This is a genomic window from Xenorhabdus miraniensis (assembly GCF_002632615.1).
On sequence record NZ_NITZ01000010.1, the window covers coordinates 1 to 57,671 of the forward strand.

Annotated in this window: 45 protein-coding genes and 1 pseudogene (1 of these 46 running past the window's edge); 17 read left to right on the forward strand and 29 right to left on the reverse strand. The window is 42.5% G+C overall.

Going from position 1 to position 57,671, the window contains the following annotated elements:
* The 6 genes and pseudogenes from Xmir_RS28855 to Xmir_RS23460 all read left to right on the forward strand — a co-directional run.
* Positions 1-154, forward strand: a pseudogene (locus Xmir_RS28855) (IS630 family transposase); the annotation flags it as partial.
* Position 155: 1 nt separating this feature from the next.
* On the forward strand, positions 156-1,220 hold the full coding sequence (locus Xmir_RS10990) for a hypothetical protein (protein ID WP_099114292.1): 1,065 nt from the start codon (positions 156-158) through the stop codon (positions 1,218-1,220).
* A 146-nt stretch (positions 1,221-1,366) separates the two neighbouring features.
* Entirely contained in the window at positions 1,367-2,095 is a 729-nt protein-coding gene (locus Xmir_RS10995) for a hypothetical protein (protein ID WP_145956888.1), read from the forward strand.
* A 1-nt stretch (position 2,096) separates the two neighbouring features.
* On the forward strand, positions 2,097-3,182 hold the full coding sequence (locus Xmir_RS11000) for a GNAT family N-acetyltransferase (RefSeq protein WP_099114294.1): 1,086 nt from the start codon (positions 2,097-2,099) through the stop codon (positions 3,180-3,182).
* Between the two features lie 9 nt (positions 3,183-3,191).
* Positions 3,192-4,352, forward strand: coding sequence for a hypothetical protein (locus Xmir_RS11005; RefSeq protein ID WP_099114295.1), 1,161 nt, complete (start codon positions 3,192-3,194; stop codon positions 4,350-4,352).
* Between the two features lie 151 nt (positions 4,353-4,503).
* Positions 4,504-5,043 carry a nucleoside 2-deoxyribosyltransferase gene (locus tag Xmir_RS23460; protein WP_244170915.1) on the forward strand — a complete coding sequence of 180 codons (540 nt, stop codon included), beginning with the start codon at positions 4,504-4,506 and terminating at the stop codon, positions 5,041-5,043.
* A 46-nt stretch (positions 5,044-5,089) separates the two neighbouring features.
* On the opposite strand, the gene Xmir_RS11015 is transcribed toward Xmir_RS23460, so the two are convergent.
* Positions 5,090-5,713 (reverse strand): TfoX/Sxy family DNA transformation protein, encoded by a 624-nt coding sequence (locus tag Xmir_RS11015; protein ID WP_099114296.1) that lies wholly within the window; start codon positions 5,711-5,713, stop codon positions 5,090-5,092.
* 240 nt (positions 5,714-5,953) lie between these two features.
* Here Xmir_RS11015 and sulA point away from each other — a divergent pair, with 240 nt between their 5' ends.
* Both sulA and ompA read left to right on the forward strand, forming a co-directional pair.
* On the forward strand, positions 5,954-6,541 hold the full coding sequence (sulA, locus tag Xmir_RS11020; protein WP_099114297.1) for an SOS-induced cell division inhibitor SulA: 588 nt from the start codon (positions 5,954-5,956) through the stop codon (positions 6,539-6,541).
* Positions 6,542-6,895: 354 nt separating this feature from the next.
* The gene (gene ompA / locus Xmir_RS11025) at positions 6,896-8,008 is read left to right on the forward strand and encodes a porin OmpA (RefSeq protein WP_099114298.1); all 1,113 of its coding nucleotides are present in this window, start codon (positions 6,896-6,898) and stop codon (positions 8,006-8,008) included.
* A 124-nt stretch (positions 8,009-8,132) separates the two neighbouring features.
* On the opposite strand, the gene matP is transcribed toward ompA, so the two are convergent.
* Positions 8,133-8,582 carry a macrodomain Ter protein MatP gene (gene matP, locus Xmir_RS11030; protein WP_099114299.1) on the reverse strand — a complete coding sequence of 150 codons (450 nt, stop codon included), beginning with the start codon at positions 8,580-8,582 and terminating at the stop codon, positions 8,133-8,135.
* Positions 8,583-8,786: 204 nt separating this feature from the next.
* Here matP and Xmir_RS11035 point away from each other — a divergent pair, with 204 nt between their 5' ends.
* Together Xmir_RS11035 and fabA are read left to right on the forward strand one after the other, a co-directional pair.
* Positions 8,787-10,517: an AAA family ATPase gene (locus Xmir_RS11035; protein ID WP_099114417.1), complete on the forward strand. Its 1,731-nt coding sequence runs from the start codon at positions 8,787-8,789 to the stop codon at positions 10,515-10,517.
* Positions 10,518-10,603: 86 nt separating this feature from the next.
* On the forward strand, positions 10,604-11,122 hold the full coding sequence (fabA, locus tag Xmir_RS11040; protein ID WP_099114300.1) for a bifunctional 3-hydroxydecanoyl-ACP dehydratase/trans-2-decenoyl-ACP isomerase: 519 nt from the start codon (positions 10,604-10,606) through the stop codon (positions 11,120-11,122).
* Between the two features lie 98 nt (positions 11,123-11,220).
* Here the strand turns inward: fabA and rmf are convergent, their stop codons facing one another.
* The 6 genes from rmf to rlmKL form a co-directional block, all read right to left on the reverse strand.
* Positions 11,221-11,379, reverse strand: a complete 159-nt coding sequence (rmf, locus tag Xmir_RS11045; protein WP_099114301.1) for a ribosome modulation factor — start codon at positions 11,377-11,379, stop codon at positions 11,221-11,223.
* 135 nt (positions 11,380-11,514) lie between these two features.
* On the reverse strand, positions 11,515-12,153 hold the full coding sequence (gene pqiC / locus Xmir_RS11050; RefSeq protein WP_099114302.1) for a membrane integrity-associated transporter subunit PqiC: 639 nt from the start codon (positions 12,151-12,153) through the stop codon (positions 11,515-11,517).
* Positions 12,153-13,817 (reverse strand): intermembrane transport protein PqiB, encoded by a 1,665-nt coding sequence (gene pqiB / locus Xmir_RS11055; RefSeq protein WP_208620423.1) that lies wholly within the window; start codon positions 13,815-13,817, stop codon positions 12,153-12,155. The genes pqiC and pqiB overlap by 1 nt, the downstream gene beginning before the upstream one ends.
* Positions 13,804-15,018: a membrane integrity-associated transporter subunit PqiA gene (gene pqiA / locus Xmir_RS11060; RefSeq protein WP_244170916.1), complete on the reverse strand. Its 1,215-nt coding sequence runs from the start codon at positions 15,016-15,018 to the stop codon at positions 13,804-13,806. The genes pqiB and pqiA overlap by 14 nt, the downstream gene beginning before the upstream one ends.
* Positions 15,019-15,121: 103 nt before the next feature.
* A complete protein-coding gene (locus Xmir_RS11065) occupies positions 15,122-17,032 on the reverse strand; it encodes an ABC transporter ATP-binding protein (protein WP_099114305.1) in 1,911 nt (636 codons plus the stop codon).
* Positions 17,033-17,036: 4 nt separating this feature from the next.
* Complete coding sequence (gene rlmKL / locus Xmir_RS11070; RefSeq protein WP_099114306.1) at positions 17,037-19,154, reverse strand: bifunctional 23S rRNA (guanine(2069)-N(7))-methyltransferase RlmK/23S rRNA (guanine(2445)-N(2))-methyltransferase RlmL; 2,118 nt, start codon at positions 19,152-19,154, stop codon at positions 17,037-17,039.
* 118 nt (positions 19,155-19,272) lie between these two features.
* Between rlmKL and Xmir_RS11075 the strand changes: the two genes are divergently transcribed.
* Positions 19,273-20,385: a YcbX family protein gene (locus tag Xmir_RS11075; RefSeq protein WP_099114307.1), complete on the forward strand. Its 1,113-nt coding sequence runs from the start codon at positions 19,273-19,275 to the stop codon at positions 20,383-20,385.
* A gap of 216 nt (positions 20,386-20,601) precedes the next feature.
* Here Xmir_RS11075 and Xmir_RS11080 read toward each other — a convergent pair whose 3' ends face one another.
* From Xmir_RS11080 to pepN, 3 genes are all read right to left on the reverse strand, one after another.
* A complete protein-coding gene (locus tag Xmir_RS11080; RefSeq protein ID WP_099114308.1) occupies positions 20,602-21,153 on the reverse strand; it encodes a cell division protein ZapC in 552 nt (183 codons plus the stop codon).
* Between the two features lie 158 nt (positions 21,154-21,311).
* On the reverse strand, positions 21,312-22,322 hold the full coding sequence (gene pyrD / locus Xmir_RS11085) for a quinone-dependent dihydroorotate dehydrogenase (protein WP_099114309.1): 1,011 nt from the start codon (positions 22,320-22,322) through the stop codon (positions 21,312-21,314).
* A 316-nt stretch (positions 22,323-22,638) separates the two neighbouring features.
* Complete coding sequence (gene pepN, locus Xmir_RS11090) at positions 22,639-25,257, reverse strand: aminopeptidase N (protein WP_099114310.1); 2,619 nt, start codon at positions 25,255-25,257, stop codon at positions 22,639-22,641.
* A gap of 401 nt (positions 25,258-25,658) precedes the next feature.
* Between pepN and pncB the strand changes: the two genes are divergently transcribed.
* The 4 genes from pncB (at position 25,659) to Xmir_RS11110 (ending at position 31,348) form a co-directional block, all read left to right on the forward strand.
* Positions 25,659-26,873 carry a nicotinate phosphoribosyltransferase gene (pncB, locus tag Xmir_RS11095; RefSeq protein ID WP_099114311.1) on the forward strand — a complete coding sequence of 405 codons (1,215 nt, stop codon included), beginning with the start codon at positions 25,659-25,661 and terminating at the stop codon, positions 26,871-26,873.
* A gap of 208 nt (positions 26,874-27,081) precedes the next feature.
* The gene (asnS, locus tag Xmir_RS11100) at positions 27,082-28,482 is read left to right on the forward strand and encodes an asparagine--tRNA ligase (protein ID WP_099114312.1); all 1,401 of its coding nucleotides are present in this window, start codon (positions 27,082-27,084) and stop codon (positions 28,480-28,482) included.
* 307 nt (positions 28,483-28,789) lie between these two features.
* Positions 28,790-29,914, forward strand: coding sequence for a porin (locus tag Xmir_RS11105; RefSeq protein ID WP_099114313.1), 1,125 nt, complete (start codon positions 28,790-28,792; stop codon positions 29,912-29,914).
* A 243-nt stretch (positions 29,915-30,157) separates the two neighbouring features.
* Positions 30,158-31,348 carry an amino acid aminotransferase gene (locus tag Xmir_RS11110; RefSeq protein WP_099114314.1) on the forward strand — a complete coding sequence of 397 codons (1,191 nt, stop codon included), beginning with the start codon at positions 30,158-30,160 and terminating at the stop codon, positions 31,346-31,348.
* 87 nt (positions 31,349-31,435) lie between these two features.
* Here the strand turns inward: Xmir_RS11110 and Xmir_RS11115 are convergent, their stop codons facing one another.
* From Xmir_RS11115 to cmoM, 8 genes are all read right to left on the reverse strand, one after another.
* Positions 31,436-32,068 (reverse strand): MBL fold metallo-hydrolase, encoded by a 633-nt coding sequence (locus Xmir_RS11115; RefSeq protein WP_099114315.1) that lies wholly within the window; start codon positions 32,066-32,068, stop codon positions 31,436-31,438.
* A 45-nt stretch (positions 32,069-32,113) separates the two neighbouring features.
* On the reverse strand, positions 32,114-32,662 hold the full coding sequence (gene mepK, locus Xmir_RS11120) for a peptidoglycan L,D-endopeptidase MepK (RefSeq protein ID WP_099114316.1): 549 nt from the start codon (positions 32,660-32,662) through the stop codon (positions 32,114-32,116).
* Between the two features lie 414 nt (positions 32,663-33,076).
* Positions 33,077-34,795 carry a L,D-transpeptidase gene (gene ldtD, locus Xmir_RS11125; RefSeq protein WP_099114317.1) on the reverse strand — a complete coding sequence of 573 codons (1,719 nt, stop codon included), beginning with the start codon at positions 34,793-34,795 and terminating at the stop codon, positions 33,077-33,079.
* 259 nt (positions 34,796-35,054) lie between these two features.
* A complete protein-coding gene (aphA, locus tag Xmir_RS11130; protein WP_099114318.1) occupies positions 35,055-35,768 on the reverse strand; it encodes an acid phosphatase AphA in 714 nt (237 codons plus the stop codon).
* Between the two features lie 194 nt (positions 35,769-35,962).
* The gene (mukB, locus tag Xmir_RS11135) at positions 35,963-40,471 is read right to left on the reverse strand and encodes a chromosome partition protein MukB (protein ID WP_099114319.1); all 4,509 of its coding nucleotides are present in this window, start codon (positions 40,469-40,471) and stop codon (positions 35,963-35,965) included.
* Complete coding sequence (mukE, locus tag Xmir_RS11140; protein ID WP_099114320.1) at positions 40,468-41,190, reverse strand: chromosome partition protein MukE; 723 nt, start codon at positions 41,188-41,190, stop codon at positions 40,468-40,470. Before mukE ends, mukB begins: the two co-directional genes overlap by 4 nt.
* Complete coding sequence (mukF, locus tag Xmir_RS11145; protein ID WP_099114321.1) at positions 41,171-42,493, reverse strand: chromosome partition protein MukF; 1,323 nt, start codon at positions 42,491-42,493, stop codon at positions 41,171-41,173. Before mukF ends, mukE begins: the two co-directional genes overlap by 20 nt.
* Entirely contained in the window at positions 42,490-43,275 is a 786-nt protein-coding gene (gene cmoM, locus Xmir_RS11150; protein WP_099114322.1) for a tRNA uridine 5-oxyacetic acid(34) methyltransferase CmoM, read from the reverse strand. The genes mukF and cmoM overlap by 4 nt, the downstream gene beginning before the upstream one ends.
* A 168-nt stretch (positions 43,276-43,443) precedes the next feature.
* On the opposite strand from cmoM, the gene elyC reads away from it, so the two are divergent.
* A complete protein-coding gene (elyC, locus tag Xmir_RS11155; protein ID WP_099114323.1) occupies positions 43,444-44,289 on the forward strand; it encodes an envelope biogenesis factor ElyC in 846 nt (281 codons plus the stop codon).
* 89 nt (positions 44,290-44,378) lie between these two features.
* Here the strand turns inward: elyC and kdsB are convergent, their stop codons facing one another.
* From kdsB to Xmir_RS11180, 5 genes are all read right to left on the reverse strand, one after another.
* Positions 44,379-45,128 carry a 3-deoxy-manno-octulosonate cytidylyltransferase gene (gene kdsB, locus Xmir_RS11160; protein WP_099114324.1) on the reverse strand — a complete coding sequence of 250 codons (750 nt, stop codon included), beginning with the start codon at positions 45,126-45,128 and terminating at the stop codon, positions 44,379-44,381.
* Between the two features lie 3 nt (positions 45,129-45,131).
* Complete coding sequence (locus Xmir_RS11165; RefSeq protein WP_047961966.1) at positions 45,132-45,311, reverse strand: Trm112 family protein; 180 nt, start codon at positions 45,309-45,311, stop codon at positions 45,132-45,134.
* A 162-nt stretch (positions 45,312-45,473) separates the two neighbouring features.
* The gene (lpxK, locus tag Xmir_RS11170) at positions 45,474-46,454 is read right to left on the reverse strand and encodes a tetraacyldisaccharide 4'-kinase (protein WP_099114325.1); all 981 of its coding nucleotides are present in this window, start codon (positions 46,452-46,454) and stop codon (positions 45,474-45,476) included.
* Entirely contained in the window at positions 46,451-48,199 is a 1,749-nt protein-coding gene (msbA, locus tag Xmir_RS11175; RefSeq protein WP_099114326.1) for a lipid A ABC transporter ATP-binding protein/permease MsbA, read from the reverse strand. Before msbA ends, lpxK begins: the two co-directional genes overlap by 4 nt.
* A gap of 35 nt (positions 48,200-48,234) precedes the next feature.
* On the reverse strand, positions 48,235-50,580 hold the full coding sequence (locus Xmir_RS11180; RefSeq protein WP_099114327.1) for a ComEC family protein: 2,346 nt from the start codon (positions 50,578-50,580) through the stop codon (positions 48,235-48,237).
* 502 nt (positions 50,581-51,082) lie between these two features.
* Here Xmir_RS11180 and Xmir_RS11185 point away from each other — a divergent pair.
* Complete coding sequence (locus Xmir_RS11185; protein ID WP_167385968.1) at positions 51,083-51,586, forward strand: MATE family efflux transporter; 504 nt, start codon at positions 51,083-51,085, stop codon at positions 51,584-51,586.
* 606 nt (positions 51,587-52,192) lie between these two features.
* Here Xmir_RS11185 and ihfB read toward each other — a convergent pair.
* From ihfB to serC, 5 genes are all read right to left on the reverse strand, one after another.
* Positions 52,193-52,483: an integration host factor subunit beta gene (ihfB, locus tag Xmir_RS11190; RefSeq protein ID WP_045969974.1), complete on the reverse strand. Its 291-nt coding sequence runs from the start codon at positions 52,481-52,483 to the stop codon at positions 52,193-52,195.
* 74 nt (positions 52,484-52,557) lie between these two features.
* Positions 52,558-54,231, reverse strand: coding sequence for a 30S ribosomal protein S1 (rpsA, locus tag Xmir_RS11195; RefSeq protein ID WP_099114329.1), 1,674 nt, complete (start codon positions 54,229-54,231; stop codon positions 52,558-52,560).
* A gap of 193 nt (positions 54,232-54,424) precedes the next feature.
* Positions 54,425-55,111 carry a (d)CMP kinase gene (gene cmk, locus Xmir_RS11200; RefSeq protein ID WP_099114330.1) on the reverse strand — a complete coding sequence of 229 codons (687 nt, stop codon included), beginning with the start codon at positions 55,109-55,111 and terminating at the stop codon, positions 54,425-54,427.
* 146 nt (positions 55,112-55,257) lie between these two features.
* Positions 55,258-56,544 carry a 3-phosphoshikimate 1-carboxyvinyltransferase gene (aroA, locus tag Xmir_RS11205; protein ID WP_167385969.1) on the reverse strand — a complete coding sequence of 429 codons (1,287 nt, stop codon included), beginning with the start codon at positions 56,542-56,544 and terminating at the stop codon, positions 55,258-55,260.
* Positions 56,545-56,652: 108 nt separating this feature from the next.
* Positions 56,653-57,671, reverse strand: partial view of a 3-phosphoserine/phosphohydroxythreonine transaminase gene (gene serC, locus Xmir_RS11210; protein WP_099114332.1) — the 3' portion only. Its footprint extends 70 nt past the window's final position; only the last 1,019 of its 1,089 coding nucleotides appear in the window; its start codon lies off the right edge, out of view — the gene reads right to left on this strand; its stop codon occupies positions 56,653-56,655.

Genomic DNA, 57,671 nt, shown 5'->3' on the forward strand with positions numbered 1-57,671 from the left:
GCAAGTGCGTAATAATGTCTATTTTCCGAATGCGAAAACGTTCCGTGAAACCCTTCGTCACTTTTTTCATGTCACTTTGCCAGAAAAAGCGAAAGAACTTACGACGCGGCTGACTGACAACTTTCAGATTTTAATTCCTGCATCTTCAAGTTAGGTTGGTATACAGGCTAATTGCGCAGGAACCAACGCTGATCATTCGTAATCAGAAACGCGCTATAGAAGATCGTTTACCAGATTCCCGTATCAGAGAAGTCGCTCAGGATAGTTTGTGGGATTACAATGTACCTCATGAAACGTTGCTTGATAGCTCAACATATTCTCCAGACAGCATTGTGGTGTTAATAAGCCAAGCTATTATGCAACAATCTGCCCTCATTTCCCCTTTTGCCAATCCAACCGCTTCTCATTTATGGTGTTTGGGGACAGCATTGCGTTATACTGAATTCAAACGTTTTAAGTGTGTTGATCTGGTCTGGCAAGAAAGCGACCCGCAGCAGTGGCAAAGCAATACTTTTTTCGATTTCACTTTTACAGTCCAAGAAGAAAAGGAATTACTGGTTTTTTTAAAACAGCAGTCTGTTTTATTTAAGTATTTGAATGTGAAATCCCGTGCCTATTCCTACCTGTATGATTTAGCGCAACAGCACGGTTTACGGTGCCATGAAACAAGCAAGTGGATGGCCCCCATTGTAAACATACCTCCTAAGATAACAGTCGCTGACTTTTTGATCCAACATTCAACGCGATTAAAACGCAGCCTTAAGAAAGCACGCACTCACCATACCGTCACCCGTTACAGTACCTCGGGACACACTGAGCAACTCTGGCAAGATGCCCTGTACGTCGATGCGCAAAGCTGGAAAATCATTCAGCAAAGTGATATGCGCAGCCTGAACCGTGAAGATCTCCAATATCTTCCTGGCCTGTTGTCCAAAAGTAACCTATATCATCTGGCGGTCACTTATGATGATAACGGTACTCCCGGTGCTTGGTCACTGATGATAAATAACGGTGCAGGTCAATGGTATGCCACTAAATGGGGTTGCAGCCATCAAGGTAGAGAAATGTTAATGGGAATTAATTGCCTGATTAGCCATCTGGAAATGCTCTATTGCTCTTACACCGGCCTTCAGGTTGATCTATGGGGCAGAGAAAATGAATTCTATGACCAATTAGCCACTGAATATATTGAGCGGCTTCATCTCAGGATCGCACCATGATATCTCACCGCAATATACTTTTTTTGCAAGGTATACACACTCAGCAAGAGATCATGCCCCTGGACAATATAATAAATCATGGCTGTTCAGTACGGGACTTTTTCCACAAGGATCTACAAACCGTAGCGGCGCAGGGGCACTGTCTGATGCCAGAGTGGATATGCCAAAGCATGGTTGGAGCCGTTTACGCAGCGAATTGGCAGCCACTTTTCTATCCAGTTTTACCACCAGAGCAGGCCAGCATGATTTTGCAAGCGGATATCCAAGCCCTGATGGAAATGCTAAGCCCCCTTCCACAACCCTGTGCTGTGCTCCTCGCCCACCCTTTAGGTTATATCGATCCGGGGTGCATAGAATTTTTGCGAAAGATTCAAAACAACCACAATATCCATGTGTTTCTCGATCTTTCTCAGGGCTATGGAAGGAAAGATTGCCGACAGGAAATGCTACGTGTCCATGCCGCTTATTATTCTTTCAATGGCAATAAGCTTATCCGTACTGGTGGAGCATTACGCCTCCGTCTAACAGACAAAGAACCTATTCCCTCCTCTGTCAGAAATATTTTTACTACCTTTTATACCGTAGCCGAAGAAAAATTCACGGTATTAAGAAACCATCTCAAAGCTCACGTTATTGATGATGATATTCACAATGCCTCACTGTACGCTTCTTACCAATCAAGTCCCTACCGTACTGTCTTAGATTGGGAGAAATGTTCTTCCTCCCTGCAAACATTTCTTAAACGTCAGGGACTGGTTCAGCCGTTACTCGCTGAGCCCAGACAAGAAAAAGGGCATCCAAGCTCAAGCTATCATCGGTGGTGTGAGAAAGTTATGTTGATGTTCAGTTCACCAAGAATCGAATGGAGTCAGTAAGATGTTAGAACTCAAACAAGTTACCCCTCAGTCCCCCTTATGGGACTCATTTCTTCATCTTTATGGAGAATATTTTCAACGCCATTGGCCGGAAGTCTTTGGGGATCAGTCAGAAGAAGCGATTGCAAGGGAAAACCATACTGCCCTTGAACAACGCATCCTGCAAGGTGACAGGGGGCTGTTTTTATTGCTGAATGCCGGGCGATTGGCAGGATTAGCCAATGTATATCTTGAACGGGAAGAAAAAGTGACCCTGAATATTGCTGAATTTTATATCAGGGATGAATACCAACGCCAGAAGCTAGGTTATGGATTATGGCATACCATATTGCAATGGGGACGTCGGCACGGTGCAACACATGTTCATCTGGAGACAGATACCGACAAAAATGCCAACTTTTTTTGGCAATCTCACGGGCTGTCAAGCCATCAAGTAGGTAAGCGCATACACTATAATGGCTCTATACCCCCCCTCAAGATACTTTGGATCAGGCATGGGCAAATTATTCCGCTTGATCACTTAGATTACTGCCCTGAAGATAATTTGATCGCCCTTGATGCTACTTCAATCAAACAGGCGGAAGAAATTGGCCTACGCATATTGGGAAAACTTCCGTGGCAAAATATTTATACCTCACCTCAACGCCGGGCACTTGAAACCGCCAAAGCACTCAGCTCAGCATATCAGTCTTGTTCAATACAAGAAACCGATGCGCTTTGTGAATTTTTCCCAGAAGAACTTATTGGTATGAAACTGGTGGATATTCCGCCTCGCTATGGTGAGGATTATGCCTATCGATTACTGCATACCCCCCTTGATTCACCTTTCAAAGATTCAGAACAGGTGATTGACGCAGCTGATAGGATTCATCGTTTTGTTATGCAAATAGGTGATGAAATTTCCATGTCTTCCATGCGGATTATTATCTCCCATCAAAATCTGCACAATATTTTTTTAGCTCATTTAATGACAAGAGATCTCAACCTTTCTGGACGATTACATCTTAATAATCTTCATGGCAGTACTTTTTTATATTGTCCTTATACTAAACAATTTGATATAGAAAATGTAAATATTCCTTTATGAGAGAATAATATGTTGAAAAATATTCCATATATTATTTTTGACGCAGATCCATTCTGTTTTGGTCCAATATCCACCACACTAAATGTGGTGGAGAAATTAAAGCGTCGAAATAAATTAATATCGGGCACGCAATTTATTTTGTTAGGCACATTGACCTCTTCTCAATTAGGTCAAAAATCCGGCTTATTTGATGCAATCTATGAATGTGATACCACTTCTGTTACAGAGCTTTCATACTATTCTGAGCTTATTTCAGGTGCAAGTCTGTATATCAGCAATACTAATCTTAACTCAATTAATTTCGTTTCTAAACTTGATATACCAATTATCTATATCGATACCCTATTTTGGATGTGGGGTAATCTTCATGTCGATTTACACCAAACAGAAAAAACCTTTATTCAAAACTTTCATGGTATAGAGCGTAATATTGAACGATTCCACGATAAACTCGGCAATTATCAAATCATACCACCAATTCTTCACAGCTCTCTGCAACAATGCATGATGGATGAGCATCCTCCAGAAGGGATATTAATTACTCTTGGTGGCATTGACACAGTCTACGCTGATACAACAGATTTTTATTACCATTTCCTTGAAGAGTTATTGTCTATTCCCTCTCTGCAAAATGAAACTAACATTACGATTGCGGGTGGAGGTAACACTATCGTAAATCTGGCAAAAATGTTTGCTAAAACGCATCCTCATATTCATATTGGCTGCTTTGCAAGGCATAGTTTTCTGCAAAAATTACATCGTGCCCGTAAGGTATTAGCCAATCCCGGTCTTACAACATTTTATGAGTGTGTTGCGCTCAATAAGGATGTCTTTTTCTTACCACCACAAAATTATAGTCAGCAATTACAATTAGACGTGTATCTGCAACATTATTACAGTCACGAATATGGTTTTTTATGGCAACCGGAATATGGTTACCCAGATATCCCCCAATACCTACCAGAGAAAGACGGTTTAGCGTTAATTAAAAAATGCAATGACTTATTTATTAATAACTCCACAGAAATAAAACGTGCTATGGATATGATTAATCAATTTCTTGCAAAAGAAACAAGAAACATTAATTTTTGCCATGATATTTTCCAAAATAATTCAGACGACATTATTGTTGATTATATTGAAAATCGGATTCCCAATCAAAAATCGTAACATAACAATAAAATTTAAATGCAATTTAAACATAGCACAAAGATGAGAATATAATTTATTCAGAGAATAATCTGATAATATCAGTGTAAAAAAATAGATGTTCACCATCTATTTATAAACATTAAATCTTATTTCCATAAGAGGCGATTCTATGTCCATGATATTTTCCGATCTTAAAGTATTTATTGGTGGCCCTATTCAACATGCGTTGAAACGCAGAGTATTAGACAATAATTTGCAAGTTCATCTTAAATCTGCCATTCATCAATTAGAATCACTCGGTGCAGAAGTTTTTTCAGCCCATCGTACAGAGCAATTTGGAGGAACAACACACCTATTTACACCAGAAGAAGTTGCTCAACGTGACCGCCAATGGATGGAGCAGTGTGACATTTTTGTTGCTATTTTGCCTGTCTGCCCACAACAGAAACAATTAATCAGGACGGATGGCACTCATATCGAATTGGGTTGGGCTTCCACTTTAAGACGTCCCATTATATTGGTCACCGAAAAACCCTTTGATAACTCTGCCAGCCACTTACTAAAAGGCTTATCAGCTATTGCTCAAGTTCATCATCTCCCCCTAAATGATTTTGAACACAATCCGGCGCTATTAAGCCATACGATTCAATCCATAGCAGAAAAGATAGTAGAAAAGAAAGTGACCCTAACATCTTCAGCCGTCGTATGAAGTGAGGAAATAGGGGCCATTGCCCCTATTCATCAAATATCTCTTATTACGAATGATAGTCCGAATTTTGGTGGAGCCATTCGTCGTGCCAACTGATTAATTCATCACGCAATTGCTCCGGTAACACCGCGACATGGCATCCTTCTATTGCACCAGCCAAAGCAAGCAACAAACTAACATTTGTTTTTTTCCTGTGCTGTTGTAGTTTGAGATAAGTTGCTTTGGCTCCCAGCATTTTCAAATCTTCTACTTTAGAGATGCCCACTTTCCATAGTTGTCTCTCTAAAGCAATCCCTAAATTGGGGAGATCTTTAAGCCTGAGAGGCATTTTCTGCCTATCAACAATTTCTTCCATAGTATATTGGTAGGCTAATTGCATATATTCAAACAACTGTTTTTGATCTTGCCAAAGTGATTCATTAACGCGGTAATACCGCAAGGTCACAGGTATCCCCCTTTTTGAATAAATAAATTTTTCCATGCCCCTAGTCTGAAATAACACTTCAGCACGGCTACTTCCTCGTAGATAAAGTTCCCCCTCAGAGCTGATAGCAAATAAAACACCGTCAATTAACAACCCAATGCCACCAAATTGAGATTTCTTCTTAAGCTTTCCCAATAAAGATACGCCGTATTGTAATTGGGTAAAACGCGGTTCGGATAAAAACATTTTTATCACTCCATGAATCACATTCCAACATAATGTTTAACCATGCCTGCTATTAATAAAATAGATAACAAGAACAATTAATTAAAACCATACGCAATCTATTTCCAACTGCCAACCGTTAAGTCAGAAAAATCCGAATTTCTGTGAATTTTTGCGAAGCGCTTTGAAAAAAAGAGACTTGCTTTTAATCAAATAGCGTTATACTGTATAAATATACAGTTCATTATGGCGAGGAACATTATGGGCATTCAATCATCGTGGAGATATCCCACTGAGAATAAAACGGTAACTGCTGACACGGCAGATAACGAACATAAAACAGACAAAAAAATGGTTGGGATAACCGTGAAAAGACCGTCTTTTATAGAATCACTCCGATGCGCTTCATCAACAGTCACTTCATCAACTGTAAAAGGTATGGTCAGTGAATTGGTCTACAACGAGCACCAACCAACGATTAATCACATTCTGCTTCCTTTATTACGTCAGTCCGGAAATGAAAATCGATGGTTACTCTGGGTAACGCCCAACAAGAGGTTAAGCCGCCAATGGTTGATAAGCTCTGGGCTTCCTTTAAATAAAGTCGTCCAGCTAAACCAAATCCGTCCCATTGCTTCAATTAGTGCCATGGAAAAGGCTTTAGCAAGTGGTAATTACAGTATTGTATTGGGTTGGCTGCCTGAATTGTCTGAATATGAAGTGAACAGATTACAATTGGCGGCGCAAAGAGGCACCGCGATCGGTTTTATTATGCGGCCACAAAACTTAACTCATCAATTAGTTTCATCATCAAATAGGTTACATATTCACTCTATTTACTATCACTAACAAAATTTAGGAATTATCCCAATATTTTTTATAAAAAATAAGCTACTAATTGATAATCAGCCTCCTTTACAATAAAAATCAACATATTGATATGGTCAATATTGTAAATATTTGTCAGAAATATTTTTTATTTGTATACCACTAATTAAAAATTTTGTGCCACTAGTCACAGTGTACTTGTAACTTTTTAAGTTCGTTGTAGACTTTACACAGTTTAGGTTTGTGCTTACCACTCTTATATTTCAGGAAATATCTCCTGACAGGAGCACAGTTACCTAAGCGAACATTTTAACCAATGGCTAATAATAAGGCTTTTAAGGCCAATTGCCTATTTGGATGATAACGAGGCGTAAAATGAAAAAGACAGCTATCGCAGTAGCAGTGGCAGTGGCAGCTTTCGCAACTGCTGCTCAAGCAGCTCCAAAGGATAATACTTGGTATACCGGTGCTAAGCTGGGTTGGTCTCAATACCATGATGTAAATTTCTACGGTAATGATTATGATAATCGAATTGGCAACGGCCCAACTCGCAAAAGTCAACTAGGCGCAGGTGCCTATGTCGGTTATCAGGCAAATCCATATCTGGGCTTTGAGCTGGGTTATGATTGGTTAGGTCGCATGGGTTATAAAGGCAGCGTTGATAACGGTGCTTTCCGCGCTCACGGTGTTCAACTGACAACAAAATTGAGCTACCCAGTGATGGACAATCTTGACGTCTATACACGCCTGGGTGGTATGGTCTGGCGTGCAGACTCTTCTGCAACTTACAACGCCAATGCTGCATCTCCTAAACAAGTAAATAAGAAAGACCATGATACGGGTGTTTCTCCTTTGGCTGCGATTGGTGTTGAATACGCATTGACCAAAAATCTGGCAACCCGTCTGGATTATCAGTGGACCAATAACATCGGTGATGCAACCACCGTTGGTGCTCGTCCAGATAACGGCCTGCTGAGCGTTGGCATTTCTTACCGCTTCGGTCAAGATGAAGCTGTTGCTCCGGTTGTTGCACCAGCAGCTCCGGCTCCAGTCGTTCCAGCACCAATTGTTGAAAACAAGAGCTTTACTCTGCGCTCTGACGTTCTGTTCAACTTCAACAAATCAACGCTGAAAGAAGAAGGTAAACAAGAGCTGGATAACCTCTACAACCAACTGGCTAAAATCGACCCGAATCAGGGGAACGTTGTAGTAATGGGTTACACTGACCGCATCGGTAGCCAGAATTACAACCTGCCATTGTCCCAAAAACGCGCTCAATCTGTTGTAGATTATCTGGTTGCTAAAGGCATCCCAGCAAACAGCATTCAGGCAGAAGGCCGCGGTAAGGAAAACCCTGTTACTGGCTCTACCTGTGACAACATCAAAGTTCGCGCTAAACTTATCGACTGTCTGGCTCCAGATCGTCGTGTAATTATCAATATTCAGGGCACTAAAGAAGTTGTTACTCAACCAAAAGTAGCACAGTAATCTTGTTCTGATAGATTGATCAACAAGACCCCATTTTAGATGGGGTTTTGTTTTTTCTGCCCATATTTTCTTTTCTGTGCGTAGATTGAGTTTGTGAGTAAGTTGAGACTATTTTCTCAAGAGACTATTTTCTCAATATAGCTTCTAAATCCTGCTTCAAACTCGACATCTGGTGCGTATACTTTTCTCGATATTCAGCGTCTTCCAGCAACTGTATTATCGTTTCCGATAAAGTATTACCCCGACGTTGAGAAAGAGCTGAAAGTCGCTGCCAAACATGGAAGTCCAGATCGATGGATTTTTTACGTGAGTGCTGGTGTTCTGCATTAAAATGGCGTTTACGCCGTGCCCGAATTGTTTGTTTCATCCGGTTAGATAAATCCGGATTCATGTGCTGCGAGATCCATTCCAACACCTTAATTGGTTCACATTCCAGCTTCATCAATTCATTGACCGCATCCTGCGCTGCACTTTTTTCAATATATTTAGTAACCTGTTCGCCTTCACGGTGCTTTTTTGCCAAATATGCCCATTTCCAGCCACATTCCAGATTTTCCAATTGTTGATATTTCATTTCATCTCTCAGTGACAGCGTAACTTAAATTAAGCATAGCAATTATTTCTTTGAATTGCTCATAGCAACACAAGATATTGGCCTATTTTACAAGCAATAAATGTGTTAGCTCAAATATCGTTTCTTTTAAGATTCTGGCATGTTGGTTCATTGTCTAATCTTGTATAATAAATGTTTCCCTTTTCACTATATGTAGCTACCACTTTGACGAATATAAAATTAGACTGGCAAGCATTACAGCCAAACAATGCGCCTTATCAAGCACTCTTTAATTCTGTCGCTGAACTGTCCCCCATCACAATGGATGAGGTTCAACCCAGACTACACAGTGGGTTAACTCTTTTTTGTCAGGCTAATCTGCGCCAACCTTTTATGCTGCTAAAGGCTGAAGAGAGTGATGCTTATCTGTCTCTTTTATCTCATACGATTTCCTCTTTACTACCGAAAGATCGTCCAAATATTGGTGGCTATTATCAAATAGAACACCAAACCCTTACTTGGCATTCATCCGGAGAAGGTATGTTTGCTCCGACTGAGCGAGTTGCTTATCGTGAGTGGATTGAAGCAGAGCAATTATTTGGCAATATCTATACGCATCAAGGTGTAATTCAATTGCAGCCCGGGCTTATCCATCAAGTCAATGGTGGTATTCTCATTTTGCCTCTTCGGACTCTGCTTTCTCAGCCATTAATGTGGGTTCGTCTCAAACAGATGATTACCCAACGCCGCTTTGACTGGCTGTCACAAGATGAAAACCGCTCCCTTCCCTTTCCTGTACCATCAATGGAGTTGAATCTGCGTCTGGTTTTAGTGGGAGACAGGCTAAGTCTTGAAGAACTACAATCCATTGAACCCGAACTGGCAAACAGCGCACTGTACGGTGAATTTGAGCCGGATATCCTCTTTCACGAAGAAGGTGATCTGGCAGTGTGGTGCCGTCATGTTAATGGTGTTATTCAACAACAGGAACTGCCTCCACTGAGTGCCGATGCCTGGCCTGAACTGATCAAACAAGCGACCCGCCATACCGAAGATCAACTCTGTCTGCCTCTGGATATTCAGTGGCTGCAACAAAAATTGGAATCAGCAGCCAGTTACCAGCAAGAAAACCAGATCACCGGGCATTCCCTGCAACAAGCAGAAGAGAATCGTACTTGGCGCCATGGTTATTTATCCGAACGCTGTATGGATGAAATGCTGAAAGGCCAAGTTTTGATTCGCACACAGGGTTCAGTTATCGGTCAAATTAATGGGCTTTCAATACTCGAATATCCAGGGCATCCTGACCCAATAGGAGAACCCTCCCGCATCAGTTGCGTTGCTCACTTAGGGGATGGTGAATTTATTGATGTGGAACGTAAAGTAGAATTAGGTGGCAATATTCATGCAAAAGGCATGATGATTATGCAAGCTTACTTAATTTCTGAATTGAAGTTGGATCAACCACAGCCATTCTCTGCTTCTATTGTATTCGAGCAATCCTACGGCGAAGTAGATGGTGACAGCGCATCACTGGCGGAATTATGTGCCCTGATCAGTGCGTTGTCACAACAGCCTATCGATCAGCAAATTGCGGTTACAGGTGCGGTAGACCAATTTGGTCACGTACAACCAATTGGTGGAGTCAATGAGAAAATTGAAGGATTTTTCCGCATATGTCACTACCGTGAACTCACCGGCTCTCAAGGCGTTATTATTCCAACAGCCAATGTGCAACACTTGTGCCTAAGTCAGGATGTCGTTAATGCGGTAAAAAATGGACAGTTTCATATCTGGGTTGTTGAGCATGTCTCTGAGGCCGCATCACTACTAACGGGTATTCCTTATTACGATCCACAAAAAGAACACTTGTTAGCTATGATATATGAACGTATTGCACAGGCTAATAATCAAGAGCGACCTCGGTTACCTTGGTTTCTACGTTGGTTAGGTTAATACTGCCATTATCTGATCGGAGTTGTTCGGCGTACAAGTGTACGCTATTCTCTAGCCCTACATGATTAGTAAGGCTATCTGAGAATATGTTTAAACAACAAGAATCCTACACAAAAGAAGAACTTCAAGCCTCTGGACAAGGTAAATTGTTTGGTGAGAATGGACCACCACTGCCTTCTGGCAATATGTTGATGATGGATCGCATCACGAAAATGACAGAAAACGGTGGTATCTACGATAAAGGGTATGTCGAGGCTGAGTTTGATATCAACCCTGAGTTATGGTTTTTCGACTGCCATTTTGTCAATGATCCCGTGATGCCGGGCTGCCTTGGTCTTGATGCAATGTGGCAGCTTGTTGGCTTTTTCCTGGGCTGGATCGGCGGAGAAGGTAAAGGCCGAGCGCTTGGTGTGGGAGAAGTGAAATTCACAGGTCAGATATTACCGACAGCAAAAAAAGTGACTTATCGCATTAATTTCAAGCGAGTCATTAACCGCAAGTTAATTATGGGCCTGGCTGATGGTGAAGTCTTGGTAGATGGTAAACTGATTTATACTGCGACTGATTTGAAAGTAGGCTTGTTCAAAGATACCAGCGCCTTTTAATGATCCCGCTTTGGTAACTAACTTTTTTCTCCGATGCTGAACACCTCCGCCATCGCGGAGGTGAATTTCTCATTTAATACCAATAGATTTATTTGCCATCAAACGCGATCTTCTTTCGCCTGACGCCATCCCCCCAACCAATACGAACGAGCATCCAATGAATGATAAGGACAATTCTCCCGCGGTCGTCCCAAAATACCAGCCTGATAGCCTCTGGAAAGCGCTCTTGCTAAACGGTCTCTTTTTTGTCTTTTCATGCCTTATTTCCTCATTTGTTACCATGAAGATGAAACGCCGATCGTTTTTATTCAATTGGTTCTAGTGATACCTTTATATTAAATGAATAGAAAGATAATCATAAATTATCATAATAAAATATTTGCACTACTCAGTTAACGTTGAGAGGCTATCTGCCTGGCAATGGATTTAGTCAACTGGTTGTAGCCTTTTGCTAATGTAAGAACTAATTCAGAATAACCATCTTTTTCCTGTTTCAATTCGAGATTAAATGGTCGTTTGGTTACATTATCCGGGTTAGACAATACCCAGTATCCCTCAATCAATACCCGCCCATCATATCGCCCATGAAAAGCAGTTATTGTGATATCTAACGCATCTGCATCTTTTTCCAGTTCTTGTCCAGAAACCAAACGATGCGGGAATGTCGCGCTCAATTCAGAAATCAGAATGTGCTTTAACTGCTGTTGTAATGGGCTGGCCCACAAATGATTTGATGCGTTGATATAGCTGACCTCTCCGGTTTGATACGCAATTCCGGGTGCAGCAAGGTAGTCAGAAAGATTAACGTCTTTTATCCATAGTTGCCGTTCATGTTTAGCTCCCAGCTTATTCTCCTGTGATGATAAGTTTCCCGAAGAGACTGGCTTTTCCGATGATGAATCAGCTAAAACGGGCAGTTGGTAATACGTTTTTTGTGGCTGACTGCCGCTGCATCCTGAAATAAACAGACTTCCAACAACAAAAACACTGACAGAGATAAAAAATGCCAATTTTGGAATCAATTTTTTCATTACTTAGGTGCCTTTTTAGGTTCAGGATCTTTTATCGCTTCCGCTTCAAATACCAACGCATTGCTCTTATTATTCAGTGTCTTCAAGACAGGCTGCAATTCACGCATTACTTGATCCAGCCGCTGCATATTGTCAACCAACTTGTTATAAGCCGGAGAACCAGGCTGAATGCCCTGCATACTACGATTTAACTCATGCAGCGTATTTTGGATATCTTTAGGAAGCCCCTGTGCTTCTTTACTCGCAAGAATGCGGTTTAATTCATCCATTGTTTTTTGCGCAGTTTTAATCGTTTTCTGGCTTTCTTCGAGTGTTCGCGTTGCCTGAATAAATACCGATTCAATCGGCATATTATTGATCTTATCCAGCGCCGTAATGACTTTTTGTTGAATTTGTGCCAAGCCACCACTTACTGTAGGCAGAACGTCATAACCAGCAACTTTATGTGGATTTTCCCAGACTTTTTCATCAGGATAAAAATTCAGGTCAATAAACAGCGCGCCTGTCAATAAATTGCCCGATTTTAAGGAAGCTCTCAAACCTCGTTCAATAATTTCTTTCAGTTCCTTGTCTGTATCGAATCCATCTCCCAGCTCTTTTTTGAAACGTCCCGGCTCTATGTGAATCAATACAGGAATTCGAAAATCACTATCGACACGCTGTTTAATACTCTCGGTATAAAAAGGAACTTTTACTACGGTTCCCACTCGGATACCACGAAACTCAACAGGCGCTCCCGACTGTAAACCACGCACTGAGTCAGAGAAAAATAACAAAAAGCCCTTATGCTCTGTATAAAGTGAGTTTTGGATATTTTTCTCATTGTCATAAAGTTTAAAGACTTCTTTTTCTTTGACAGGGTTGCCCAATCCCCAACCCGTCGGTACATCAAAACTGACACCACCGCCAAGCAAAGTTGATAATGAGGCAACGTCAACCCGTATACCTTGTGATGACATATCAAACGCTACACCACTGTCTTTCCAAAACCTGACATTGGTTGTCAATAAACCGTCATAAGGTGCATTAACGAAAATTTGGTAGCGAACTAACCGAGAAGTCGGATCAAAAGTACCAGCTTCAACTGAGCCTACACGGTATCCCCTAAATAACACCGGATCACCGGGAGAGAGCCGCCCTGCTTTTTCACTTGTCAGTATAATACGAATCCCTTTTGCATCAGGGGAAGCAAGTGGCGGTGAATCAAGCAGTGAGAATTTTTTTTCCTCGCCGCCTTGTGTACCAGGTTGTAATTCAATAAATACGCCTGACAGCAATGTACTCAGGCCAGAAACACCTTCACGCCCAATCTGAGGTTTTACAACCCAAAATGCAGTATCTTTGTGTAAAAGCCGCTCCATGCCATCATTCAAACGAGCTTTAATGATCACCTGCCCCAAATTATCGCTTAATGAAACTTTTTCAACGACACCAACGTCCACGCTGCGGCTTTTAATTTTCGTTTTTCCCGCCTCAATGCCTTCTGCGTTAGACGTAATCAATATCACTTCAGGCCCTTGATGGCTGAAATGGTAAAACAGTATCCAAGCACCGATAAGCACAGTGATAATTGGTACTATCCATACAGGTGACCAACTCTTGAGTTTGCTGATCCTGGCCTGAGCCAGATCTTCTTCTTTATCCGTCACCTTACGACTCCTCATTGTCATGTAAAGCAAATTTACTATTGGCTTTATCCCAAGTTAAACGTGGATCGAATGTTATTGACGCAAACATCGTCAGGATAACAACCAGAGCAAACAGCACTGCCCCTGTAGCAGGATAGATACTCATTAGCTGTCCCATACGAACCAGCGCCGATAATACGGCAATAACGAATACATCAATCATGGACCAACGACCAACAAATTCCACCATTTCATAAATAAAATGCATTGTTTCAGAATCATGGCTACTTTGGCTCTTTGCATCCCAACATAACCAACTAATGGCCAGCATTTTCAATAAGGGCACCATGATGCTGGCAATAAAAATGACTAACGCAACAGGGTAAGAACCCGAACTCCAAAGTAAAATAATCCCTTCCAGAATGTTGGAGTTGATGTGGCTCCCCAATGCCTGAGTCACCATGATTGGCAGAACATTCGCCGGAATATAAAGTATGACTGATGTAATCAGTAACGCCATTGTGTACTGAAGGCTATGGCGGCGGCGGGCATGCCCCTTTGTGTGGCAACGTGGGCATTCGGATTGCTGGGCAGGCAAAATGGCGGTACAACATTGACACAACCTGACTCCCTGCACCAGACCAGGTTTCCCGGCCTGTAAAGGTTGGCAAATTGCAGGAGCTGGTTCTATTTCATTCCAAAACCAATGTCTGTCAAGGCACTGAAAAGCCCTGACCTGAAACAGGCAAAAAAGGCAATAAGGCAGGAAACTCAAACCGATATTAACTTCACCATATGCCATGAGCTTAACAAAGCTCACCAGCACTCCCGCAAGGAAAATTTCTGCCATACACCATGTTTTCATCTTAAACAGGATACGTGCCAGTTCTATTTTCAAACGGCGCACCATCCTGACGTGTTGGCATAAAAGAATAATGGCAACCATGCAGAATGCCGGCACAAGCTGAACAAAGATCAGGAAAAACACGGCCATGCTTGAATAGTCTTCACTATACATTACCTTGGGGATCTGAGTCAGTGTGATTTCACTGACAATCCCCGCGACACTCATGCTGACAAAAGGAAACAGGCATGCAAGAAAGAGCATCATTAATGCACTTATTGCATAGCCTGTTGGCTGATTGCGTGGCTCTTTCCACTTTGCTGTCAGCAAAGTACTACATCGAGGGCAAACAGCTTTTTTTCCTTGTTCCAAATCAGGCACAGCCACCAGCATGTCACACTGGGGACAAAGAACCAGCTTGTCATACTGATGGTTATTGGAACACAAAGCATTTCTCCTTTAGCAAAGCCTACATGGTTTTTTTATGCAGCAGCTATCATCCATTTTTCATCATTTCTAATTCCTGCCAACGATCAAAAGCTTTTTCCAATTCCTGTTCTTTATTTGCCAATTCATTCAGAACATTTTGGGTAATTTCGTGTGATTGGTTGAAGAATTCAGCATCACTGACCTGAGATTGCAGTTTCTCTATTTCTTCTTCTAACTTTTCTAATAATGATGGTAGTTGTTCTAACTCACGCCGTAAATGGTAGCTTATCTTATTGTTGGTCTTTTTCGAGGTATCTTTCGGTTTTACAACCTTAGTTTCAACACTGACCTTTTTCTCTGCGATCTGGCGCAAGGAAATACTCTGCTCTCGTTGTTGTTGAGCATCGTAATAACCTCCCACATAATTGTTGATTTCACCGTCACCTTCAAAAATCCAGCATTCAGTGACTGAGTTATCAACAAATTGACGATCATGGCTCACCAGAATCACGGTTCCGGTATAACCATCAACCAGTTCTTCGAGTAGTTCCAATGTTTCAACATCAAGGTCATTGGTCGGTTCATCAAGAATCAGTAAGTTGCTTGGTTTCAGGAAGAGACGTGCCAGCAACAGACGATTGCGTTCACCACCAGAAAGTGCCCGCACGGGCGTCATGGCTCGTTTGGGATGGAAAAGGAAATCTTGCAAATAACCCAGTACATGGCGGGAGCGACCGTTAACCATCACTTCCTGTTTACCTTCAGCAAGGTTATCCATGACGGTTTTATCAGGATCCAGCGCCGCACGATGTTGATCAAAGTAAGCGACTTCAAGTTTTGTACCACAATGAATGCGCCCACTGTCTGCCGACAAATCGCCCAGCATCAGTTTCAATAGTGTTGTTTTACCGCAGCCGTTTGGCCCCACTAATGCAATCTTGTCGCCACGCTGAACCTGAGCCGAGAAGTTTTTAACTAATGTTTTATCACCAATCTGGTAATTTACATTTTCCATTTCAAACACGATCTTACCGGAACGCGTCGCTTCTTCGACCTGCATTTTCGCCGCGCCCATAACATTGCGACGTTCAGAGCGCTCTACACGCAACGCTTTCAATGCCCTTACACGGCCTTCATTACGGGTACGTCGTGCTTTAATACCCTGCCGGATCCAAACTTCTTCCTGCGCCAGTTTTTTGTCAAATTCGGCATTTTGTAATTCTTCAACCCGCAACGCTTCTTCTTTGCCTTCAAGGTACTTATCGTAGTTTCCTGGCCATGATGTCAATTTTCCACGATCCAGATCGATAATGCGTGTCGCCATGTTGCGAATGAATGACCGGTCATGGGAAATGAAAACAAGACTTCCGTTGAAATCTTTCAGGAAATTTTCCAACCATTCGATCGTGTCAATATCAAGGTGGTTGGTCGGTTCATCCAGAAATAACACTCTTGGCGAACAAACCAGCGCCCTGCCCAATGCAGCCTTACGCAACCAACCACCGGACAGTGAAGATAATTTCGCGTCTGCGGGTAAGGACAATTGTTTCAATACATCGCTAATCCGGCTATCCAGTGACCAAAGCCCCTGAATATCCAGCACCTCCTGTAATTCTGCAAGGCGGTTGAGATTCTTTTCACTCGGATCGGTTTCCACCAAGCGTGAAGCATGGTGGAACGCTTTAATATATTCAGCCTGCTCTTTTACCCCTTCGGCAACAAAATCAAATACCGTGCCTTCTACATCGCGGGGCGGGTCTTGCTGTAAGCGGGCAACAATCAAATCCTGTTCATAGATAACCAACCCGTCATCCAAAGGCTGCTCTTTCGCCAGCACGCGTAACAGTGTCGATTTTCCCGCACCATTACGCCCGACCAGACACACTCTTTCATTGTCTTCTATATGCAGTTCAGCATTATCCAATAACGGTGCATCACTAAAAGACAACCAAGCACCGGATAAACTAATCAATGACATAATATTATTTTTCCTCGCCAGCGTGGCGTAGCAACCAGCAATTATGAATCTGACGGTTACGGGCAAAATCCTGAGATAACGTTTTTTCTGTTATTTCGTCTGCAACCAATCCTAATTTCTCCAATTCGGCAAAATCCATTTTGAATCCCCGTTTATTATTGGAAAACATCAAAGTCCCACCACGACGTAACAGGCGTTTTAATTGCTTCATTAATGCGATGTGATCACGCTGAACATCAAAAGTGTCTTCCATTCGTTTGGAGTTGGAGAATGTTGGAGGATCAATAAAGATCAAATCGAATTGTTCACGCGTTTGTGCCAACCATCCCAGACAATCAGCCTGAATTAAACGATGCTGACGTCCAGCTAAGCCATTTGCCTGTAAATTTTTCTCTGCCCATTCAAGATAAGTACGGGACATATCTACGGTGGTTGTCGAGCGAGCTCCGCCCAATCCTGCGTGAACCGTCGCCGAACCGGTATAAGCAAATAAATTGAGGAAATCTTTATCCTGGCTCATTTCCCCTAATTTTCGGCGGGCAATGCGGTGATCAAGGAATAAGCCCGTATCCAGATAATCGGTCAAGTTAACCCAGAATTTTGCCCCATATTCATTAACCAAAAAGAACTCTTTCTTTTCGGCCATCTTTTCATATTGGCTATTGCCTTTCTGACGTTGACGCGTTTTCAGGATCAGCTGGCTGGATGACAGGCCAAGCACATTCATTGTTGCACTGATGACATCAAATAAACGTTGGCGCGCTTTATTCGCATCCACAGATTTCGGGGGCGCATATTCTTGAACAATGACTTTATCCGCATAGCGATCAACTGCAACATTGTATTCCGGTAAGTCGGCATCATATAACCGATAGCAATCAATACCTTGCTGTTTGGCCCATTTACTGAGTTTTTTCTCATTTTTACGCAAACGGTTTGCGTAATCTTCAGCAATACCAACATCCAAAGACTGTGGTTTATCCGACAATTGATAATTCTTCTGGATACAATCCAGCGGGCCATTTTTCGCCTTGAACTCTCGTTCTGCACGTAACTGCAAGCAGCTCAACAGTTCTGGCGAAGCGCTGAATAGTGATAAGCGCCAGCCGGGGAAGCGGTTTTTCATTACGCGGCCAAATACACTATGCAGTGCAATCAACGCAGGCTCACTTTCAAGGCGTTCACCATAAGGCGGGTTGCTCAGTATCGTTCCCGTAACCCCTTCTGGCAATGGATTTTCCAGCTTGCTGGCATCTCCCTGCTGGAACTGGATAAGTTGGGATACTCCTGCCCTGCGTGCATTTGAACGAGCCATATCCATGACACGGCGATCAATATCTGTTCCGAAAAAGCGGGAAGTGGTTTCCTGTAATCCTTTACGGAAACGTACTTGTGCTTCTGTGGTCACTTCACGCCAGATAGTTTCATCGAATTTCAGCCATGAAGTGAATCCCCAATATTTGCGATGTAAACCTGGTGCACAATCTGCCGCCATCATAGCGGCTTCTATTAACAATGTGCCTGAACCACACATTGGATCAATCATTGGCGTTCCTACGTTCCAGCCAGAACGCAAAATAATTGCTGCCGCAAGGTTTTCTTTTAGTGGCGCTTGCCCTGCCAGATCACGATAACCACGGATATGCAAACTGTCTCCACTTAGGTCAAGTGAAACCGTCGCTTTTTCTTTATTCAAGAAGACATGGACACGGACATCAGGTTGTTGTTTTGCAACATCAGGACGCTGCTTTATTTTACGTACAAAACTGTCAACAATGGCATCTTTGACTTTCAATGCGCCATATTGTGTATTTCTGATTTCTTCATTTGTGCCGCTGAAATGCACGGAAAACGTGCTATCGACCGAGAAAATTTCACTCCAATCGATCGATTGGACACCAAGGTACAGATCTAAGTCACTATAAACCTTGAACTCATTAAGCGGCATCATGATACGAGATGCCAGCCTGCTCCACAGCAGGCTTTTATACATCACCCGATCATCACCCTGAAAATGAACCCCGCCTTGGGCAATCTTGCAGGATTGCGCTCCCAGCATTTCCAGTTCGTTTTTTAACAGTTCTTCCAGTCCACGTGCCGTGCTGGCAAAGAGAGAGTTCATTTTATTAATCACCACAAAAGTTCAATACAAAAAATTGTGGCACATTATAGCCAATACCGACGACATGTCATAAAGTTGCTTATTCGATAAAAAAATAAAAATGTTCTGGAGATAATGGATGATAACTTTGTCGCGCCTCTATACTTATCCCGTCAAGTCTATGCGTGGATTGCAACTTTCACATTCCCTCGTCAATGAAAGTGGCCTTACGTTTGATCGCAACTTTATGATAACCACAACGGATGGTACTTTTATTACTGGCCGCCAATATCCACAACTGTTGCTGTTTACGCCAACAATGCTCCATAACGGTCTTTATCTACAGGCACCGAACGGAGAAAGTGCAACTGTACTTTATACTGATTTTAAAGAAGAGCGTTTACCCACCGAAGTTTGGGGGACTCATTTTACTGCTTTAGTTGCCCCGGATCTGATCAACACTTGGTTAAGTGGTTTTTTTGATACCCCCGTGCAACTCCGCTGGCTAAGCGAGGAACTCACCCGAAGGGTCAAGAAATTCCCGGATATTTCTCTATCATTCGCGGATGGTTACCCCTATTTAATTATCAATGAAGCCTCTTTTCATACTTTACAACAACGCTGTCCCGCAAGTATTAAAATAGAGCAGTTTCGTGCCAATATGATTGTCACAGGTGCTGCGCCTTTTGAAGAAGATAGTTGGAAAGTCATCCAAATTGGCGATGTTATTTTCGACCTTCCCAAACCGTGCAGCCGTTGTATTTTGACAACGGTCAGTCCTGAAAAAGGTCGTAAAAATCCTAAAGGTGAGCCACTGGCAACATTACAGTCTTTTAGAACCGCCAAAGAAAATGGAGCTGTCGATTTTGGGCAGAATGCCATTGCCCGTAATAGCGGCATTATTCGCGTCGGCGATCGTGTCACCATTTTAGAAAAGAAAACCCCGCGTGAATATGGCAGCGGTGAGCAAGCGAATGATTTAAATATACAGAAAATTGCTGAGCAATCTATTTCTATTGAATTCAATGGGCAGCGTTTTATAGGAAACAATCAACAAATAATTCTAGAACAGCTCGAAAACCAGGGTATTAGAGTTCCTTATTCATGTCGTGCCGGTATTTGTGGTTCCTGTAAGCTGTCCCTGCTTAAAGGGGATGTACAGCCATTAAAATCAACATCCATCAAAGACGATGGAAAAATTCTGGCATGTAGTTGTATTCCCCAAAGTGATTTAGTGATTGAATTAAACTAATTATTAATAATATATAGTGATAATATCTAAATCAGGCAGTATGAATAAAATCATCTGTCTGACTTTTTATCCCTATCTTGCTAATTTTAATTATATTTTTATTTTAAATTTCAGTTGGAAAATTTTCCGGAAGCAAATTCATTCAGATAAATGACGTTATAAATATACCTGATAAGGTATAATTAATTGAGTTATATATTCTACAACTGAATGAAATTAAATCGCCCTGTTATATACCGACACCTGAGTTGATTCAATATAAGGTAGCAAGCGATCGTTCATTACCTTAATCGCATCACAAAAACTCATCACACGATCATTCAGTTCCAATTTTTGCTGTGCTAATAAACATAAACTAGCATTGTCACCGACTTCCACCACCATAAAGAGTGCTTCAGTGTCACTGTCCTGTAAACGAAGTTGAACAATTTCACCCTGTTCAGGTTTTTCCACTAAAGAAAAATGGGAGAAATGCCAGCTTCTGGGCATTTGTGGTTTCATAAAGCGGAATGCGACCACCCCATTCAGAGCCAGTTCAGCTCTGAGCGCTGGGGCAATATTAATATGACGCGAATGTTCTTCGAAAGCATAATAAAGCGCAGCATCGTCAACAGAGAAAGACATTTCTTTCATTGTCATTGCATAGTCGGTCAACATTTTGGCAGAAAAATGAGAACGAAACACCATGCCATTAGCAAGATCGAGCATGACACGACTATGCTCATGATCGAAATACCAGCGCCACTGATCATCAGGTCTAATTTTCATTGATTACCCTTTATACTCACAATAGCTTTTTTGGTTAAAAATAAACATCACTACTGAAATGAAAATTCAAAAGAAATAATAAAGATTTAAGCTGTTAGACAAAATATAGACGAGTTGGGAGCAGAAATAAACCCCCAACCCCGAATCGCGGCAAATATTCAGATATGGTTAACTATATCTTTGATGAGTTTTGGCCCTTTATAGATAAAACCAGAATATATTTGAATCAATGAAGCACCCGCTTCCATTTTCTCTCTGGCAGCAACAAGCGAATCAATTCCACCAACACCAATAATCGGTATTTCACCTTTTAATTCTTGAGAAAGGCGTCGAATAATCTCTGTACTACGTAATTGAACAGGACGACCGCTTAATCCGCCCGTTTGCTGGCAGTGGTTCAATCCTTCAATAATCTTTCTATCCAATGTTGTATTAGTTGCAATAACACCATCAATCTGATGACGCATTAAACTATCAGCGATTTTAATTAATTCCTCTTCTGAAAGATCTGGAGAAATTTTTACAGCAACAGGCACATATTTTTGGAACTTCTGTTGAAGCTCTCCTTGCTTATTTTTAATCGCAGATAAGAGATCGTCCAGCGCTTCCCCATATTGCAAGGTTCTCAGACCGGGGGTATTGGGAGAAGAAATATTGATAGTGATATAACCTGCATGCGGATAAACCTTATCCATGCAAATTAAATAATCGTCTTTTCCATTCTCTACTGGGGTATCTTTATTTTTGCCAATATTGATCCCGATAATCCCGTCGTATTTTGCCCGTTTAACATTCTCAACCAGATTATCCACCCCAAGGTTATTAAACCCCATCCGGTTGATGATCCCTTCTGCTTCAACTACACGAAATAATCTTGGTTTATCATTTCCCGCTTGTGGGCGTGGAGTCACTGTGCCAATTTCAACAAAACCGAAGCCCATTGCCCCAAAGGAATCAATACAATCACCATTTTTATCAAGGCCAGCGGCGAGACCTAATGGATTTTTGAACGACAGCCCCATACAAGTAACGGGCTTAGTAGCAACTGATTGGCGGATAAGAAATTCGAAAGGAGTACCGGTGACGCGCTTGAGCTGACGGAAAGTAAGCTCATGTGCTTGTTCAGGATCAAGCTGGAACAATGCCTTCCGTACCAGAGAATAACACATTTAGATTAACCTATTGTTTTTTATACAGGAGCTGTCAATTATATATTTTGGGTTATGCACAATCCCATACATATATGATTGCTGCTTTATCGTGACTGGCAAAAACCGCTAATTTACCATTATCTGCATAAACAAAAAAGCCTTCTCTTTATCGGCAAAAGCATATCATTCCTTCTCTTTTATCTGAGTTGATTATTTTGGTGGAGGTAAATAATCAGTCTCAAAATATTCCAGATTTGCCAGACGATTGGTATGGGGGATATTGAAGAAATTCAGGTCAATATCCTCCGGCGACCACCGGAGGATATATCACATATTAACTTTCAAGTGCCTTGGTAATTTTTTCGAACAAATCACCAGACAAGTTTTCTAATCCTTTCAACTGTTCCAGTGCCGCACGCATCAAGACCTGACGTTTCTCATCGTAACGTTTCAGACGAATCAATGGATTAATCAAACTTGATGCTACTTGAGGGTTTCGGCTGTTCAGATCAGTCAATACTTCCACCAGGAACTGATAACCACTGCCATCTTCAGCATGGAAAGCCACAGGATTACTGGTAAAGAATGTTCTCAACAGTGAATAAACACGGTTTGGATTGCTCAAACTGAAAGAACGATGCTTCATCAAGCCACGTACTTTATCAAGCGCATCAAAGGCCGGATTGGTTGCTTGCAGTCTGAACCATTTATCCATGACCAAACCATTCTGATGCCAACGTTGATCAAATTCATCCATTAATTGATAACTGCAAGGCAATTCAGCAGATACTGCCGCAGACAAGGCAGCAATACTGTCAGTCATGTTATCAGCCTGATAATATTGTGTTGCCACTAATTTATCAGCCAGTTCTTTGTTATCAATAAAGGCCAAATAGTAGAGGCAGGTATTACGTAAATCGCGTTTCGCAATATCCTGATGATCCACACGGTATGCACCTGCATGGAGGCTGTGATAAACCGCAGTAAGCTCATCTGCCATTTCATTAGCCAGCGCCTTCGTCATAGCACCAATGACATCATGGATGGCTTTAGGATCGACAACCGTAAACAGTTCTGCTATTTCATTTTCAGACGGCAAAGTCAGGATCAATGCAGCCAAGGCCGGATCAATCTCTTTATCCAGCAATACAGCACGGAAAGCATCAATGACATGTATAGGCAATTCCAGTGCCTGAGATTTTTGATTTCGGGCAACATTCAGCTTCACATAGTTGGTTAACAATGCCTGCGCCGCATCCCAACGAGAGAATTCGTTACGTGCATGTTTCATCAAGAATGAAAGTTGCTCATCGCTATATGGATAATCCAATTTTACTGGAGCAGAGAATTCACGCAGTAAAGAAGGAACAGGGCGTGATGGAACATCATCAAATATAAATGCTTGTTCTGCATGAATGACATTCAGAACATGATGCACAGGCTGACCATCACGACGCAGCGGGATTACCCTTCCTTGTTCATCATAAAGCTCAATGTCCAGGGGAATATGCAGTGGCAATTTCTCTTTCTGATCCAGCGTTGGTGGTGTCATTTGATTGACATGCAGAACATATTGCTGTTTTTCTGCATCGTATTCGTCGCGGACAGTCAGCACAGGTGTTCCTGATTGACTATACCAACGGCGGAAGAGTGTCAAATCAACGTTTGAGGCATCTTCCATTGCCTGAACAAAATCATCACAGGTTGCAGCACTACCATCATGACGGTGGATATAAAGCTGCATACCCGCCTGAAATTGTTCTTCACCCAACAAAGTGTGGATCATCCGAATCACTTCCGAACCTTTTTCATAGACGGTCAACGTATAGAAGTTATTCATTTCCATCACCTGATCGGGACGGATAGGATGAGCCATCGGGCTGGCATCTTCAGCGAACTGCGCAGCACGCATAACACGCACGTTATTGATACGGTTAACCGAACGAGAGCCCAAATCAGAACTGAACTCTTGATCACGGAATACGGTCAGCCCTTCTTTCAGGCTTAACTGGAACCAGTCACGACATGTAATGCGGTTTCCTGTCCAGTTATGGAAATATTCATGTCCAATGACGGCCTCAATGGCAAGGTAATCGTTGTCAGTCGCGGTTTCCGTTTTTGCCAGAACATATTTGGAATTGAAGATGTTCAGTCCCTTGTTTTCCATTGCGCCCATATTGAAGAAATCAACGGCAACGATCATATAGATATCAAGGTCGTACTCCAAACCAAAGCGGGTTTCATCCCACTTCATCGAATTTTTCAGCGATGTCATGGCCCAGTCAGCACGATCTAAATTACCCCGGTCAACAAACAGTTCCAGTGCAACTTCACGGCCACTGCGGGTTACAAATGTGTCCCGCAGGACATCAAAATCGCCTGCCACCAACGCAAATAGATAAGCCGGTTTTGGGAATGGATCTTGCCATTTCACCCAGTGGCGGCCATCATCCAATTCTCCCTGTTCAATGCGGTTGCCATTGGAAAGCAAGAAGGGGTATTTGGCTTTATCTGCTGTAATGCGAGTAGTAAAGCAAGCAAGAACATCTGGACGATCCAAATAATAAGTGATGTGACGGAATCCTTCGGCCTCACATTGGGTGCACAAGGCATCTCCGGAGACATATAAGCCTTCAAGCGCTGTATTTGCCGATGGGCTAATTTCATTCACAATCTTCAAGGTAAACTGGGCTGGTAGCTGCTCAATCAACAGCTTACCATCCTGTTCCTGATAATGTTCCCACGCTTTATCATCTATGTAGATACTTTTTAACGTGAGATTTTCTCCATCCAGAATCAATGGAGCAATATCATTAGCCAGACGTTTTACCTGACTGATTGCCGTTACCGTGGTTTTATCTGTATTCAACTCAAAATCGAGATCAATGTCGGTAATTGTATAATCTGGTTTTCTGTAATCCAGACGGTGTTTTACGAGTCGCTGTTGTGTCATAGGGAACCTTTTCCATTATTTTTAACAGGCATATTTGATAACATTTGTATAACCTTAGCTACAAAGCGCCTGGCATATTGTGTTTCCATAGAAACTTTCCAATCGCTAACGCAACCATAGAGAAACCATCATTTCAATCAATAAATCTCTTTTTCTGAATGTTAATAACTTATTAAATAAAGGTATAAATGATGTAGTCAGCATATTAGTACTTTCGTGCGAATTGTCATCTCATATCTCATTTAACATGATATTATCTATAAATGGATTAACCTTAATCTTTAGATTCGGGAAAATATATGCAGCGACATAGCTTCAATAACCCAATAATCACGGTATACTCTCCCGACTTTATCGATTTAGCAGACACGAATATGCTCCGCGAGGATGCCTGACGCGCCATGACTTTAGACGCTACCCCGATTATCAAATCACTGCTTGATACAGATGCTTATAAATTTCATATGCAGCAAGCAGTGTACCACCATTACAACAATATTCCTGTTGTTGCAGAATTTCGTTGCCGTGGTGATGAGCTGCTCGGAGAATACGCCGAGGCGTTGCGCCATCAAATTAATATGATGGCTGATTTAAGATTAACAGAACGCGAATTCGATTATCTCTCTCGACTCCCGTTCTTTAAAGAGGATTACCTGAACTGGTTCAAAACATTCCGCTTTAACCCTAAACAAGTAGACGTTTCTGTTACCCATAAAGGGCAATTGGCCATCCGCATTTCCGGTCCATGGCACGAAGTTATCCTGTGGGAAGTGCCTTTACTTGCCCTCATCAGCGAATTAGTCCATCGCCATCGCTCACCTGGAGTAAAACCAGAAGATGCGGTCATTCAGCTTAGGAAACTGATTGAGCTGTTCCACAAAGATGCAGAAGAACAAGATATTGATCTGTCCGGCTTTAAGTTAATGGATTTTGGCACTCGTCGCCGCTTTTCACACGAAGTACAGTATGCCATTATCAATGAGCTGAAAAATAGCTTCCCTTATTTAACCGGAACCAGTAACTATCAACTGGCAGAGCAGCTTGCTCTTCCTCCGCTTGGTACACAAGCTCATGAATGGTTTCAGGCTCATCAGCAGATTAGCCCTGACCTGGCTAATAGTCAGCGAGCTGCGCTACAAACATGGCTGAATGAGTATCCAAATCAACTAGGTATCGCTCTGACAGATTGTATCACTATGGATGCTTTCCTGCGGGACTTTGACAAACCCTTGGCGACAGCTTACCAAGGCCTGCGTCATGATTCCGGTGATCCTATTGAATGGGGTGAAAAAGCGATAGCACACTACCAGTCACTAGGCATCGATCCAATGACGAAAACACTGGTATTCTCTGACAGTCTGGATTTGCAAAAAGCATTAGCGCTATATCGCCATTTCCATAAGAGAATCAATGTGATTTTCGGTATTGGCACACGGTTGACCTGCAATATTCCAGGTGTAAAACCACTGAATATTGTTATCAAGCTCGTCGAATGTAATGGCAAACCGGTAGCGAAACTCTCTGACAGCCCCGGAAAAACGATCTGTGAAGATGATGAATTTGTCGATAGATTACGCCGGGCGTTTGACATTCCTTATATAGAAAAAGCAGTATAATCTGGCTGATTGTTCCTTGCGTAATCGGCTCCATGCTGGTTACGCAAGTAAAAAGCCACTTTTTCCCTTATTTCCTCGCTAAGACCCGAAATTTCTTCTTGTTTCCTGAGAGATGACAAGTAAGATAGAAGATCTGCCCCTGAAGTTGGGGCATTTATGGTAAATCTATCTAGTTATCTAATTCACTAATAAAAGAAGAGAGAAATTTATGAGCGTAGCGCCTGTAGTCGATGTACTGCAAGGCCGTGTTCCGGTTGACAGCGAAGTCACCGTTCGCGGTTGGATACGTACAAGGAGAGATTCTAAAGCTGGTATCTCGTTCCTCGCCGTCTATGACGGTTCCTGCTTTAATCCATTACAGGCTGTCGTTAATAATAATTTACCTAATTATCAGGATGAAGTGCTGCATTTAACCACAGGCTGTTCTGTAGAAGTGACAGGGACAGTGGTTGAATCCCAAGGTAAAGGTCAATCTTTTGAACTACAGGCAACTAAAGTTGTTGTCGTTGGCATGGTTGATGATCCTGATACCTATCCAATGGCGGCCAAACGCCACAGCATCGAATACCTGCGTGAAGTTGCTCATCTTCGTCCACGCACCAATTTGATCGGCGCAGTTGCTCGTGTTCGTCATACACTGGCACAAGCCCTGCACCGCTTTTTCCATGAAAAAGGCTTCTTCTGGGTATCATCTCCGCTGATCACCGCATCAGATACTGAAGGTGCCGGCGAGATGTTCCGCGTTTCCACGTTGGATCTGCAAAACCTGCCACGTACAGATAAAGGCGACGTGGATTTCAGCCAGGATTTCTTTGGTCGCGAAGCTTTCCTGACCGTATCTGGTCAGTTAAACGGTGAAGCCTATGCCTGTGCACTGAGCAAAATTTATACCTTTGGGCCAACTTTCCGCGCAGAAAACTCCAATACCAGCCGCCACTTGGCAGAATTTTGGATGGTTGAGCCAGAAGTGGCGTTTGCCGATCTGAATGATATCGCCAAACTCTCCGAAGACATGCTGAAATATGTTTTCAGGGCTGCTCTGGAAGAACGTGCTGACGATTTGGCTTTCTTTGCAGAACGTGTTGATAGCGAAGTTATTACTCGTCTGGAGAAATTTGTCGATTCAGATTTCATTCAATTGGATTACACCGATGCAATAGAAATTCTGGAAAATTGCGGCCAGAAATTTGAAAACCCTGTTTTCTGGGGCGTGGATTTGGCATCAGAGCATGAGCGCTATTTGGCAGAGAAACACTTCGAAGCACCAGTGATCATGAAAAACTATCCAAAAGACATCAAAGCCTTCTATATGCGCATGAACGAAGATGGTAAAACCGTTGCAGCGATGGATGTGTTAGCGCCAGGCATTGGTGAAATCATCGGTGGTTCTCAGCGTGAAGAGCGTCTGGATATGCTGGATCAGCGTATGGAAGAAATGGGACTGAATAAAGAAGATTACTGGTGGTATCGTGATCTACGCCGTTATGGCACCGTTCCTCATGCTGGTTTCGGTTTGGGCTTCGAACGTTTGGTCGCTTATGTGACTGGAGTATCCAACGTTCGTGACGTTATTCCATTCCCACGGACACCGAGAAATGCAAGTTTCTAATGAATCAGCTTGATAAACGAGCAAGATTCAATCCCCTGAAAAGCCAGCGAAAGTTGGCTTTTTTTATTTTATGGTAAAAAGCACACAAAAAAAGTTCCCTGATATTTACATTTTGAAACACCTATTTGCACTTTGTTACCGATTTTGCGCTTTTGTAGCATTTTGAGGGTAGATAAAATTCATTACCAATGGAAAACTGGTCGCCGACTAATAAGACACTCGATACCCACAAATAGTTCCAAAATTTTTTAGTGTTCTGTTTCTGGCAGTGGCAGGTGTCTGAATAACACCAATGAGGGTAATAATAATGAAGCGCAATATTCTTGCAGTGGTAATCCCAGCTCTGCTGGTTGCTGGTACAGCAAACGCAGCTGAAATTTTTAACAAAGACGGCAACAAACTGGATCTGTACGGTAAAGTAGACGTTCGTCATCACATCGCAGACAAAAGAAGCGGTGAAGACGGTGATGCTTCTTATGCTCGTATCGGCATCAAAGGTGAAACTCAGATCTCTGACCAACTGACTGGTTTTGGTCGTTGGGAATACAACCTGAAAGCACACACTGAAGAAGGTAAGCAAGAAACTTCTACTCGTCTGGCTTTCGCTGGCCTGAAATTTGCTAACTATGGTTCACTGGATTACGGTCGTAACTACGGCGTGAACTATGATGTTAACGCATGGACTGATGTACTGCCAATCTTTGGTGGTGACTCCATGGCCCACACTGACAACTACATGACTGGTCGTTCTACTGGCCTGTTGACTTACCGTAATACTGACTTCTTCGGTCTGGTTGATGGTCTGAACTTTGCTCTGCAATACCAAGGCCAAAACAGTGACCGCACCAAAAACAAACGTACGAACATTGAAAAAGCAAATGGAGATGGCTACGGTTTGTCTGCTACCTATAACGTAGGTTACGGTATTACTGTTGGTGGTTCTTACGCTAACTCTGCACGTACTAAAGGCCAGAAACAATCTGATGCTTACGGTAAACGCGCTGAAGCATGGAACATCGGTGCTAAATACGATGCTAACAATGTCTACTTGGCAGCTATGTACGGCGAAACCCGTAACATGACTCCAGGTGAAGGTGGTCGTGAATACAACCGTGGTGCAGTGGATTACTTTGACGGTATCGCTAATAAAACTCAAAACATCGAGCTGACCGCACAATATCTGTTCTCTGACTTAGGCCTGAAACCATCTCTGGCTTACGTTCAATCCAAAGGTAAGGATCTGGAACGTAACGACGGTGCCAAAGGTTTCAACGCAGATCTGGTTAAATACGTTTCTGTAGGTACTTACTACTACTTTAACAAAAACCTGTCTACCTACGTTGATTACAAAATCAACCTGTTGGACAAAAACGAAGGGGGCGATACAAACGCTCGTAACGTATTCGGTGTTGGTCTGACTTATCAGTTCTAAATTACTGCTGATAAACTGTTTAGCGAAAAGTTAAACACATTTATCTCAGCAAAGCAGCGCTAGAGCGCTGCTTTTTACGTTTTATCCCACTGTTTTTATTATCTTTTTTCTTCACTCCGTAAACTACTTCACAAGATTTTATTCTTTTTGCTACAAGTGGTTGGCAAATGAGTTCCTTAAGGTTACCCTGAGCGGCGTATAATTTACTTTGGGCTTAACTCTCCGAGTCTTGGAATCAAAAAAATGTTTGAAAAAATCACAGCAGCGCCTGCCGACCCTATTCTTGGTTTAGCCGATAGCTTTAAAGCGGATCCACGTGAAAACAAAATCAATTTAGGTATCGGCGTCTATAAAGACGAAACCGGTAAAACCCCTGTTCTGACCACCGTTAAAAAAGCAGAAAAATTCCTGCTGGAAAACGAAACCACCAAAAATTATCTGGCAATTAGTGGGTTACCTGAATTTGGTCGTGTCACCCAGGAACTGTTATTCGGTAAAAACAACCCTATCGTCACTGATAAACGCGCCCGTACTGTACAAAGCCCAGGCGGAACTGGCGCACTGCGCACTGCCGCTGACTTTATTGCTAAACAGACCAATGCAAAACGTGTTTGGATCAGCAACCCAACATGGCCAAACCATAAAGGTGTTTTCTCCAGTGCTGGTTTGGAAATCCGCGAATACAACTATTACAATGCAGAGAAACATGCTTTGGATTTCGATGGCATGCTGGCAAGTCTGTCTGAAGCGCAAGCTGGTGATGTTGTTTTGCTGCACGGTTGCTGCCATAACCCAACGGGTATTGATCCAACTGCTGAGCAGTGGCAAAAACTGGCGGATTTGTCCGCTGCAAATGGTTGGTTGCCGGTGTTTGACTTCGCTTACCAAGGCTTTGCTAAGGGATTGGATGAAGATGCAGAAGGCTTGCGTATCTTCACCAAAAACCATAATGAACTGATCGTAGCCAGCTCTTACTCCAAAAACTTCGGTCTGTATAATGAGCGCGTTGGTGCTTGCACTATCGTTGCAGCAGATAGCGATACCGCAGAAAGAGCGTTCAGCCAAGCGAAATCCATTGTTCGCACCAACTACTCTAACCCACCCGCACATGGTGCTTCCGTTGTTACGACAATTTTGTCTAATGATGATCTGAAAGCAGAATGGGTTCAGGAATTGGCAACAATGCGCGAACGCATTCAGCGTATGCGTCAACTGTTTGTGAACACCTTGCAAGAAAAAGGTGCAAAACAAGACTTCAGCTTTATCATCGCTCAAAATGGTATGTTCTCATTCAGCGGCTTAACTAAAGAACAAGTTGATCGCCTGCGTGAAGAATATGGTGTTTATGCGGTTAGCTCTGGTCGTATCAATGTAGCTGGTTTGACATTGGAAAACATGGTTCCTCTGTGTGAAGCTATTGTTGCAGTGATCTAATTTATATCTGAATAGCTGATATCTATTCCAAAAAAGCCGCTGAAAAAAAGCGGCTTTTATATTTACACGATGCTGACACGTTTCCAATTAATCTTGCAAGAATGGATTGGTTTTCCGTTCGTGTCCTAAAGTTGACATCGGCCCATGACCGGGAATGAATTGGTAGTCATCACCTAACGGCAGTACTTTTTCTTTAATAGATTGAATCAGTTCATCATAATTTCCACCGGGAAAATCAGTACGGCCAATACTCCCTTTAAACAACACATCTCCCATTGAGATTAATTTATCAGCATGATTAGCAAGGATGATATGCCCTGGTGTATGCCCCGGACAATGCAAAACGGATAACTCAACATTGCCAACTTGCAATGTATCCCCTTCATCTAACCAACGATCAGGCGTGAAAGATGGACATGGCTCAACACCAAACATTTGACATTGAATTTCCAACCCTTCTATCCAAAACGCATCCCCTTTATGTGGCCCATAAACAGGTACATCAAAATGGTTGGCAACTTCAACGGTAGCACCCACATGATCGTAATGGCCATGTGTCAGCAAAATTTGTGTGAGTTTCAGTTCACGGCGCTCTATTTCGGCGATAAGTTGCTCGGCATTGCCGCCCGGATCAACAATCGCTGCTTCCTGAGTTTCTTCACACCAAATCAATGTACAATTTTGCATTGCCATCGTGACAGGGATAATGTGGTATTTCATTATATTGTTTAACTCCACAATCAAGACTCATTTTTAGTAATAAGATTACCACGTCCTGACCGGGCCTGTATCGATATGAATAAAATTACTTTTTGGATAAAATCCAACTCCCCCTGCCCGCATTTTCAGTGCAGCCTTACGAATATGCGCTAATTGAACGCCATCAATATGGAAATCCATTGCCTGCCCGCGAGTATGATAACTGTGTTTTGCGACCCCACCGCTAGCTTGCCGCAGTATATTATTTGTCATCAATGAACGGTAACCAGAAACAAGTTGAACAGATTTATTTGTTCCCATTAACATCTGTAATAAATAAATTTGATCAAACAGTTTCGGATCAATAGTTTTGATCTTATTCTGACGGAAATCGCGAAATAAATAATTCAAACGGGCTAGTTCTGATTTGTTATAACGGCGACCATCAAAGAATTCAGCTTTGAGTGTTTCTCCGGTATGCAGATTATCAAAGCGTAAAATTCGAGGACGCGGTGTTGTCAATGCGGCCAAAGCAGGTTGAGGTAATAAACCCAACCCTAGCGCGGCCACGCTTACGCCGAGCCACTTTCGGCGATCGTGGTCAATATCATTCATGGATAAAATGCCCTGCTATTCTATGATGTATTAATAATTTCTAAATTACATTATCAGTGGAGTTTAACCAATTAATCAGACATCAACAAATAAAAAGTAGTTTCAATTATTTTTGTATATTACTGTAAATTTACCAAACTATAATTGTGACCTATCTAACAAAATTAAAATTATATTAAATATAGATGAAATTTTAATGACGATGTGTTGTTGACAGATTTCTTTCGTATGAACCCTAGAAATTTACTAATTGTAGATAAAAGTAATTCATTAAGAAAACCTTATAGTAAGAAAAAGCCTGAAAAAAGAATTAGTAACATAAAATAACGGTGAAGGAAATATTTTCCCTTCACCGTTATTTTATGGATATAAATATCAAATTTATGCTTTTCATGTTACTAATAACGACAAAAATCATAAATCACTTCTGGCAGCCAAAATCTCGGGTAAAATCCCAGATGGTTGTCTTGCATTCACATCATAGCCGTAGATATCAGCCCGGTATTGTGGTACTCCTTTATCATCAACCCAAGCTGTCTGATAATAAAGAAAGACAGGAATTTTTTTGGGAATATTAACATACTTTGTTTCCCATTTTTTCAATGAACCGCTGACCTTATCTTTATTCCAACCAGCATCTCCTAATAACATATTAGCTAATTCAGGCGCTTTATTGACACGCACACAACCAGAACTGATTGCTCTCATTTCCCGGCTAAAGGAAGCCTGATTTGGCGTATCATGTAAATAAATTGCTTCCGAATTTGGCATGTTAAATTTGAAACGCCCTAATGAATTAGTTGGGCCGGGGGCTTGCCTTATACGATAAGGAAAATTACCCGGCGTAACTACTTCCCAATTAATTGATGAAGGATCAATAACTTTAGCATCATTACCCCAACTAGAAAAAACGGTATAACCACGAGTACGAAAATAACTTGGGTCACGCTGCGCTCTTGGTGCAATATCTTTTCGTGTCATACTCGTAGGTACATTCCATGGTGGATTGATCACTACATTGTTTAATTCACTACTCATAATGGGCGTTTTGCGACTAGGGCGACCTACTACAACTTTAGAATTTAATATTTCTTTTCCATCCAGATAATAAAAAAGCGAATAATTTGGAATATTAACTAAAATACCTGTAGGAATATTTCCGGGGATAATTCGTAACCGCTGTATATTTAACGCCATAATGCGAGCACGAATTTGTGGCGTCGTATTTAACCATACCTTAGTAGATTGGCCAATAACACCATCGGCTGACAGAGCATGTAGAGTTTGAAAGCGTTTTACAGCAGCGATTAATTCTTTACCGTAAATCTTATTATCAGATTTGGCATCTGATGCCTCCAACGTACCTGCCCGGACCAATATTTTTCTTAATGCTACAACACCTTCACTACTTTGCCCGGGTCTTAGGGTGCCTTTCAGCGAAAACTCCGTCCATGGTTGCTTATCAGCTAATTGAGCCAACATCTCCTTACGCATATTTTCATACATAGGATGGTTGGGTGATAAGGTTGTAATATAAGATTCAGTATCCTGATCCTTGATATGCTGCTGCCATTTATCAATTAAATGAGAAGGCGGTAAATCAACTTTATAAGGTGTTTTGCTATATAACCATGAATCTCCTTTTTTCTTAACATCGTTAATAAAATGGAGATAACCTAACATAGCATCGGATAAAATAACATCACGCCCAATATCACTTAATTCAGGAGAGTTAAGTTGAACTAACCATTTTTCAAATTGAGGCTGAAAACCAGCTAACGATATTTCGAATAATTGATCTTCAAATTGCTGAATAGATTTTTTATCTGTCCATAATGGTTTCATTTTATTGGCAGTATATAACGTTACCAATCTCTCAAAAAATATCGGTTTTACTTGCTGCGGCAGCCAATTTTGTAACTGCTTTCGATTATCATTAATAAAATTAATCTGAGATATAGGAATAGTCTTATCAGATAAAGCAACCGAAACCTCTTTTTTTGCTTCCCCTGTTAATTGTTGCACACCACTTGATTCTGAGCCATTTTGTTGAGTTGCAAAGGTTCCTTCTGATACCGCCAATGCGCTACAGATAAAAGAAACTTTCAGTAACCTTACCGGGTTCTTCACCATAACAGTTCACCTCACCTTATTATACATACAGCTATTCAATGACTTATTCTAATTATCAGGAATCCTATTTTATCAGAAAAGAATAGTAGTAATTATATACATAATTACCTCTTAAGATAGGGGGGCCTACCCAATCATACTCAATTACACTAAGCAAAAGAAAATTTTCACTATTATAAATTAGATTATACTGGCTCTAAAAAGGAAAAAGGCACCTATTAGTGCCCTTAATTGGAATGTATTATCTTGAAATTTCAGATTAATACTCAGATTTAATGACTACTTCTTCTCCGAATCGGCCTGCTTTGGGTAGAGGCTGGTAAGAGGAATTTGATGCTCTCAAAATGCGTATGCCACGAATATTTAACTCACGGGCTGCGGCAATATCAGCATCTGCATCACCATAATAAATTTTCAATTTATGATCTTTCATCCAACTAATTTTATTATTTTTACCTGGCTCATCCCCCGCAAAAATAACAGCATTCATTTTGTCAGCAGGAATATGTAAATCTTCTTGCAAATATTTGGTTACCGTTTCTGTTTTAGTTTTTGAACGGCCGGTAATGAAATAAATATCATCTCCCCGCTTCAAGTGCATCTGAACTAATTCAATGCCAATTTGTTTTGGCATGCTGAATTTATCCCATTCATTATTCATCTTTTCCCAAAATTCCGGGTTTTTCAGATAGCTATTGTCATTCGGCGAGTATTCCAATTTACCGCGGTAAAAACCAGGGCTTGAAAACAATACTGTATCATCAATATCAAATCCTACGGCCATTGGAGGTTGGGATTGCAGACTTTTTTCGATTTGATCAACAGATACCCAATGTACCGCCTGACGTTGGGCCAAATCTGCTGCTGTAACTCCTGAGCCAATTTGCTCCGGCATAAACACTTTTGCCTGTGCCATACCGTTTAAACCAAAAGCAAGTACAATCGCACTAAATGCCAGGGTAACTTTACGCATCGTTATTCCTTTCTATATTAATCATAACGGTATGAAATAATAAATGTTATTACCACATGAAAACGAGACACACTGCACAATTGATTAAAGTTACTACTAAGATAAGAGACAGGGGAAAAAAGATAAGGGGTATATCAGGGCAAGGAGGTCATAATATCCCTCCTTGCCAAAGGCGTTATCTGACAATATTGAAGTTATTTTTCCAATATCGATTGTGTTTGTGACTGTAGTACTTGTGATTGTAGTTCTTGTAGCTGTAATGCCTGTGACTGTAATTGCTCAGTCGCCGGGGCATCCTGCCCAAAACCACGCAACCCAACAACGTGCACATGTTCCTGATTATTGAAGATCTTACGTACCAGTTTATAGGTTGTCCCTTTTTCTGGGCTGATGTTTTCCGGGGCAGCAATAATTAACTGCATCTGCAAGCGTTCACACAGTTCAAACAACGTCGCGATTGATTTCGCATCCAAACGTGCGGCTTCGTCAAGGAACAACAAACGGCATGGTGAGATATCTTTACCACGTAAACGACACGATTCTTCTTCCCAGCTCTGTACAACCATAACCAGAATAGACATCCCCGTACCGATAGCTTCACCGGTAGAGAGTGCACCACTTTCCGCTTTGAGCCAACCATCCGAACCACGATTAACCTCAACATCCAGTTCGAGGTAATTACGGTAATCCAGCAATTCCTCACCAATTGTTTGAGGCAGGCGCTGCCCCATATCAATCTGCGGGTTCAAACGCTGATAGAGCTTCGCCATCGCTTCTGAGAAGGTCAGACGCTGACTGTTGAACAGATCCTGATGTTGTTCCTGTTGCTCAGACAAAATATCCAACAAGAGAGAGTGGCTTTCACGTACATTCACATTCAGACGCACGCCGCCAACCTGCCCAAAGGAAACGGCCTGCAACCCTTGGTTCAGCATGCGAATGCGGTTTTGTTCACGTTGGATGGTTTTACGAATGATATTAGCTACACTCTTGGCGCTAATCGCCAGTTTCTGCTCACGAGCGGTCAACTCTTCGGTCAGGCGTGCCAGCTCAATTTCCATCTGTTCAATGGCATCAACCGGATCGTCTGTTCGAATAATATCCTGACGGATGCGCTCGCGCAGATGTTGGTAAACAGCAACAAAGAATTGAATCTTACGCTCAGGACGTTTCGGATCTTCAGACAAACGCAACGCATCGCGCAAATGTTCATTATCCGCTACCGCCAGACGCAATGCTCCCAATGCCTTATCCGACATCGAACGTAAATCATCACCATCCATATAGGCCAATTCACGGCGATGTAAACGACGCTCAACCCCATTGTCTTTCACCATGCGCATTACAGCACACCAGCCCGCTTTCGAAGAAACTACCTGTTCACGCTTCTGGTAATAATCACGCTCAGATTTGCGCAATTTCTTCTGGAGGTTGTCCATTTCCGCTTCACAGAATGCGATTTGTTTCTCAAGCTGGTTAATGCGGGAACGGTTGGTACTCAAGGCAGCATGGAGCTGATCACGACGCTCACGAGCGCGATTTTCTGCGTTGGCATCGGCCTGAACTCCGATATCTTTCAGCTCCTGCTCAAGTTCTTTCAGCATATCCTGCTTAGTGTCATAAGAACTTTTCAGAGATGCCAATACTTGGTTGAACTGAGCACATTGTGATTGCTGCTGACGCAATTGTTCACGCGCACGACTGCGATCAGATTCAGCATGTTCAAGACGCTGGCGCAGCTTGTCGTTCAGGTCGGAATTTTCACTGAGCATTCCGGCAGAATCACTGTAACTGAAATGCGCACGGCGCTGGACGATTTCTGTCAGGGCAAAGGCTTGCTGCTTGGCCTTATTCTGGCTGTGTTTCGCTGTTTCATAGTCTTTCTGCAACTGTTCATGTTGCTGTGGATCGCTTTGCAAAACAGAAACCAGCGGCTCAAGTTTAGTCAGGGCGTTGCCATGCTGTTGCAGGAACCGTGCTGCGTCCTGCGCCTCACCCATCTCTTCACGGACTGTTTCCACGCGATCAATCAGCGTTTCATCCAGCAAGATCGTGATTTGTGGGATCAAGCGATTCAATACTGACAAGCTTTCTTTTGCTTGAGTCAGTTTCTGATGGTGTTGCTGAGTTTGAGCTTCAAATTGGGATAACTCACGCTCCAGTTCAATACGGCGCTGATTCAGGCTGCGAATTTCCGCTTCCGGATCATCATCAAACGCAACAGAAAGATGTTTGCCCACAAAACGGCTGAACGCCTGGTGTGCACGCTGAATTTTCTGAACATCAAATGAAAGCGTCGCATAGCGCTCTGCCAACGTATCGCGCTCAAGGCTGAGGGCTTCCAGACGATTTTCTCTTGCTGCCCGTCCAAACAACGGAACTTCAGGATAACGCGAGTAACGCCACTGACGTTCGGATGATTTCACCAGAACCGCATTTTTCTGCTCTTCGAAATGGAATACGCTGTCATCGAAAGATTGGGGATCTCCCTCGATCAAATAGAGATCTTCCGGACAATCTTCCAATGCTTCCAGATGTGGGCGAACTAATGAAAGATCAGGCACGACGATCGCATGACGTGCCGGACCATACAGTGCAGAGAAATAAGGCGCATCATCAATGGTAATGTCATCATAAATTTCTGATAACAAAACACCACCGAAACGCTCCGCCAATGCAAGCAACCGCCCGTCTTCTGCGCCACTTGGCTGGTTCAAGCGCTCAATTTGTTTTTCAAGTTCACGTTTCTGTGCCGCTACATCGTCACGTTCAACAGTGATTTCACGCTCTTGTTCCAGCAATTGCTGCATGTATTCAGTAATTTCGTGCCCGCTTTCAAGCGTCTCATTACTCTGTTCACACAATTGATTCAGGGCTTCCTGTGCCGCAAGCCATACTGGTGCGCGCGCGGTTAATCCTTGGATCTTCTGCTTGAGTTGTTCAAACTCCTGACGCATCTGTATACGACGTTCACCGCTTTCACTGGCATTCAGGCTCAGTTCTTCCGACTGTGCTTCTAATTCACCCTGTAAAGCTTCTAAATCTTCCGCCTGATATTGTTGGTTATGACGCTTACAGAACTCTTCCAACAAACGCTCTGCATTTTTCTGACTGTTCAGGCGCTGTTCCAATTCAGCCAACTGGATACGTAAAGGCTGAACACGCTCAGCCAAATGGCGTTGGGATGGCCATTTACGTAATAATTCACGGGCGGTTTGCCATGCTTCACTACGGCTCACTTCACCAACAATGTTTTTCACCAGTTGATAAGCTTGCTCGAACTGACTATGCGCCGCATCTGCGACATTCAGTTTCTGTTCCAGTGCCAGCAAAGTTTCCGTCGCCTGTTGCACTGCGGCCTGATAGGTTTCCTGCCACTCATCAGCATTGTCTATTGACAGCTCAGGAAGCTGGCAAAGTTCACGGGCACGCTCTAATGCTTGTAGTGCCTGCTGATATTGAATCGCACGGGTTTGCTGGACATCCAAAGCCTGCTGGTAATCAGCAAGCTGGCTTTTCAACTCATCAACTTCCTGTTCAGCCGCTTCAGAAACAGCTTCATATTCTGCCTGTAGCTCTTTCGCTTCTTCTACGACTTCACTCTGTTCTTCCAGCCGATAAGTCAACTCTTCAATATCTGATTGATAACGATCGATTTTCTCCTGCTGACGCATTGCAGTCTGAACCAAATTCAGATGATCGCTGGCAGCCTGATAATCTATTTCTAAATCAGAAGATGCGTCGCTTTGTTCCGTCAACTCCCGTGCCATTTCGACATGACGATATTGTTCAGCCATTAACTGACGGCGGCTGCCAAATAATTCACTGCGCAAGGCCAACGCTTCATCCAAATGAACACGACGTTCATTAGCATGACGCATATAATCCGCAGAAACATAAGTCGTTGCTTCTGTAATGAGATGCTTGAATAGATCGCGATCAGATTGAGTTACGCGGATGGCTTCCAGTGTGATACGGTTTTCACGCAACGCGGCTTCCATATCCTGAAATGCTTTTCTGACCCCACTATTTTCCGGCAATAAATAATCACGCAATGAACGTGTAATGGCGCTGGAAATACCACCATACAGTGATGCTTCTATCAGGCGATAAAACTTGCTGCGATCTCCTGCCGAGCGCAGGCGTTTTGGGATTACCCCCAAATCAAACATCAGGGAGTGGTAATCCGTAATCGAATTAAACTGTTTGAATTGAACGCCTTCCATCTCATCAAGGCGCTCTTTCAGTTCGTTTAATGGCAGAACTCTTGCCTGACGTTCGTTAATATTTTCAGTCAAAAGTTGTGTTGGCTGAATAGAGGCAGGAACACCCTGAATCATAAATGGCTTGATATCCACTTTACGATCACGTCCGGCAACTTGCTGTAGACGAACCCCGGTAATGATCCTTTGATGACGGGAGTTAACAACATCCAGCGTGGAATAACAAACACCAGCGCGCAGTTTACCGTGCAAGCCTTTGTCACGTGAACCACTGGTTGCCCCTGCCTCAGTGGTATTGCGGAAGTGAAGTAACGTTAAATCCGGGATCAAAGCGGTTACAAATGCCGCCATCGTCGTGGATTTACCCGCTCCATTACCACCGGATAAAGTCGTCACAAGCTCGTCAAGATCAAACGTTCTGGCAAAAAAGCCGTTCCAGTTAACTAACGTCAGAGAGCGAAATTTACCGCGTTCAATCATGACTGTTCATCCTCCGCACCTTCTGCTGAATGCTCTGATGCTTCTTCATGTTCATTATCTTCCTGCGATGATTCCTTTTCGATCGACATGGCTTCACCATCACGGATCATCCGCAATTGAGCCTCGCGTGGGTCATCACCGCTGCGTACATCTGCACCGAAGCGGAATACGGCTTCAGTAATCGTAAATTTACTGCTGTCATTTTGCAGGAAGTAAACCATTCCCAGACGGCGTAAACGGTTTAGGGAAGTGCGTACTTTTTCCTGTAATTTCTGCTTATCCAGATCGGAACCTGTCGAACGTTGGTTCACTAATTTAATCAGCTTATTTTCATCAGCCAATGACAGCAGCTCTTCATACAATTCTTGAGAAGTAAATATTCCCTGATTGGACAGACGCTCCGGGCTGAGATAGAGATAACACAAGATCTTACCTACCATCATGTCCAATTCAGACAAGACAGATCGCGGGATCAACGTTGTTGAACGGGGACGCAGGTAGAAAAAACCTTCGGGTGCACGGATTAACTCGACGTTATAACGCGCATAAAACATTTCCAACTCTTCCTGAAAATCCATCAGAAAAGCATGATTATCAAGATCATCCATACTAATATGACGACCGGCACGAAGCTGGCTGTCTAATTCCGGAAAAAGGACGTTGGATAATGCCTGAACCAGTTTAACTGGCATAAATTGTTCAATATGTGTCGATGACATGTGCCTGCACCTTGGCTCCGTAATCATTAATCGCTAACCATTCCGCTGGCAATCCAGAGAAATCCGCTTCCGCAACGCCCAACCTTACTGCTTGATCCACCAGAATACGCGCTACATCAAAGTGGCGTTTACGTGGATACTGAACAAGGTAGTCGCGCAGGATGGCTCCTAAATCCAAAGGGAGTTTTGCCTGTTGGTAGACCGCCAATGCCTGTTCAACCATTTCAGCCAATTGTTCGTTGATTTCACTGAACTCTTCGTATTCCATTTCTGGCGGTAATTCTCCCATTACCTCTTCATTGCGCAGAGTCAGTTCTTCATCACGCATATCCAGAAAACGCTCCGCGTTGGCGATGGTCAACGCCCACGGGCTGTCAAAATAGTGTTGTATGGACTGACGGAGGCGCTGGGCAAAAATGCGGTTTTTATCCATATCAATGGCAGTTCGGATAAATTTATGAACATGGCGATCATAACCTATCCACAAGTCGATGGCCTGCTGCCCCCAACTGATAATACGATCCAGCTTGCTTTGGAGATCAAAAACCAATCTATCAACCAGTTCAGAACCATCACTCTCCATATTAGCCGCCTGAATGCGCAATAGATTCGCCTGCAATTTGTCACCCGCTGCTTCCAATGTATCCTGAAGCTCCCGCAATGTGCCGGAAGTTTCAGACAGCAACTGTTCACAATTGGCAATGGCGGCCTGCCAATCCTGATTAAGTAGCGCGGCAATATCGGTTTTTACGCTGTCTTGCTGCTCATCCATCAAGCGTTGGGACATATCAATGCTGTCAAAAATTTCAGCCACTGAATATTTGAGAGGCGCAAAGACATTGCGATGCCAATGGAATTCATCACCACCTTCTTCGGCTGCCTCAGCCGCCCGATGCAATTCGTTGGCAACGATAGATAGCTGCATGGAAAGGCGCAACGTGGAAAATTCACGCTGGCGAATATAGTAATCACTAATGCCTATCCCCAACGGGGTTAAACGATAGATAGCATTGCCATCAGCCTGTTCACTGGTAAAACGGTTAAGTAGCTTCTGACGAACCATATCGTTAATGGCATTATTCGCCCTGACGGATACTGCTTCAGAAGTCTGCTCAAAACCTTTACATACTTCACGGAAAGCATCCACCAGCTCTCCTTCACTCATTTCACCATCGAGCCGTTCACTGTTCAATACGGCTATTGCCAGTAAAAAAGCCAATCGTTCTGGTGGCAACGAGATTGAAAAGTCATTTTTTCTGGCCCAGGACACAAGTTCAGGAACAGTCTGGGAATATTCACTCATAATTCGCTCTTTAAGGTAGGCTTGCGTGCCATCACATGAATGTAACGCCCCAGGCTGATATAGGGCTCTTGTCTGCAATAACGTTGTTCAAGTTCAAGCAACGCCGGAAAATCTGCGTTTTGTAATTGGCGACTTTGCAGGTAATCGTGAAAAACCCTTACGCCAGTTTTACCGGTTATTTCCATCTTGAGTTCAGTCAGCCATTGATATACCTGTTCTGGCACTAATGGATTCTGCGGAGATAGAGAACGTTTTCGACGACGTTGAATATTGGGGGTCGCCAAATGGAAATTACCCAAGATGGCATTACGCATAACCAACCCATTAGCATTATAAAACATTAATGAGAGAGCACCACCGGGCGTTATTATATCTCCCAACGTTTCTATTGCCTCTTTTTGGTCAGTAATCCACTCCAATACAGCATGAAATAGAATAAGATCAACCGGCTGTTCAATATATTGGTGAATTTCCTGTACTGAGCTTTGGATAAATTGCATTTGATGGAGAACACCCCGCTCTTCCGCGTTGTGTTTCGCGCGCTGGATCATCTCTTCGGATAAGTCACAAAGTATGACCTGATGACCTAGTTCAGCCAATTGACAAGCCATATTCCCTTCACCGCCCCCTGCATCCAGAATGCGTAAAGGGCGTTGAGGTAGATGGTTCAGCAATTCGTTAATATCCTGCCAGACAACGGCCTGCCTGATTTTACCTTTGGTTGTGCCGTAAATATTACGCGAAAATTTGTCTGCAATATCATCGAAATTGCGATCCCGCATGAAAAACTGCCCCACTTATAAGCTGAGTTTAATTTATCTATTGAGTAGTTATGCTATCTACTGCTATTTTTGCTACTGTTATTTTGGCACAGTAATCATTTAATTAACTACTTTTAGCCTTAAATTTGCCCCTGCACGACTATAATTTAACCAAACAAAGGCCCGTCAATGCTATTCCTGCTAAAAAAATATATCGGCTCACTGCTAATGCCTTTGCCGCTGATTATTATCGCCTCTTTCATCGCTTTGCTATTACTGTGGTTCACCCGTTGGCAAAAAACGGGAAAAACGATTTTATCACTGAGTTGGCTTGCATTACTTTTATTTAGTTTACAGCCTATTGCCGACAAACTCTTACTTCCTATTGAAGGGAAATATGTTCAACGCTATGAGCCTAAAACCACATCTGACACTATAGCTGGCACGACATCTATCGCCCCCGTAAAATATATTGTCGTTCTCGGCGGCGGCTTTACTTATAACCCTAAGTGGGCACCCAGTGCTAACCTTATCAGCAACAGCTTACCCAGAGTCACTGAAGGCATTCGGTTATACCATCTTAATCCTGGTGCTAAAATGATTTTCACAGGCGGTAAAGGCGTAAATTCAATTAGCAGTGCAGAAGTTGCTGCTATGGTAGCACAATCTATGGGTATTCCTGTAGAAGACACAATAACATTGAAAAATCCTTTGGATACAGAAGAAGAAGCTGCTGAGGTAGAAAAAGTTGTCGGGAAGCAATCTTTTATTCTTGTCACATCTGCCAATCATATGGAAAGGTCAATGAAATTCTTTGAACAACGTGGCCTGCACCCCATCGCAGCTCCGGCCAACCAATTGGCTGTCACAACACCGCTCTATCCGTGGGAAAAATATATCCCTTCTTCCTATTATTTCTCACACACAGAACGAGCTTGGTATGAGACATTGGGGCGTATCTGGCAAGCAATCAAGCCCATGAGCGCAGATATAAGCGCTGAAACAGCACAAGATTCTCAGCCCGAAGACCGTTAGAAATATCACCGAATAGAAAAAAGAGAATGCCTCTATACGGCATTCTCTTTTTAATCATATCCGATCGATAATTACACCAGACAACGTGATCAAAATTCAGCAAAAATTTTTCTGACAGCGTCTAAATCTGTGGGTGTATCAACACCGGCACCGGGTGTTTGCAGTGCTTTTGCTACATGGATTTTTTCACCATACCAAAGCACCCGTAATTGTTCGAGCATCTCGATATTTTCCAATGGACTTGGAGCCCATTGGACATAACGCCGGATAAACCCTGCCCGATACGCATAAATTCCGATATGGCGCAGGAAATTATCTCCGATAGTCTCTTTTGATTGCATAAAGCGGTCACGTTCCCATGGAATGGGAGCGCGAGAAAAGTAGAGTGCATAACCTTTAGCATCCATCACAACTTTAACAGCATTGGGATTGAATGCTTCTTCTGCATCTTTAATTTGCACAGCAAGTGTTGCCATTCCAGCTTCACTGCCAGCCAAGTTATCAGCTACTTGCTGAATGATTTGTTCTGGAATAAGAGGTTCATCTCCCTGCACATTCACAATGATTTCATCATCAGCAAATTGATATTTCTCGATAACTTCAGCCAAGCGTTCTGTGCCTGAATGATGGTTTTCGCTTGTCATACAGGCTTCACCGCCTGCGGCAATCACTGCATCAAAAACGTCTTGGTTATCTGTTGCCACAATAACCCGAGCAGCACCAGAACGGGCAGCCCGTTCCATAACACGTACAATCATGGGCTTGCCATGAATATCGGCCAGTGGTTTGCCGGGCAAGCGCGTTGAAGAAAAACGAGCTGGAATGATAACGGTAAACATAGGTTACTTGTTTTCCTCTGTAGGCAAGACTCGTGCTTCATGCTCTAGCAACACAGGAATACCATCACGGACAGGAAATGCGAGGCGGTTAAATTTGCAAATCAGTTCAAAATTTTCTTTATCGTAACTGAGCTTGCCATGACATACCGGGCAAGCAATGATTTCGAGTAAACGGTGATCCATATATCCCCCAAATGACGGGCCTTAAATTTAATGCGGCTCAGAATACCACAAGCGATGTCTCACCGTTAACTCTGTTATTTTGTTAAATATTGTCTTGTTAAATATGCTTTGCTGTTTGTGTAATTGCCTTGTCATGGTTTCCCAATACTATAAATGGGTGGTTCACTCTGGGATCAAGGCTCGAATCTCATTCAGTACTTTTTGCCCTCCCTCTTCTGGCAAAACAGCACTGACGGGTAAATACCACCAGTTAGGCTGAGCAAATTGGAAACATTTTACCGCATCTTTTTCTGTCATCAGCAGATTTTGATCACTGTTCACTAAAGCCAGTAACTGAGATTTTTCATAAGATTGATGGTCAGCAAAAGCATGGGTTTCCTGTAGACTTGCGCCCAATTGTTGCAATGTTGCAAAAAAACGCGGTGGATGACCAATCCCTGCCATTGCAATTGCATTTGGAATATCAGTGACGTTTCGCATCTCGCCTGTTAACAGGTTAACGGCTAATTCCCCTTTCAGGATCATCGGCAATTCACCTGCCTGAGCCGTTCCACCATTAACAATAATGGCATTGACGGTATTCAAGCGCCCGGCCAGTTCCCGCATCGGCCCCGCGGGTAGCCAACAACCATTACCAAAACGACGAACACCGTCAATCACCACAATCTCATAATCACGCTGTAAAGCGTAATGTTGGAGACCGTCATCCGTAACCACGATATCAATAGGGGCATGAGCCAATAATGCTTCAATAGCATCAGCACGTTTTGGAGCAACTGCAACAGGCACACCAGTACGACGACGAATCAAAACAGGCTCATCTCCCGCCTGTGCTGTAGTCACTTCATCTGTCACGAGTAGAGGGTAATGTTTCGATTTCCCTCCATAGCCACGGGAAACAACACCAACCTGATAGCCTTTTTGTTGCAACTGCTCTACCAGCCAAATAACAACAGGGGTTTTGCCATTTCCCCCTGCCGTCAGGTTACCAACCACAATGACAGGTACAGGCGCTTTCCAAGAGCGGCTCAACCCCATTTTATAGCTTAATCGACGTAAACCGCTTACCAGCCCATAAAGGGCTGATAAGGGTAATAGCGCAATATAAAGCCATGAGCGGCCTGACCATATCTTTTCAATCATTGACCAAACTGCATCCGATGTAATTGAGCATATGCGCCCTCGTGTTCCAATAGAGCGACATGGTTGCCTCGTTCCAGGATATTACCATCTTCAATGACGATAATTTCATCAGCATTTTCAATAGTGGAAAGACGGTGAGCAATCACCAATGAGGTTCTGTTTTTCTGCAACTCATCCAATGCGGCTTGAATCGCACGTTCAGATTCAGTATCCAATGCTGAAGTTGCCTCATCCAGAATCAGAATTGGCGAATCACGCAATAAAGCACGGGCAATAGCGATACGCTGACGTTGACCACCGGAAAGCAAGACACCATTTTCACCTATGATGGTATCAAGGCCGTTATCCAGTTTTTTGATAAAGTCCATTGCATAGGCCATTTCCGCTGCACGTTCGATCTCTTCACGGCTGAATTGCCCTTCGCTGGCGTAGGCAATGTTATTAGCGACAGTATCGTTGAACAGGTGCACATTTTGCGATACCAACGCAATTTGATTACGTAATGAAGCCAACGTATATTCGCGCAGATCATGACCATCCAATATAATTTCCCCTTCATTCACGTCATAAAAACGAGTGAGGAGATTAGCGATTGTCGATTTACCTGATCCAGAACGACCAACCAATGCGATTGTTTTGCCTGCTGGTATCGTCATTGAAACCTTTTTCAATGCAGGATGATCTTTAGTTGGGTAGCAGAAAGTCACATCACGGAATTCGATATTACCTTTTGCCTTTTTGACTTCCAGTTTACCGTCATCTTTTTCCTGTTCCATATCCAGAATGGCAAACAAAGTCTGGCAAGCAGCCATGCCACGTTGAAACTGCGCATTAACGTTAGTCAGTGACTTTAATGGACGCATCAAGGCAATCATGGATGAAAATACAACGGTAATTTTCCCCGCTGTTAAGGCCCCCATAATCTCAGGAAAACTAGCCGCGTACAGGATAAATGCCAGTGCAAACGAAGCAATAAGCTGAATAATCGGGTCTGAAATAGAATCAGCAGAGACCATTTTCATACCTTGCTGGCGCATATGGTTACTGACCTTGTTAAAACGCTCCGTTTCAACTTTTTGACCACCAAATATTAAAACCTCCTTATGCCCTTTCAGCATCTGCTCGGCACTGGTCGTCACCATTCCCATGCTATTCTGCATATTTTTACTGATATTACGAAACCGTACGGAAACAAGGCGGATAACACCTGCAACGATAGGCGCAATCACAATTAAAATGAGGGAAAGCTCCCAGCTGTAATAGAACATCAGGATAAACAGGCCAATAATTGATGCCCCTTCCCTAACAACTGTCACCAATGCGCCAGAAGAGGAAGAAGCAACCTGTTCTGAATCATATGTGATGCGTGAAAGTAATGTTCCCGTAGATTGCTGGTCAAAAAAGGAAACTGGCATGCCCATCATATGGTTGAACAGGCGTCGACGCATCTGCATAACCACTTTGCCAGATACCCAAGAGATGCAATAACTTGATATAAAACCAGATATGCCACGTAACAGCATCAACCCGATAACAACCAGTGGCATCCACTTCAATACGCTAATGTCCGCCTTACCAAAACCCTCATCCAACAAAGGCTTCAACAAGGAAAGCATTAATGTATCACCGGCAGCATTGATAATTAGTGCAACCGCCGCAACTGATAGCCCGATCTTAAATGGTGTGATGATCGGCCACAATCGGCGAAAGGTCTGCCAGGTAGAAAGGTCTTTATCATTCATTATTGAGTTACCAAAACCAAAAGAAATAGCGGCTCATTCTACTCATGATCACCGCGAATACCAAACCACTGATGATACCATCGTGATACTATTTGTTGTCGATAACCTTCTAATCTAATGTGATCAAGATAAAAATAGCCGGTTATTTGACCAGAAACTGCGGTGCTATTCCATTGAATACCCGCATTTTTATAACGTTGTTTCACTTTAGCGGAAGGTAATCTCCACGGGCTATAGCGTGCAACTGAAGTCAACGCATGTTCAGGCATGACTTTACGTATAAATATCGCGGTAGAAGAGGTATTACTCCCATGATGGGGAACTTGTAATATTGTGGCATTCAGTTTGCCCTTCTCAAGTTCCAATAAGCGATATTCTCCCTGTTTCTCCAAATCACCTGTTAACAACAGACTGTATTTACCATCATCAATGCGAATCACGCAAGATTGATTATTTCCAACGATAGTTGTTTTTTCCGGCGGCCAGAGAACCTTAAAATTCAGCCCTTGCCACATCCACTGTTTACCGCGAATACAAGGTAAATGAGATTGATTCAGCAAAGGGCTCCTAATTTGGATATCAGGATACTTATCTCTGAGATGTTCTACTCCTCCTGTATGATCCAAATGATCATGACTCAGGATTATTTGTTCTGGCATCAATCGGTGCCAACGCAAATAAGGCATAATGACTTTTTCTGCCATGCTGCCTGTTTCCCAACGATTTCCTGTATCGAAAATTATCGCTTTCCCTCCCTTATCAATCACTACCGCCAGTCCGTGACCAATATCCAGCATGGAAAAACGCCATTGATGCTCATCATAACGTTTTGAATAACAAGCAATAATACCAATTGAAACTCCCAATAACCATTTATAAGACTTCCACCAACCAAGACGCCAAATAACAACAAAAAACCAGCCGGCAAGCGTAATAATGATAGGATAATGCCCGGTTTCAATCCATGAGTGCGTTAAAATGGATAAAGGAGCCAAAGCAAGCGAAACGGTGTAATCAACAAGTTGCCATAAGAACGGTTGGATAATGGGAAGAAAAACACAAACTAATCCTGACATCACTAATGGCACAGATAAGAAAGAAATAATTGGCACAGCCCATAGATTAGCAACCAATGATGAAATATTAACGCCCTGAAATAACAAAAGCTGCAACGGTAACAACATTAGCATCATTCCCAATTGCATATGCAATCCACGCAACCAAACCCATCTCCAACCATGACGCATTTTTTCTGGCAAAGGTATCCAGTGAAACCAAAATAACAGTGCCATCACCGCGGTAAATGAAAGCCAAAAGCTGTCGGAAAGTATGGCTAAAGGATCAAAAAATAAAATAAGCGCGGCACTCCATAAAGCCCATTGCCATGAAAAACAAAGCCTATTTTTACATCTCAAATAAATCCACAGCGTTAGCCCCAATATTGCCCGGACGGCAGGAATTCCCCAACCAGACAACCACCCATACAACATTGCAGTTAACCAGCCCATAATTAATGGGAAGCGAAATCCAATCCATTTTGCAGGAAAAAAGAATTGCGCCATTCTCGCAAAACTCCAACCAAATAAGCTAGCTATTCCAATATGTAACCCTGAAATCGCCATTAAATGTGCAATGCCTGTGTGCTGTAATAGCAGGCGGGTGGGTTTATCCAACCAAGCCCTTTCGCCGAACGAAAGCGCCAACACAATCCCTGCATGTTTTAGTGACTGAATTTCCGGCAAAAGCTTATTAATGAAATTTTGTCGGAAACTACAGTTTTTATTGAGTAATTTCGCCTGAATAATTTTTCCATTTAACGGCTGGCGAATAGAAAGTGAATATCGCTGGTTATCATAACTACCATGATTTAATTGGGCATGAACAGGTCTGAGTTTCATGGTAACTTGCCACTTTTGGCCTGCACAAAGCTGTTCTTGTGAGTTCCATGATACCGATGCGTATAAAGCGGGGAAAATATATTTTCCATCACTTTCAATCAGTCTAATTTTATAACGTGGGTTTACTTCTTTATTTCTTTCCGGATTTTTATCTTCTACATTTAACGATACACTTTCGATCATAATGATTGCCGAATGTGTGGTTTCACTGAAATAAGTAATCTGATCCAATATCTTATTACCATGCCAACATCCCCAAATCAATGCCCCCAATATCAGTGCCCCGATATACACTGGCTTATAAGGGATCAACAATAGAAAAATAACAATACAGATTAAAACCCGCATTTCATGCCATTGAGGTAATTCAGAAAATAACAATAATGAAGTAATTCCTAATATAATGGTTACCGAAGCCAGATTAAAGCTGATAACAGGCAGTGGCTTACACCAAGCAGATAAGAAAATTAATTTAAGTGACTGCATCCTTTTATGCCTTTACATAGGAATTCCATTCATGAAAACAATCCTATTTCATAACGTATATCGTTACCAGACAGGAAAAATTTATTTTAGAAACTCTTCAAAATTTGATTTTTAGGTGAAGAAGCTCTTGTCAAAAAAATGCGAAATTTATCGCAATAAATTTGTAAGAGGCAATAAACCCTTCATTAAATTAATGATAACAACACTATCCAAAAAATAAGGATCATGACTCCAAAGGGTTAATTTTCTATTCTGATATTCTTTTAGAGGAGTCTCAGAATGAAGGTCACATAACAGGGCAACTACCACAACTATCATTGTCCCTTAAACATAGGAACTATTGGATAAACAAAACAGAAAAAATGCCATAAAAATGTTATAAACAAATTATAAACACGTGACAAAAATCTCTTGTGTGTTAAAAAATAATTAACTAAATTCTAATATGGTTATTCTAACCAAGAGTATTGAAACCTTATAATCCATTAAGTTAGAAAGAAAAGTGTTGATGATTACTGTATGTAATGCCATTGCAAATATTATATTAAATTATATTTTTATTCAGTGGATAGATGACAGCGCAATAGCTGTTTCAACTTCAACCTGTTTTATCAGGTTATTAATATTACTGCCTATGTTCCATTTAATATTAAAACAAAAAGTAAAAATTTCTCCCCAGAAAATAGAAGGATTAAATCGTGAGCTTTTGATATTAGGGAGAACAGGAGCCATAACCAGCCTCTGTTTTTCTGGAGGTCTATCTCTTCTGGTTATGTATATTGCAAACAATATGGAAACAAAATATTCGGCATATTTTAGTTTAACACTAAACTTCATGAATATCATCTCTGTTATTTTTATAGGGATGGCAATATCGTTAACTATCTCTTTGACCAAAAATAATGACAATATTCAAGCTATAACTATCAGTTACCTTAAACAAGCCATGTTATATATTGCATCATTTTCATTATTATTTTGTCTTATCACACCACTATTGCCCTAAATTTATTTAGGACATACCGATAAATTATTGTCTCATTATTTTGTTTTATCGATCGGTGTAGTTGTATTTGATGGTATAGCTCAAACTTTCATTTCAACACTGCGGGTATATGATATATCATAAATCCCTCCACTATTTAGATTATCTTTAATATTTATTGGAATTCCATTATCATTTCTTTTTGTTATTGATGAAAATCCGATTGAAAATATTATCAAATTTATGATGTTAGGTAATATAATAGCAAGTTTATCTTGCATTCTTTATTTTATTAAACACTTTTCGCGTATCAAAAAGAAAATAAGGATTTAATAATCATTAAGTACCACTGTCAGAAATTAGTAAAACTCTTTTATCGCCATCACTCTTAAATTGAGTGTTTAGTTTTAATGGCGCGTAATAATTTCCAGCAAACAACTTTTATAATTGTTGAATGTCTTTCTTAACCTGAATTTTGGATAAAGAAAAGTGGATGATCCATAATCAGCTAAAGAGTATTTCTCTCAGATAGAGCAGCACTCGCTTCACCGTAGTGTCATCATAATGTACACACAAAAAAACGGCACCCTAAGGTGCCGTTAATTTAATTAAGTAATAACTGATATCTTAGCTATCGCTATAGATATTCACGCGGTCACGTAACTCCTTACCCGGTTTAAAGTGGGGAACGTATTTGCCGTCCAATTCCACTTTATCACCCGTTTTAGGGTTACGACCCACACGCGGAGCCCGGTAGTGAAGAGAAAAGCTGCCGAATCCGCGAACTTCAATACGTTCACCTGCGGCTAATGTTTCAGCCATATGATCAAGCATTTCTTTCACTGCATCTTCAACGGCTTTGGCCGGCATGTGAGATTGTTGCTCTGCAAGTCTTTCGATTAATTCAGACTTGGTCATAGTACCTCCCTAAACTACCGTATTCGGGTAATATTATCGTTTAAGAGAATATTACCCGCCGTTATTGACTTAGATTATTCGCCTTTAGCTGCTTTGAAAGCTTCAGCCATTGCGTTGTTAGCGAAGTTTGTATCTTCTTGTTTGTTCACAGAAGCGATAGCGTCTTTTTCATCAGCTTCGTCTTTCGCACGAACAGACAGGTTGATTACGCGATTCTTGCGGTCAACGCCAACATATTTAGCTTCAACTTCATCGCCAACGTTCAGAACTTGAGTTGCATCTTCAACGCGGTCACGAGAAGCTTCTGATGCACGCAGGTAACCTTCAACGCCGTCAGCTAATTCAACTGTAGCACCTTTTGTGTCAACTGCAGTCACTTTACCAGTAACAATTGCACCTTTCTTGTTTACAGACAGGTAATTGTTGAATGGATCTTCTGCCAGTTGTTTGATGCCCAGAGAGATACGCTCACGCTCTGCATCAACTTGCAGAACTACAGCAGCAATTTCGTCGCCTTTCTTGTATTCACGAACTGCTTCTTCGCCTGCAACGTTCCAGGAGATGTCAGACAGGTGAACCAGACCGTCGATGCCGCCGTCCAGACCGATGAAGATACCGAAGTCAGTGATAGACTTGATTTTACCTTCAACGCGGTCGTTTTTGTTGTGAGTCTCAGCAAATTGCTGCCAAGGGTTAGCTTTACACTGCTTCAGGCCCAGGGAGATACGACGACGTTCTTCATCGATATCCAGAACCATAACTTCCACAACATCACCAACGTTAACAACTTTGGATGGGTGGATGTTTTTGTTGGTCCAATCCATTTCTGAAACGTGTACCAGACCTTCGACGCCTTCTTCGATTTCAACGAAGCAGCCGTAGTCAGTCAGGTTAGTTACGCGACCAGTCAGTTTAGTACTTTCTGGATAACGTTTAGCGATTGCTACCCATGGATCTTCACCCAATTGCTTCAGACCCAGAGATACGCGAGTACGCTCACGGTCGAACTTCAGTACTTTAACTGTGATTTCATCGCCCACATTGACGATTTCGCTTGGGTGTTTAACACGTTTCCAAGCCATATCAGTAATGTGCAGCAGGCCATCAACGCCGCCCAGATCAACGAATGCACCGTAGTCAGTCAGGTTCTTAACGATACCTTTAACTTCCATGCCTTCTTGCAGGTTTTCCAACAGCTGATCACGCTCTGCGCTGTTTTCAGATTCGATAACAGCACGACGAGAAACAACTACGTTGTTGCGCTTCTGATCCAGCTTGATGACTTTGAACTCAAGCTCTTTGCCTTCAAGGTGAGCAGTGTCACGAACTGGGCGAACGTCAACCAGTGAACCTGGCAGGAATGCACGGATACCGTTCAATTCTACAGTGAAGCCGCCTTTAACTTTGCCATTGATAACACCAGTGACAGTTTCAGCTTCTTCGTATGCTTTTTCCAGCATCAGCCATGCTTCGTGACGTTTTGCTTTTTCACGGGACAGGATAGTTTCACCGAAACCATCTTCTACCGCATCCAGAGCTACGTCGATTTCATCGCCAACTTGGATTTCCAGCTCGCCTTGAGCATTTTTGAATTGTTCTACAGGAATTGCAGATTCAGATTTCAGACCTGCGTCAACCAATACAACGTCTTTATCGATAGCAACTACAACACCACGTACGATTGCACCTGGACGAGTTTCGATAGCCTGTAGGGATTCTTCAAAGAGTTGAGCAAAAGATTCTGTCATGTTAATGATCTTCAAGGTTTTTAATTAACGTCCATTTAGCATCCGGCCGAATGGGGTTGTTTTACATACCTCGCAACGTCTCCCTGTTACAAGGTGTTTTGGTATGCCAGTATATTTCACTACCCACACACCAGAATTCTATATACATCTTCTTGATATGCTACTGCAATAGCATATTCGCGAAAATTAATGCTTATGCTGGTATTTCCAGCGCATTTTTCGCATAAGTCAGTGCTTTATCAATCACTTCTTCGATAGACATGCTGGTCGAATCTAAGATTAATGCATCTTGTGCAGGCACTAATGGCGCAGCTGCCCGATTGCGGTCACGGAAATCTCGTTCCTGTATTTCGGACAAAAGGCGTTCAAAGTTAACACTAAAACCTTTATCCTGCAACTGTAACATGCGTCTACGGGCGCGTTCTTCTGCGCTTGCATCAAGAAATATTTTCACTGGCGCATCAGGAAACACAACCGTTCCCATGTCACGACCATCCGCAATCAGGCCAGGAGAGATACGGAAAGCCCGCTGACGACGCAAGAGCGCTTCACGGACACGCGGAAATGTTGCTGCCTGCGAAGCCGTATTCCCGACAGTTTCGGTACGGATTTCATTGCTGACATCTTCGCCTTCCAAAATAACCCGAAGCTTGCCATTTGCAGGTACAAAACGAACATCCAGATTGGCAGCCAGAGGAACCAGGGCGTCTTCAGACTGGATATCTACCTGATGGTGGATAGCAGCCAGTGCCAGCACACGATAAATGGCACCTGAATCAAGTAATTGCCAATTTAACGCTTCTGCCAATGCCTGACACAGTGTTCCCTTACCAGCGCCACTTGGCCCATCAACGGTTATTACAGGGGCTATCGCCGCCATCATTCTCCTCCTTTTCGCATAACATTCGCACAACAGACAGGTCATCTACCGAATGCGGGAATTGCTCAATTAACAAGCAATAAAAAGTCTGCCTTATTATACGCACTCAGCAGATGAGAGAAACACTATTCCTATCTATTCCTGATCTATTTTGTATTTTGACTGAGCTTTTCAAGTTGATTGAAATAATCAGGGAATGTTTTTGCCGTACAACCCGGATCAAGAATGGTGATTGGAGTATCCGACAAGGCCACCAGCGAAAAACACATCGCAATCCGGTGATCATTATAGGTTTCAATTTCAGCATGGTTGAGTTTTTTTGGTGGAATTACGCGGATGTAGTCATGCCCTTCTTCCACTTCTGCACCTATTTTGCGTAATTCGGTCGCCATTGCATTGAGTCGATCCGTTTCTTTTACCCGCCAGTTATAGATATTGCGGATAACCGTTTCTCCCTGAGCGAACAGAGCCGTTGTTGCAATGGTCATGGCAGCATCAGGAATTGCATTCATATCCATATCAATGCCAGTTAATGTACCGCGTTCGCATTCAACAAAATCATCACCCCAACGAATAATTGCACCCATCTTCTCCAGTACATTGGCAAATTTGGTATCCCCTTGCAGGCTATTTCTGCCAATACCTGTAACACGCACCGTTCCGCCTTTAATCGCCGCCGCCGCCAGAAAATAAGATGCTGATGAAGCATCGCCTTCTACTAAATACTGCTCCGGAGACAAATATTGTTGCTGCCCTTTAATGTAAAAAGCCTGATATTGGTGATTATTTACCGTCACACCAAAGCTTTTCATCAGCGCCAACGTAATATCAATATAAGGTTTAGAAACCAAATCACCTTGGATATGAATTTCTGTGTCGTTATCTGCCAATGGTGCAGCCATTAGCAAAGCGGTCAGGAATTGACTCGAAACACTGCCGTCTACGGTAACTTTTCCTCCAGAAAATCCGCCTTTGATATGCAGTGGCGGATAATTTTCCTGTTCAAGATAGACAATTTCTGCCCCACCTTGGCGCAGGGCATCTACCAAGTGACCAATTGGGCGCTCTTTCATTCGTGGTTCACCGGTCAACACTACGTTATTACTGCCTAAGCATAGTGCCGCGGCCAATGGGCGCATTGCTGTACCGGCATTACCCAAAAACAGTTCTAGCCCACTTTTACCCGTCATACGCCCTCCAATACCATCAACTTCACAAATGGTGCGATCGGCGGACAGGCGATAGGAAATATCTAACGCAGTCAGAGCATTAAGCATGTGACGAATATCGTCACTATCTAATAAATTAGTGAGCCGGGTCGTTCCCTTAGCAAAAGCAGCGAGTAACAGAGCACGATTGGAAACACTCTTAGAGCCGGGCAGATTAATTGTTCCATTAATACGGAAAATAGGTTGTAACGTCAGGGATTGCATAATAGAAAGGTGTCTCCGGTTTTTAACACACTATATTTTTAATTTGGTTTGTGGGTAAATCGAGAATATTAATATCGGGAGGTTCTATCCTCCCGAGGAGGAAAAATATTATGCGTTATGACGTTCAAAATCAGCCATAAACTCAACCAACGCTTTTATACCTTCATAAGGCATAGCGTTATAAATGGAAGCACGAGCACCACCTGCAACTTTATGTCCTTTCAAAGCATGTAGCCCACTTGCGTATGCCTCTTCCAAAAATTGACCATCCAGCGCCGGATTAGCCAGTTGGAACGGAACATTCATGATAGAACGGTTTTGAGGTGCAACCCGGTTGATATACAAATTGCTATTATCAATGGCACGATAGAGGTATTCTGCTTTTGCATGATTGCGTTTTTTGATTTCTTGCAGCCCTCCCTGCTCTTTCAGCCATTTGAATACCATGCCAGACAGATACCATGCAAATGTGGGTGGTGTGTTATACATAGAGCCACATTGAGCTTGCACAGTATAATCCAGAATGGATGGAATATGTTTGTGTGCTTTACCCAATAGATCTTCACGGATAATGACCACGGTAATTCCTGCTGGCCCAATATTTTTTTGGGCACCGGCATAAATGACGCCATAACGACTAACATCAATTGGCGCAGAAAGAATGGTTGAAGAATAATCGGCAATCACAATTTTATCATCACCAAAATCAGGCTCTTCAAAAATTGCAACGCCTTCAATCGTTTCATTAGGGCAATAATGGATATAAGCGGCATCACTGCTCAAAGCCCATTCACTCATCGGCTTCACACTGGTTACACCCTCTGTTTCTACCCTGATATCAATGACGTTTGGTGTACAATATTTTTCTGCTTCTTTCGCTGCACATTCAGACCAATAGCCACTAACGATATAATCTGCTGTTGTTTTATCACCCAGTAAATTCAGTGGCAATGCTGAGAATTGCCCACGCGCCCCGCCATGGCAAAAAAGCACTTTGTAATTCTCAGGTATCGCTAATAAATCTCGAAGGTCTTTTTCTGCTTCTGCCGCAACCGCTATAAATTCTTTGCTGCGGTGGCTGATTTCCATCACAGATGTCCCCAGACCGTGCCAGCTGCACAGTTCCT

Coding starts and splice junctions, on each gene's coding strand:
- Xmir_RS10995 (WP_145956888.1), top strand. CDS start 1,367: ATGCCAGAGTGGATATGCCAAAGCATGGTTGGAGCCGTTTACGCAGCG.
- Xmir_RS11000 (WP_099114294.1), top strand. CDS start 2,097: ATGTTAGAACTCAAACAAGTTACCCCTCAGTCCCCCTTATGGGACTCA.
- Xmir_RS11005 (WP_099114295.1), top strand. CDS start 3,192: ATGTTGAAAAATATTCCATATATTATTTTTGACGCAGATCCATTCTGT.
- Xmir_RS23460 (WP_244170915.1), top strand. CDS start 4,504: ATGTCCATGATATTTTCCGATCTTAAAGTATTTATTGGTGGCCCTATT.
- Xmir_RS11015 (WP_099114296.1), bottom strand. CDS start 5,713: ATGTTTTTATCCGAACCGCGTTTTACCCAATTACAATACGGCGTATCT.
- sulA (WP_099114297.1), top strand. CDS start 5,954: ATGGGCATTCAATCATCGTGGAGATATCCCACTGAGAATAAAACGGTA.
- ompA (WP_099114298.1), top strand. CDS start 6,896: ATGAAAAAGACAGCTATCGCAGTAGCAGTGGCAGTGGCAGCTTTCGCA.
- matP (WP_099114299.1), bottom strand. CDS start 8,582: ATGAAATATCAACAATTGGAAAATCTGGAATGTGGCTGGAAATGGGCA.
- fabA (WP_099114300.1), top strand. CDS start 10,604: ATGTTTAAACAACAAGAATCCTACACAAAAGAAGAACTTCAAGCCTCT.
- rmf (WP_099114301.1), bottom strand. CDS start 11,379: ATGAAAAGACAAAAAAGAGACCGTTTAGCAAGAGCGCTTTCCAGAGGC.
- pqiC (WP_099114302.1), bottom strand. CDS start 12,153: ATGAAAAAATTGATTCCAAAATTGGCATTTTTTATCTCTGTCAGTGTT.
- pqiB (WP_208620423.1), bottom strand. CDS start 13,817: ATGAGGAGTCGTAAGGTGACGGATAAAGAAGAAGATCTGGCTCAGGCC.
- pqiA (WP_244170916.1), bottom strand. CDS start 15,018: ATGCTGGTGGCTGTGCCTGATTTGGAACAAGGAAAAAAAGCTGTTTGC.
- Xmir_RS11065 (WP_099114305.1), bottom strand. CDS start 17,032: ATGTCATTGATTAGTTTATCCGGTGCTTGGTTGTCTTTTAGTGATGCA.
- rlmKL (WP_099114306.1), bottom strand. CDS start 19,154: ATGAACTCTCTCTTTGCCAGCACGGCACGTGGACTGGAAGAACTGTTA.
- Xmir_RS11075 (WP_099114307.1), top strand. CDS start 19,273: ATGATAACTTTGTCGCGCCTCTATACTTATCCCGTCAAGTCTATGCGT.
- Xmir_RS11080 (WP_099114308.1), bottom strand. CDS start 21,153: ATGAAAATTAGACCTGATGATCAGTGGCGCTGGTATTTCGATCATGAG.
- pyrD (WP_099114309.1), bottom strand. CDS start 22,322: ATGTGTTATTCTCTGGTACGGAAGGCATTGTTCCAGCTTGATCCTGAA.
- pepN (WP_099114310.1), bottom strand. CDS start 25,257: ATGACACAACAGCGACTCGTAAAACACCGTCTGGATTACAGAAAACCA.
- pncB (WP_099114311.1), top strand. CDS start 25,659: ATGACTTTAGACGCTACCCCGATTATCAAATCACTGCTTGATACAGAT.
- asnS (WP_099114312.1), top strand. CDS start 27,082: ATGAGCGTAGCGCCTGTAGTCGATGTACTGCAAGGCCGTGTTCCGGTT.
- Xmir_RS11105 (WP_099114313.1), top strand. CDS start 28,790: ATGAAGCGCAATATTCTTGCAGTGGTAATCCCAGCTCTGCTGGTTGCT.
- Xmir_RS11110 (WP_099114314.1), top strand. CDS start 30,158: ATGTTTGAAAAAATCACAGCAGCGCCTGCCGACCCTATTCTTGGTTTA.
- Xmir_RS11115 (WP_099114315.1), bottom strand. CDS start 32,068: ATGAAATACCACATTATCCCTGTCACGATGGCAATGCAAAATTGTACA.
- mepK (WP_099114316.1), bottom strand. CDS start 32,662: ATGAATGATATTGACCACGATCGCCGAAAGTGGCTCGGCGTAAGCGTG.
- ldtD (WP_099114317.1), bottom strand. CDS start 34,795: ATGGTGAAGAACCCGGTAAGGTTACTGAAAGTTTCTTTTATCTGTAGC.
- aphA (WP_099114318.1), bottom strand. CDS start 35,768: ATGCGTAAAGTTACCCTGGCATTTAGTGCGATTGTACTTGCTTTTGGT.
- mukB (WP_099114319.1), bottom strand. CDS start 40,471: ATGATTGAACGCGGTAAATTTCGCTCTCTGACGTTAGTTAACTGGAAC.
- mukE (WP_099114320.1), bottom strand. CDS start 41,190: ATGTCATCGACACATATTGAACAATTTATGCCAGTTAAACTGGTTCAG.
- mukF (WP_099114321.1), bottom strand. CDS start 42,493: ATGAGTGAATATTCCCAGACTGTTCCTGAACTTGTGTCCTGGGCCAGA.
- cmoM (WP_099114322.1), bottom strand. CDS start 43,275: ATGCGGGATCGCAATTTCGATGATATTGCAGACAAATTTTCGCGTAAT.
- elyC (WP_099114323.1), top strand. CDS start 43,444: ATGCTATTCCTGCTAAAAAAATATATCGGCTCACTGCTAATGCCTTTG.
- kdsB (WP_099114324.1), bottom strand. CDS start 45,128: ATGTTTACCGTTATCATTCCAGCTCGTTTTTCTTCAACGCGCTTGCCC.
- Xmir_RS11165 (WP_047961966.1), bottom strand. CDS start 45,311: ATGGATCACCGTTTACTCGAAATCATTGCTTGCCCGGTATGTCATGGC.
- lpxK (WP_099114325.1), bottom strand. CDS start 46,454: ATGATTGAAAAGATATGGTCAGGCCGCTCATGGCTTTATATTGCGCTA.
- Xmir_RS11180 (WP_099114327.1), bottom strand. CDS start 50,580: ATGCAGTCACTTAAATTAATTTTCTTATCTGCTTGGTGTAAGCCACTG.
- ihfB (WP_045969974.1), bottom strand. CDS start 52,483: ATGACCAAGTCTGAATTAATCGAAAGACTTGCAGAGCAACAATCTCAC.
- rpsA (WP_099114329.1), bottom strand. CDS start 54,231: ATGACAGAATCTTTTGCTCAACTCTTTGAAGAATCCCTACAGGCTATC.
- cmk (WP_099114330.1), bottom strand. CDS start 55,111: ATGGCGGCGATAGCCCCTGTAATAACCGTTGATGGGCCAAGTGGCGCT.
- aroA (WP_167385969.1), bottom strand. CDS start 56,544: ATGCAATCCCTGACGTTACAACCTATTTTCCGTATTAATGGAACAATT.